This window comes from uncultured Sphingomonas sp., assembly GCF_964243315.1.
Lineage (GTDB): Bacteria > Pseudomonadota > Alphaproteobacteria > Sphingomonadales > Sphingomonadaceae > Sphingomonas.
This window is the reverse complement of the sequence record NZ_CAXTEM010000018.1, coordinates 1-50920: the sequence shown is the minus strand read 5'-3', so window position 1 is coordinate 50920 and position 50920 is coordinate 1. Positions and strand designations below refer to the sequence as shown.

Here is a 50920-nt window from a genome sequence, read left to right as displayed (position 1 = left end):
TCGAGATCGTTGGTCGGCTCGTCGAGCAGCAGGACGTTGCCGCCCTCCTTCAGCATCTTCGCCATATGGACGCGGTTGCGTTCGCCGCCCGATAGCTGCCCGACCTTCTTCTGCTGGTCGGGTCCGCGGAAGTTGAACGCACCCACATAGGCGCGCGTCCCCATCTCCTGCTTGCCGAAGCGGAAGATCTCGAGCTCGTCGGAAATTTCCTGCCAGACGTTCTTGTTGGGATCGAGGTCGTCGCGGCTCTGGTCCACATAGCCGAGCTTCACCGTTGTCCCGACCTCGATCGTGCCCGTGTCGGGCTGTTCCTGCCCGGTGATGAGCTTGAACAGCGTCGACTTGCCCGCGCCGTTCGGCCCGATCACCCCGACGATGCCACCCGGCGGCAGCGTGAAGTCGAGCCCGTCGAACAACAGCTTGTCGCCGTAAGCTTTGGTCAGGCCCTTGGCCTCGATTACCTTGCCGCCGAGCCGCTCGGGAAGCTGGATCAGGATCTGCGCCTTGCCCGCGACCCGGTTCTCCTGCTTCTCCATCAGCTCGTCGAACGCACGAATGCGGGCCTTCGACTTGGTCTGGCGCGCCTTCGGGGTTTGGCGCATCCACGCCAGTTCGTCGGCAATCGCCTTCTGCTTGCCCTGCTCCTCACGCTCCTCCTGCTCGAGCCGCTTGACCTTCTTTTCGAGGTAACCCGAATAGTTGCTCTCGTAGGTATAGTAGCGCCCACGATCGAGCTCGAGCACCCAATTGACGACGTTATCGAGGAAGTAGCGGTCATGCGTCACCAGGATGACGTTGCCGGCATATTCCTTTAGGTAGTTCTCGAGCCACTGGACGCTTTCCGCATCCAGATGGTTGGTCGGTTCGTCGAGCAGCAGGATGTCGGGCTTTTCGAGCAACAGCTTGCACAGCGCGACGCGGCGCTTCTCACCACCCGACAGATTGTCGACCGGGCTGTCGCCCGGCGGGCAGCGCAGCGCTTCCATCGCCTGTTCGAGCTGGCTGTCGAGCGCCCAGCCGTCGACCGCGTCGATCTTGGCCTGGAGATCGCCCATCTCCTCCATCAGCGCGTCGAAGTCGGTGTCATCCTGCGGATCGCCCATCTCGGCGGAGATCGCGTTAAAACGGTCGACTAGGTCCGCGACAGGACGCACGCCGTCCTTCACATTGCCCATCACATCCTTGGACGTGTCGAGCTGCGGCTCCTGCGGCAGATAGCCGACGCGAACGCCTTCCGCTGCCCAGGCCTCGCCGGTGAAGTCGGTGTCGATGCCGCCCATGATCTTCATCAGCGTCGACTTACCCGATCCGTTCGGGCCGATGATCGCGATCTTCGCCGTCGGCAGGAACTGGAGGCTGATGTTGTTGAGGACGGGCTTGTTGGCGCCGGGGAAGGTCTTGGTCAGACCCTTCATGACGTAAGTATACTGGACGGCCATTGCGGTCGCGCGCTCCGTGCTTGAAAAGGGCGGGAATTATCGACCGCAGATAGCGACGGCAGCGCGCATTGGCAACGCGTGCCCCGCCCTTGCCCGGTCGCATCGTAAGGAATCATCGCATGACCATCCGCCGTCTCTTGCTCGCCTCCGTCCTGATCGCCGCGCCCGCCGCCGCTCAGCGCGTCGCGCCACCGCCCCCCGCGCCGGTCGACGCGCGGGTGGCCGCGCTGCGCGATGCGGCGCTCGACGACACGCTCGCCTACGACCTGGTGGAAGGGCTGACCACCGAAGTCGGGCAGCGCCTCGCCGCCACCGAGGCTGAGGCGCGAGCGCGAACCTGGGCCGTCGCGCGCTTGAAGGCGCTTGGCTTCAAGAACGTGCGTGTCGAGACCTACCAGATGCCCGTCTGGCTACGCGGCGCCGAGAGCGCCGAGATCGTCGCGCCGTTCCCGCAGACGCTTAAGCTCGTCGCGCTCGGCAACTCCGGAGCGACCCCGGCGGAGGGCATCACCGCCGAAGTCGTCGTGTTCAAGACTTATGGCGATCTCGTCGCCGCTCCTGCTGCGTCGGTCGCCGGCAAGATCGTCTATATCGGCAACGCGATGGAGCCGACCCAGGACGGATCGAGCTACGGCGCTTACGGCCCCGCCCGCTTCGTCGGTCCCGGCATCGCTGCCGGCAAAGGTGCCGTGGCGGTGGTGATCCGCTCGATCGGCACCGACAAGCATCGCAACCCGCATACCGGCGGAACCAACTTCCCCGCCGGCGTCGCCGCTATCCCCGCCGCCGCGTTGTCGGTGCCCGATGCCGAACTGCTCGAACGCGTCGCCAAGCGCGGGAAACCGGTACGGATGAAGCTGGTGCTGACGCCACGGTCGGGCGGCACCGGCATCTCGGGGAACGTCATCGCAGAAGTGCCCGGCTACGATCCCAAGGCAGGTATCGTGCTGATCGGCGGCCACCTGGACAGCTGGGATCTCGGCACCGGCGCGATCGACGATGCGTCGGGTGTTGCGATCACCGCCGCGGCCGCCAAGCGGTTGCTCGACGGTCCCAAGCCCCGCCGCACGATCCGTGTGGTTTGGTTCGGTGCGGAGGAACCGGGCGGGTTCGGCGGCCGCGACTATGCCCGCGTGCACGGCAAAGAACCTCACGCACTCGCCACCGAAAGCGATTTCGGCGCGGATCGTGTGTGGCGGTTCGAGGTCAACCTTCCCGTCACCGCCACCGCGGTGGGCGATCGCCTGGCCTCCGCGCTCGCCCCGCTCGGGATCGGGCGTGGCACCGGTGTCGGCGGCGACGGCACCGATGTCGGCCCGATGCTCGCGCTCGGAGTGCCGGCGGTCGATCTCAACCAGTCCGGCCTACGGTATTTCGACACTCACCACACGCCCGACGACGTGCTCGACCGCGTCGACCCGGCGCAGCTAGCGCAGAATGTCGCCGCCTGGACGACAATGCTCGCGATTGTTGCCAACGCACCTGAGGTGCTGGGCACCGTAACACCACGGAAGTGACGCATTTTCGTCGCAAACGTTACGCTTCCGTGAATTTGCGCATTGACCGCGAGGAGTCGTGCGGTATTTGGGCCGCTTCGCGACGGCAATCGGGTCGGCCGCGATTATTGCTATGCTTGGGAGCAATCGAATGAAGAAGATCGCTTTCGTTCTCGCTGCCGCCGGCCTGATGTCCGTCGCTGCGTGCTCGAAGTCGCCAGAAGCTGCCGCCGTTGAGAACAACGCGGACATGCTGGCCGACAACATGGAAATGCAGGCCGACAACATGGACTCCATGGCCGACAACGCAACGACCGGCGCAGCCGCCGGTGCGATGTCGAACGCCGCGGACAACATGAACGCAGCAGCCGACAACGTCCGCGACGCCGCGGACGAAAAGGCCGACAACATGTGATCGCGCGCATCGGGGTCATCCCCGGTGCACGATCATGTGAAAGGGCGCTCCGCTGGTCGGAGCGCCCTTTTTCTTTGCCCGGTGCTGCGCTACCGGCAAGCTAGGTGGGGCCTGTAGCTCAATGGTTAGAGCTGGCCGCTCATAACGGCTAGGTTGCGGGTTCGAGTCCTGCCGGGCCCACCAAATGCTTGCGGGAACCGCCGAGCCCGCCTAGGGGACCAACCTTCGGGGAGTGGCGCAGGCTGGTAGCGCACCTGGTTTGGGACCAGGGGGTCGCAGGTTCGAATCCTGTCTCCCCGACCATGATAGCGCTGTGTGATTCGGCATCGGCAGAGCGCTGGACCGTCACCTCGAGGAACCGCCTTTTGCCGGCTCAAAGAGTTTTGTAATTGGCCAGCCGCTACGACATGCTGGCCGCCAACCTTCTCTCATTCGTGCCTCGCTAAGCAATTCCGGTTCGGCTGCAAACGGGTCAGAGCCATCGCGCCCCCGTGGGTTGCTGTTTATCAACCCTACCGCTACTCACCGCAGCCACTGGTAGCGTTCGCGTGGCGCGCTCATCATCTGCTCGTGGCGATTGGCGGTGTGAAAACGTGTTCGTTAATCCGTCACGCCAAACGGCCTTCGCGCAAACCCTTGGCTGCATCGGCCTGACATGCCTCCGACATTCTGCGGCACTTTCGTGATCGACAGTCTGGATGCCGCCGTCGCGTTCCTCCTCAACCATCGCAGCTTTATCTGGCTGGCTATAGGGTTGCTGGCGTTTGGAGAGTCGCTTGCGATCGCCGGAGCGATCATCCCCGCAACGCCGATCCTGCTGCTGCTCGGCACGCTTCTCGGCCGCGGGCTGATCGAACCTACGGAGGCTGTACCGCCCGCGATAGCAGGCGCGATTGTTGGCTATTGGGCATCCTGGGCGATCGGACGCCGGCTGAAAAGCAGGATCTATCGGGCGAAAAGTCTTGCCGCTCGGCGTCGATCGGTGGCCCGTGTCCGTCTGTTCTTGTCACGCTGGGGTGGCCCGTCGCTGGTAATCGGTCGTTTTATGCTCGGGCCTCTGCAATCGATGTTGCCGCTAGTCGCCGGTGCCGGCGGCATGGGACCGCGGCGTTTTCACGTCTGGAACATCGTTTCCGCCTTCGTGTGGGTACCGATCGTCCTAGCACCGGGTTACCTGACGGGTCGCGGGCTGGTGTCGACGGCGATGGGCCGGGATGTCGTCATGTACCTGACCTGGACGCTAGCGACTGTCAGCGTCGCCGCGATATTCATGATGCTTGTGCCGTTGTTGCGCCGCTAGGCAGGCCGGCTCGCTAGTACGCACGATCATTATCTTCAACAGTATGTCCGTCACGCTGAAGTGCACTTGGCGTTGACCTCTCGTTCCTGTAGGCAGGAATTGCATTAGGGGGACATGCAGTGCGAACGATGTTGGGGAACATTGGCGAACTCACTCGATTTTTGGCGACTGGTGGCGTCGCTACTCTCTGCAACATGGCGGTGGTTTGGATCTGTCGCGGCAGCCTGCCGATTAACGTCAGCTTCGTGTGTGGTCTGTTGATGGGCTTGTGCGTATCATTTGTGATGATGAAGCTCTTCGCGTTCAAAGCCACCGAATGGACAGGAGCACGGGGAGAGTTCGTTCGCTTTCTGATCGTTTATGCGTTTGGTACTTGCGTCTATCTGGCCGCGGCGTTGTTGACCGAAAGCCTGCTTTCGGATGCTGCCGTCCCGGCACGCTTTGCGGCAATTGCAGGCGTATTCGTGGGGGGCGCGTTCATGGCGGTCACTAGCTACCTTGGACATCGCAACTTCACCTATGCCACATCTCGATTTGGCAATCCGGACAAGGGTTGAGAGAATGCTGTTCGACGACGCCGGATGTTGATGTCTGAGAGGGGCACGGTCGTGCTGGCGGGCGAACCGTCACAAGATGTTGCTAAGTCGCGACCCAGACGTGAATTCTTGTCCACCTGGCGGGTGTTTGCACTTGCCTTCATTTCGCTATTCTTCGTGATGGATCGGCGACTGGACCCTTATGACGAAGGATTGATGCTGACGGCGGCAATGTCTGCAGGTGCGGGAAAGCTCTTACATCGCGACTTCTATTTAGTCTACGGCCCGGGAACACCGTGGCTGTTGTCCAAAATCTGGCTGGCGACGACGCATACGTTCTTGGCCGCTCGCCTTTATGGATTGACGATACAGGCCGGTATCGTGGCTTTGTGCTATCATCTGCTAAAGCCACTGATAATCAAATGGTTTGCAGTAGCCGGCGTCTTGAGCGCGTGGTTATGGCTCGCGTCGGCGCAAAGCTTCCTTTACCCGAGCTTCCCCTGCATCCTTCTGTACCTGCTGGCTTCCATCGCCATCTTGGGCGGCAATAAGGATGTCACGAGTAGATGGCGAGTGCTCGCTGGTGGCGTGTGCGCCGGGATCGCAAGCTTGTTCCGCTACGACGCGGGTGTGGCGATCCTTGCCGCCGAAATCGTCTATATCGGCGTGGCACATTTACGCATCGATCCAAGTGAGCGGCGCCGATACAATGCCGCCGTGGATCTTTTTCTGTTGGCGATTGGGTTCATCGTCATCGTCGGTCCGGCGACCCTGGTCTATTTTCATGCAGGCATGGTCGAGGCGTGGTGGCGTGACGTCATCGGCTCGTCGACATCCTACTATCGCACGCACCGCAACTTACCATTCCCGACTGCTACCGCGATCCTGCGTCGACCTTCGTGGATTAGCGTCTTCCTTGCTCCTATCGCGCTTGCCGTTGCAGCGGCGACATACGTGACGCGACCAGTGAACTCTTCGCCACCGACTTCGGCAACCCCAACTAAGCAGAAGTTCGGCTTGCTGATGTGCTGCCTATCCGCAGCACTTCACTACAAAGGATTGGTGCGGGTGGAGCCGCTGCATGCGTTAATGAGCGTTGTGCCGGCTACCCTGCTCCTCGTCCTTTGCGCTGCCGAGTGGTGGAAGCGACCGGGACGTCGTGCTGTTCTCGCGACCGGTAGTTTGATCATCTTGATCTTGCTCCCTGCGACCTACGCATTCGCCAGCACGGTTCGTCGGCTGACGTCTTTCGCCGGCCGTATCAACATCGCTTGGCTGGCCGCTGGAGCACCGCCAGCACGTTCTTCCGACCGTCCGCAGTGTTTGCCGCGCGATGCACTCGTCGGCGCCGACATTCTTCCGGGGCGGTTGGCCGCCAGCGATTTCGTAAGGGAGCATAGCAGCCCTGGCGAGCCGGTATTTGTGGCAGATAACCGGCATGATCGTTTTACGATCAACGCGGTAGCGCTCTACTACCTCATGGACCGTCCTCCAGGAACGCGTTGGTTCATCTTCGATCCTGGTCTGCAGACACGTAGCGACATTCAGCGTTCGATCATTCGCGATCTGGAACGCGCGAAAGTTCGTTGGATCGTCATCGACGATCTGGAAAATTTCGGACCGGAACCGAATGCAAGCAGCTTGAGCAGCGGCGTCAGGGTCTTGGACCACTGGATCGCACGCAGTTATCATCGTGTCAGCTATTCGGCGCCCTCCTCCGTCTGGTTGCAGAACAGTGCATCCGGCGCTCTCGGCGGCAGTAGAGCTGCACAGTGTCCGCCGACGAAGGACTGATCCGTCAGAGCGACAGGCGCTTGAACAATGGCTCGGGGATTGCCTTGATGATGGCCATCAGCGGGCGCCAGACGCTGCGCGTGTAGATCACGTCCCGGCGTGCCTGCTGACCAAGAAACACGGCGCGGCCGACCTCATCCGCCGAGGCTGTGATCAGCGGTGGCAGTTTCATGCCTTGCGTCATCGCGGTCGCGACGAAGCCTGGCTTCACCGTCATCACGTGGATACCCTTCTTGGCCAGGCTTGCGCGCAGCCCGGACAAGAAGGCGCTGAACCCGGCTTTGGCGGAGCCATAGATGAAGTTCGATGCGCGTCCTCGGTCACCTGCCACCGAGCTAATGCCGATGATGCACGCACCGTCCGTCCGACCCGCCATGGCGCGTGCGGCCGCGAGCAGGAAGCGCGCGGGCCCCGCATAATTGGTTTCCATGACCGTCTGCGCGGCACCATCGTCTTGCTGCGATTCGGTTTGATCGCCGAGCAACCCGGCAACCATCACGACCGTACCCGGAACAGCATCCAATCCGTTGAAGAACGCGTCAGGGTCCTTGCTGAGGACATCGAACTCAACCGTCTTGACCTCGACGGGATATCGCAGCGACAGATCGGCGCGATCGTCCTCCAGCCGAGAGGCATCCCGAGCACCAAGGACGATCGAGCAACCTGCTTCCGCGTAACGGCGCGCTATCGCCCGCGCGATGTCCGAGCGGGCTCCTAGAATGAGCACAGGCGAAGGCGGATTGATCATCAGATCTCCAGGCGTTGTGATAATCGTGATGCGTATCGATCGGTAAGGCCGTAGCGATTGCGTACCGCTCTGAACTCGTCGATACGCGGATAGCCGCGCGCAAAGCTCGGTTTGGCCCGAGCGTCTTTCGCCAAGTAAATGCGGCCCCCATGCTCCGCCGTGATCGCGTCCAGCCGGTCGAGCAACGCCAGATTGGTGTCGTTGACAGGGAAGTCGAGCGCCAACGTGTAACCGGGCTTCGGGAAGGAAAGCAGACCGAACGACTCGGCACCCATTCTCTTCAGCACTGCGAGGAACGATCCGCTTCCCGCGTTGCTAGTCTCGGTCAGAATCGTGCGCAGCGCTATTTCGCTGCTTTCGAGCGGGATCACGCACTGATATTGGACGAAGCCGCGCCGTCCGTAGATCCGGTTCCACTGCCCGATAGCGTCCAGCGGATAGAAATACGGGTAGAGTGGAACGATCGATTCGCCGCTTTTCTGCGCCGCGTAGTAAACGCTGTTGAAGCCACGCATGAAAGGGCTGGACAAGGCCCATGTCGGCATATCGACAGGTACCTTCAGCCGCGCAGATCGGCTCCGGCGATAGGGGTCATCGCGCGCAGGCTTGGGCAGTTCGCCGACCGCCGCATGTTCGCCTAGGAAGATGGCTGACCGACCCAGCCGGGCGCCCTTCGCGAGGCAATCGATCCAGGCAACTGAATAGGTCCAATCCATGCTCGCCTCGAACGTAGCGAGTGCCGCCGCAAGATCGGGTGCCCGGATCGTTCGCTGCCGAATGGAGGCGCTCGGTACCGGCTTCATCCGCACCGCCGCCCGCAGAATGATCCCGGTCAGCCCCATGCCGCCGCAGCTGGCAGCGAAGAGGTCGGCATGCTCATCGCGCGAGCAGCGCTGCAGCCGTCCGTCTCCGATCATCAGGTCGATCCAGTCGACGTGATCGCAGAACGAGCCTGCGACATGGTGGTTCTTGCCGTGTACATCGGCCGCGATCATCCCGCCGATGGTCACGTAGCGTGTTCCCGGCGTTACGGGCACGATCCAGCCGCGCGGCAGCATGACGTCGAGCAGATCGGTCAGCAGCAAACCCGCCTCGCAGACCAGTTGACCCGTCTCGGCATCGAACTCCAGCAGCCGGTTGAGCCCCTTGCTGGCGATCGTCAGGTCGATGCCAATCGCTGCGTCGCCATAGGAGCGCCCTGCCCCGCGCGCGACCGCACGCCCCCCATCCTGGCCGACGTTCAGCAACGCGCTCTTGTCCGCAGGGTGCAGCGTATCGCACGCAAGCATGGGATAGCGACCCCAGCCTGAGACGTCTTCCTTCACGGCCGCCGGCCTCATGTGGAGATCGCGATCACCACACCCGCGGCGGCGGCAACATACCAGCTCACGCGATCCGTCAAAGCGAACACCACGGGATCGTCATGCATTTCATTACGGTTCGAGAGCAGAAGAACGCGGCTGATCCAATACAAGATGAGCGGGCACATGAGCCACATGCGCGTGGGGTGCCCGTATAGCGCACGGACTTCATCGCTGGAAAGGTACAGTGCCACAACCAACACCGCGCCGTAACCAGCGGCAGCCGCCAACGGCATCAGCATCGCGAGATCCTCGACGCGGTAATTGCGCCCGTCGAGGCGATCCTCGCCGGTTTCGCGACGGCGTACCAATTCCGAACACCGTTTCTCGATCGCGAGGCAGAGGAACAGGAACAGGCTGAAGATCAGCAACCATTCGGACCCGGTGGCGGATATCGCCGCCAACCCGGCATACACCCTGATCGTATAGAGACCACCAAGCACGATGACGTCCACGATCGCCTTGCGCTTCAGCCACATGGAGTAGGCGAGCGTCGAGACGACATAGGCGGCCAGCACCCCGATGAATTGCAAGGGAAGCAGGCTGGCCACGCCGAGCGAGAAGACCATCAGCAATATGGCCAGAGCAACGGCATGCGAGATTGGTAAGTCGCCGGAAGCAAGCGGCCTCTTCCGCTTGCTCGGGTGCGAGCGGTCCCCCGGCAGATCGAGCAGGTCGTTGATGATGTAGGCGCTTGACGCTGCGGCACAGAAGCAGACGAACGCCGCTAGGGTCGTGCCGATCGCTTCAAGCTCGAAATGGTGGCCAGCAATGACGCCTAGAAACAGCAGGATGTTCTTCGACCATTGGTGCGTCCTCAACGTCTTAACGTAGGACGCGGGCTTCACACGTGGTCTGGCGATCACGCGTACGTCATCGAAGACCCGATTTACCTGTTTTTCTAAAGCCGCATCGTGCGCGACGACGTACTGAAGCCGCGAACTGCGCCATACTGCGATGTCCACGGCGCGATCACCGACATAGTCGTACCCACGTTCGCCGAACTCGTCATTGAGGCGCTGAGCTTTGGCGGATCCCGCGAGATTGGCGTTCGCTGTGGTGCCGAAGACACCGGCAATGCCGCCGATCCGGTCGGCCAGGCTTCGCACATAACGTTCGTCAGACGCCGACGCGAGGTAGACCGGCCGCCCTGCCGCTTGGGCAGCTCGGATGAGGTTCACCGTCTCGTCGCGCAGCGGCATCGTCGAGACTGGCGGCGAGATCCGGCTGCCCAATTGCGTCTTCAGATGGGCGCGCCCACGCAGAAGCCAAAGCAATAGCCGAGGCGCCTGTAACGGATGTTTCGCGATGAACTGGAGCGCTGCCTCATGCAGCAGATCAGTTCGCAGCAAGGTTCCATCGACGTCGACGGCGAGGGGCACGGCTGCAAGATCAACGAGGTTGGACTCTACGTTCACGACGACTGCTCCTCGAGCATCTCGGCCATCAGCTTACCCAGCCGCACGCTTTCGGAAATCCCACGATCCTCCGGATAGTAGAAGGATGTGTCGGCGACTTGCAGACCCTTGATCGGCGTCTGTATCGGCGGGATTGTGGCGGCGAAGCCTGGTGGACAGACCGGCTGTGCATAGCGAAGACGGCTGACCGTGCCGTCGATCCTGTCCGAAGGTTTCAGCGTCGGGTTGAGCCGACATACGTAACCCCAAGCCTCATCGAGCAGTTGCTCGTCGCTCCACGACCATTTGGGATGCGTTAGAGGCATGTAATAAGGTACGAAGACGATCGTTTCGTCCGTTGGGCGCAGATTGGAAAACTCCACGATTCCGGGAATTTCGATGGCCGGATCGCTGATATTGACCCAGAAATGGGGCGACACCGATCTCTTGAGCCGGAAGACGAGGCAACACACGCCAATGTTGATCACCGAAGCGTAACGCTCTGCCCATTCGGCAGGAAGATCCGGAACCATCGGTGCGACGAGTGGGGTCGGCACCGTCGAAATGACTGCGTCGGCGGTTAGCACGCCCGCAGCCGTTCTTACGCCCGTCACCCGGCCGTCCGCTACCTCTACCCGCTGTGCGGGGGTCGCGAGTTGAACCGCCCCGCCGTTCGCCTCGATGCCATCGACCAGCGCACGAACGAGCGTCTCGCTGCCTCCTTCCAGGTAACCCAATTCTTCCTTGAAGAGAGAACGCCGCGATCGACCTATCCGCTTGACCCGCGTCCAGATCCAAGCTGCCGATATGTCGTCGGCGAACTCATAGAATTTGAGCCGAAACAACGGTTCCCACAAACGTTGATAGGCTTCCTTGCCGGCCCAGCGCGTGATCCACTCACGCGCGGTCTGGTGCTCAAGAGCGTGCCAATGCTCGCGTTTAGTCGATACGAACGCCAGCAGGCCGTAGCGCACCTTGGCCACAGCACTGACCGCGGAGAAGCGAAGAAGTGAGAACGGATCGCCCCAATCGCGCAGCTTGCCGTCGATGTAGAAACCCATCGTCGTTTGGCGCCACTTCAGGCGATCCGAGATGCCTAGATCCCGAAGGATATCGAACGTCGGCTGATCGGCCTTGCAGATGAAGTGGTAGAAACGCTCCAGCGATAGCCCGCCGAAGTCGAAATGCGCGGCCATGCCGCCTGCGACAGGTCCGGCTTCGACGACCGTTACTTCATGTCCCGCACTCGAAGCATGGTAAGCGGCTGCCAAACCCATGGCACCCGCGCCGATTACAATCACCCGCACGAACAGTCCCCCTAAGTAGGACGCATGTATCATGTACGTGGCTATAACCACATGCCAATCAGCTAAGAGCTTGTCCCGTAAGGGAACGATTCTCGCCGATCAGTCACGTTCGAAAGTAACGGTGCTTTTTGTTGCTGATTCAGATCAACTTAACGGAATGGTTTCCCACGCTAATCCAGCGCAGTTATCATGTGAGTCGGGCCGATTTGCCGCACGTAGCTTTTTGTTAACTAAGGAGCAGTAGCAGCCAGTCGCCATCCGGGCGCACATCGATCCATAAGCTTGGTATAAGGCACTCGGTTCGGCACCGGTGCGACTACATACCTCAGTCGATACAGCGTAAACGGTCGATCGTAGCGGCCAGATCCCAACGCCAGCATGCCCATAATCCCGACCACCCCTGCGATGAGCCGCAAGTCGGCAGGAGGGCTTTCCTCTTCCCACAGCGTCAACGTGGATGAAAGCAACCAAGCGTTCAACACGCTGAGTTGCGCCCAACGACCGATGTCGTTCGCAACCAATAATAGAAAGCAGCATGGGACCAGTGCCGCCAGCACGAACAATATATATCGTCGATAAAATGGCAGGATGATCAAGTACGCCAACACGGCAATCAGCGCCATCGATGACCAGAAGATATAGACTCCGCCTTCTTCTGCGTTCAGGCAGATCGCGTCTTTGACCCCTTGGGGCCCCGTAACCTGCATGTAAGTTGCCATAATCTGAGCATTGACAAAGAACGGATGTGCGCTCTTCGGAGCAGCGCTCAGCATGTGCATAGCTATCGTCTGAGGCGACGCAGAAAGTAACGCCTGCAAGATAAGCAATGCCGCTGTTCCGCTGGTCACGACGATCGAGGCGCGGACCATCGAAGATAGATTAAGCCTGCCCTTCGACCGAAGCTCTAGTGCCAAAGCCGCCAAGATCGGAAGTCCATAGATCAACGACGTCTCGTGAACCAAAGAGCCTAATACGAGAACGATCGAAGCCCGATACAGTTTGCCCGTTTGCATCAGTACGCAGGACCACACTATGAAGCCCGCTACCATCATATCGGTTCTGGTGAAGTCGAGTGACCAAGCCAAGAAGGTCTGAGGCGACACTATCAAGATCAGCAAAAAGAAAAGCGCAACTTTTACGCTGATCGTTTCAGCTAATCTTTTCACTATGGCACTTAGAGGGAGAGCGAGCCACACGACAGAAATCACGATGAAAAGTGCTGAACCTTCTATCCAGTTTTTCCCCAAGATGCGTACGATGGAACCACCTAGTCCACGACGAACAAACGCATCGTCGAAATAGTTGGTCGCTAAAACAGTCCTGCTATATACTAACGATCTGTGAAGCTGAAGAACATCTCGCAATTTGTCGGATGCGTAAGATTGATAGATATGACGACAACCCATGAAGACAATCAAGGCGAAGGCAATGCTTGCCAACAGCAATGCCGCCTTCCGCCCAGACCTTCTACTTAGCTGAGCGACCAATCTGCCTAAAAGCAAGGAGAACGCGATTTGCACCGCTCGCAGGTCAATCATCTGATCTTGCGCCGGCCATATTCGTCCTTCACCGCAGAAAGCGTTCCGGTCACACATCACCAAGGCGCACACCGCCTGGCGCACACGATGGCGGACATTCGGCGGCTACCCGAACACGCCAGCCAATGCGATAGTGCTCTGAGCAGAAAGCTGGCCGATGCTTAACCTATCGCCCCCCTGCCCCACGAGCCGTGGCGATCGCCTCTGCTGTGCTGATCGGCCGCTCCTGAACCCTGGAGCAAGCTAGCCTTCACCTCCTGAGTTGAGCAAGCCTTGGAGCGGCAGCCTCGTGCTTTTCGTAAGCTGCCGCCCAGTCAGGGCTGTCGCCAACTTTCCAACCTTCATTGCTGTCCGACATCAGGTGCGAGCTGCACGAGCGGCTTGCCCTTCTCCACGATGTAGGTGGCAAGCTCGGCACCGTTGCCCTTGCCAGGATTGTACGCTTTGTGTGCCACACCTGCCGGGATGAAGAGAACCTCGCCAGCCTTGTAGGTTGCAGGGCTTTTCCCCTCCAGCTGATACTCGAGCGCGCCTTCGAGGACGTAGATGACCTCTTCACCCGGGTGGCGGTGCCAAGGCGCCGTGACCCCGGGAGCGATATCGATGCGCGCTTGAATAGTCTCTCGGTCGACGATCGATAGATCATGCTGCTGGAGATGCGTGCGCTTCACGCCCGGCTGACCTTGCATGGTTGCAGCTAAGGTTCCCGAGGCGATGAGCGCTGCTGCGATCGCAAAACCAACTTGTTTGTGCATTGGCGTATCCTTGTCGCGGGACGTTCACAGCCTGACACTGCTAGGTGCTATGAATTCGGTGATGAAGCCTACGGTGCGCCCGGCTTCGACGTTGGCGTCGCTGTTGGTCCGGCGCCCTTAGGCAGGATGACCTCGACCCGCCGGTTACGCTGGCGTCCCGCCTCGTCGTCGCTTGCGTCCGCGTTGGCATTCGGCGCGATCGGACGAAGTTCCCCGAGGCCGATCGTCCGCAACCGGGTGGCATCGACCCCCTTTGTGACCAGATGCGCCTTCACAGCCTCGGCGCGTTGCTCGGACAGGCGCTTGTTGTAGGCGTCGTCGCCCTTCGCGTCGGTGTGCCCCTCGATTATGATATCGCCAGCGGCACCGGCGGTGATCAGCTGGGCAAGACGCCCGAGGGTCGGTTCTGCGTCCTGCCGGATCGTCGCCTTGTTGAAGTCGAAGGTGACGTCGCCCGGGAGTGACACGATCGTGCCCCGGTCACTCTCGACCGCGCCCAATTCCGATTTCAGCTTATCGACGGCGGACAGGCTGCTGGTCGCCGTGCTGGCGGCGCCGAACTGCGACCCGGCGGCCGCTGCCAGCCCAAGGCGCGATACCGGCAGCGCGCGCATGTTCGAGAGAGCCGATTGCTCGGCGACATCGCCGCCCCCGGCGCTGTCGAGCGGCAGTGACACGTCGAAGCGTGGCGACGAGGTATATTGGCTATCCCGGCTGCTGTTGCCGTTCAGGATCAGTGTCGCCGTTCCCGATGAGGGCAACTTCCCAGTGAAGACGAGCGTCCCGTCCATCGCCTTACCCGGCGGGACCGAGAGCTTGGCGTTGGTGGCTGAGGGTACCAGCAACAGCTTCTCGCCACCGTCGGCGACGATGTAGCTGTCCTCGTTGCCCGAAGTCAGCGTGATGTCGCGGTCGCGGCCATTCAGGATGCGGATCGAGACCGCCACCCGATCCCCCGATCGGTCGAGCGACAGGATCTGGAACACTGTCGCATTGGGGTGAACGACCTGCGCGTCGATCGGCTTTCCTTCGCCGCCGAACGAGCGCAAACCGCCGTCGCACGATGCCGTTACGACCATCGCGGCGATCGCGACTGCACGGCGGATCATCGCGTCGCACCCGCATCACCGCCCGCGAGCGGCAGGTCGATCCGAAAGCCCGGTGTGGTGGTGTATTCGTTGTCGCTCGAGCTGTTCTCGTTCAGGACCAACACCGCCGCCCTTGCCGTCGGTAATCTTCCAAGGAAGACGAGCTCGCCCTCGAATGTCTGCCCGGCCGGGATCGTCAGCCGCGTGTTGGTCGTCGGCGGCGACAGATAGAGCCGCTCGCCGCTGTCGAGCAAAAGATACCCGTCGCGATTGCTGTTGAAGCGGTTGAGATCGATATCCCTGTCGCGGCCGTTGATCACGCGGATACCCACGGCGGTTTCGGTCGGGCGCGACTGCAACGACGTGAGCTGCAGCACCGACCCGTTCGGATGCGCCACCTGAACGTCGAGCGGCTTGGATTTGCCTCCGTTCCACAGGGTGGACTGCGTGCCTGCATTTGGCGGAGCCGTGACGGGTGCCGCACCATTATCTGCCTCCGGCGCTGTCGACTTCTGGCATGCGGCCAACGACATCGTGAGAAAGGCCGTCAAAGCCAGTTTGGGAAGGGTCATACTGCGATCTCCAAAGACTTGGCAGCGGCACCGGCGTCCGCCCTCAGCATTCGTACGGGGGGTCTAAATACATCAGTCGCGCCATTCATGGCGAGATAAGCCGATCTTGCAGCCGTTCGTCAGATCGGCGCGGCATAAAGAGCATGATGCGCGAGGATGAACAATGTCGAGCCGTTCACACCGCCAATGACCAATTGCAGCGGCCGTTCGGGTACATCAATGCGCCCGCGCAACTCTCCGCCTGGTCCATAGACGAAGATCTGCCCGTTTGCGACGTACAGGTTGCCGGACTTGTCGCGAACCACGCTTTCACCACCGCGATCAGCAGCGACGCGCAGATCGCTGAGCGCGCCACCGTCACCGACGATGCCGCTGTAGGTCCGGTTCTCGGACGCATTCGTCAGCAGAACACGTTCGCCGACCTTTGCGCCGATGAAGCCATAGGCATCGAGCGCGTCGGACCAGCGCCAGCCCTGGTGATCTTCGGGCCCCTGGTTCCAGGTGCGGAACGCCGGCAACACCAGCGAGCCATCGGGCGAGACATACTCCCTGGCCTTGGGCTCACGCATCTTCTGCAGGAAGAAGTCGGCGAGCGGAGGAAATTCATACGTCTTGGGATCGATCCTGTCCGCAAACTCCCCGTTCGCCCACACGTTGACCGGCAACAAGGTACGTGCCGCAGGTCGGGAGCGCGTCGCGGTCGGCTCGATCACACGGATCCGCTCGGGGCTGTCCGGCGCGATGCTGTAGACGGTGCCATCGCGACCGGCGGAGGACAGGACCAGCAGATCGCCCGACCTGTCCACGGCGAGGTTGACCGGATCAATCGGCGCTTCGGTCAGCGTGGTGAGCCCCTCGGTCTCCGACCAGCCGTGAATGCGGTTGAAGAAGCGATCGATGAAGTAGAGCTTGCCCTTCCCGTCCGTCGCACCGCCACCGATCGAATAGAAGCCGTCGGCGACCTTCACGATACCGGCCGAAACCGGGATCGCCGCGGACCTCACCGCTGCCGCCGGTGCGGGCGGCACATCCAGCTTCGCGAACTCGCGCTCGCGGACTTCCTGCCCACGCGTGATATCCTTGATCGCGTTCTCGAACGGGAATTTGCTCGCTCGCGTGAACGTGCCGCAGCCTTTCGGGTCGCAGTGCGCGAAGCTGTTGTCCGCGTTCACGTGAACGTTGCGAAACCTGATGTTTCCCGACCGTGTGAGGCGCACGGCAGTGTCCATCGGCTTGATGGAGCGAGTGACGCGGTAGCTGTGGTAGTTCGCGAAGAGGATGTTGTGCGAGTCGTGGAACTCGGTCGAGACCGCATTGACGCCGTCGCGCACCTCCTGCTCGGTCTGCGGCGCCAGGAACTCCCAATTTTCCACGTTCCGAAGGACGATCTCGTTTCGGAAATGATGTTCGGCAGACAGCTCGTAGACATGCCCGGGCGTCTTGGTGTCGGTGACCAGGAATCCGGTCGAAGCCAGTCCGTTCGGTGACCAGATCCCGGAGAATGTGCCACCGCCGCCATCAGTCACCCAGATGCTGGCGTTTTGCCCGTCGAACCGGGCGCCCGGGTCGTTCGCGCCCGATGTCTTGCCGCCGAATGCGACCGACGGCCCGTGAATGCGCACGTCGTTCACCATCGACGTCTCGCCCGCTTTCCACAGCAACGCCGTGGCGCGCGGGTTGATCGATCCGGTCCAGAGACCAACGCCGGAAACGAGCGCGTTGCCGCCCTTGGCGCTCTCGAGCAGCGCCTTGGCACTGCCAGTTCCGGCATAGGCCGGCGTGTCGTTCGCCAGCATGATCTGCGTCAGATTGGGGTGCAGCGCGATCAAAACGCTGTCGGGGCGAAGCTTCAGCGTATCCGTCACGCGGTAGCGCCCAGCCGGCAGGTAGACCGTCCGATGCGTATCGATCGCGCGTTGCAGGGCCGCCGTGTCGTCGGTGACTTCGTCGCCCTTGACGCCTAGCGATTGGGCATTGGCCCAGCTGCGCACCGGCGGCAACGCGCGGATTGCCGGGCGACGCCGGGTCGGCTTCGAGGAGAGCTTCACCATGTCGATGTCGGTCGCGTACTCTCCCGTCGTGCCCAACCCGGGCAGCTTCAGGCCGTAGGAAAAGTCTTCGACGCGCCAGGCAGCCCCCTGTCCGGCGACGGTTTTGCCGCTTTCGGCGAACCGGGCGAACACGGGCGTATTCAGGCCAACCGCGTTGTCGAAGCCGATCTGCGTGAAGACGCTGTTTTCGGTGGCAACCACGACCCCCGCATCCGAGACGTTCTCGAAGCGCACGTCCTTGCCCCACAACGAGTCGGAATAGCCGCGGTCGATCTTGATGCCGACAGGCGTGTCGCGGATGGCAACGTTCACCAGCGTCAGCCCGACCTCGTGCTCGCGGATCGCCGCCTCGCGTTGGCCCTCGAACTCGGAATCCAGCAACGTGAACTGCCAGGCCGGCGAGGTCTTTTCAGAGATGATCCCGTAGCGCCCGCCGTAGAAACGCAAGTTCTCGCCCACGTTGCCGACCTGATAGAGACCGGCCAACCCTGAACCGAGGTGAAAGTCGGCGTTGCGGACAAAGGCGTGCTGGGCAACCCGGAAACGCACCGCCACGGCGCCCGCATTGCCCTGCCCCATCGCGAAGTCGACGTTCGACAGCGCCGAGTAGAAAGTCGTCTGCGTCGCGTCGAATACGGTCGGATCGAACGGACGCGTGGTCGGCGGCGGAATCGGCGGCTTGCCGGCGCGGTACTGATCGTCGCCGGTGAAGCTCACCACCGCGGCGACACCATCCGCATAGCCGGGTGTGTTGTCTGCCAATACGATCACGGGGCGCGTCTTGCCGACCCCGAACAAGCGGACCGCGGACCGCAGAAGGATGGTGCGCGTGACGCGATAACGGCCCGAGGGCAGGAAGACGATGCCGCCCTTGGTGCCCCCCGTCGCCACCGCTGCATCGATCGCCCGCTGTATCGCTAGCGAATCGTCGGCACGCCCATCGCCAACGCCGCTCACGACGATTGCCGAAGGTTCGTCGGGTCGGGTCAAGTAGACGGAGGTGGACGCAGCAAAAGAGGGGGCAGCGAGACCGATCGCAACCAAACCGGACAGCGTAACAGCCTTCATGCTCTTCCCATCTTCAGTCGGCGCCGCTCTCGCTACGCCCATTGTCTTGCATCACTTTCGTTGCATGCCGGCCGCCTGTCAAAACGTAACGACATGAATAATCCGGATCACCTCCATGCACATGCAGCGGCATTCGTTGCGCTTGGAAGGCAAGTATGATGAACTATGACAGGCGAATAGATGGTCCCATTGAGGAGATCGGCGATGGTTGACGGTGTCTTGACCCGGAGAGGTTTCCTCAACGCTGGCGGCGGAGTCGCAGCTGCGTCGTTGGCGGCGAGTGCTGGTTCAGCAGCCTTGTTTGCTCAAGGGCGCGGCGGCCCGTCTCCGGCGGGTCAGCCCCTACCGGACGGCGTGAAGCTGCCGTCATCGCCACCCCGACGCAAGCGTCCGGACAGCGTCGGGTTCGCGATCGTCGGCCTGGGCGGCTACGCGCTCAATCAGATGATGCCGCGGTTCGAGCAGACTGAGCGGGCGCATATCGCCGCGATCGTGTCTGGCAGCGCGGACAAGCTGCGCCGGGTGGGTGAGGCTTACGGCATCCCGCCCGATGCTCGTTATTCTTACGCGGATTATGCGAGAATTGCTGCCGACAAGCGGATCGACGCGGCGTACATCGTCCTGCCGACGGGAATGCACGCGGCATGGGCGATCCGTGCATTCGCCGCGGGTAAGCACGTGCTGTGCGAGAAGCCGATGGCGCTTTCGAGCGCTGATTGCGAGCGGATGATCGCGGCCGGGCGCCGCGCGAATCGCAAGCTGATGATCGCCTACCGGTCGCATTTCGAGCCGTACAATCTCGAAGCCATGAAGCTCATGCGGCAGAAGGCGGTGGGCGACATCCGGCTGGTGCGGACCGAACAATCCTATCGAATGGGACCGACCAGTCCGGGCGAGAATTGGCGCACCAATCGCGCGCTGGCGGGTGGTGGTCCGCTGGAGGATTTCGGGATCTACGGTCTCCAATCGGCGCTCTATCTCACGGGCGAGATGCCGGAGAGCATCAGCGCGACCACTTTCCGACCGACCGACGATCCTCGTTTTGCTGAGATCTTCGCACACGTGTCGTCGCAATGGCGCTTCCCGTCCGGCGCGGTAGCGCAACTGGTCACGTCCTATGACTCGGCCGGTGCGAACTTCGCGCATGTCCGCGGCACCAAGGGCGTGCTGATCATGGATCCCGCAACGAGCTATGCCGGGCAGAAAATGACGCTCGAGGTCGGCGGCAGCCGCGAACTGAACCCGGGCGACCCGAGCGTCCAGTTCGCCCGTCAACTCGATCACTTCGCAGATGCGGTGCGCGACGGTACCGCGATCAAGACGCCCGGCGAGATGGGCTTGCGCGACGTGCGGCTGATCGAAGCCATATACGCGTCCGCGAAGGCGGGAAGAACGGTGGACCTGACACCGGACGGAAGAATGAGGTCGCCACGTCGTTAGTGGCTCGACGGAGCAGCAGCCGATCTTGGGCGGTGTCGTCGCGCCGTCACGCCAACGGGCCTGAACGTCAGATCGCGATAAGCTCGCGGATACGCGTTGCGAGCGCGTCCATGGCGAACGGCTTGGTCATGACGTGCATGCCGGGATCGAGGTGGCCGTGGCTGAGCACCGCATTCTCCGCATAGCCGGTGATGAACAGCACCTTCAGATCGGGACGCCCGGTTCGCGCCGCATCGGCGACCTGCCGACCGTTCAAGCTGCCCGGCAGCCCGACGTCGGTCACGAGCAGATCGATCCGCGTGTTCGAATTCAGGATCTTCAGGCCCGCTGCCCCGTCTTCGGCCTCGAGCGCGTGATAGCCGAGATCGGACAGCACCTCGGTGACCAGCATCCGCACCGTCGGCTCGTCATCGATGACCAGGACCGTTTCACCCTCGCCCCGGGGCGCCTCGGAAGCCTCTGCTGACGGCTGATCCTCGGCAGCCTCGCCCCAATGTCGTGGCAAGTAGATGCACACCATCGTTCCCTGATCCGGCTCGGAATAGATGCTGACCGCGCCGCCCGATTGCTTCGCGAAACCGTAGATCATCGATAGCCCGAGACCAGTGCCGACGCCGATCGGCTTGGTCGTGAAGAAGGGATCGAACGCCTTCGCGATCACCTCCGGGGTCATGCCAGTTCCCGTGTCAGATACGCAAAGTGAGATGTACTGGCCCGGCTCGACCCCACGATCCTTGGCGGTCCGGCTATCGAACCACCGGTTGGCGGTCTCGATCGTGATCTTGCCGCCATCGGGCATCGCGTCCCGCGCATTGATGCACAGGTTGAGGATTGCGCTTTCCAGTTGGCTCGCATCGATCAGGCTGGACCAAAGTCCTGCGGCATTCACGGTTTCGAGCTGTATGTTCGCGCCGATCGTGCGGCCGATCAGGTCCTCCATCCCATTGACGAGGTGCTTCACGTCGGTCGGCTTGGGTGCCAGCGTCTGGCGCCTGGAGAATGCCAGCAATCGGTGCGTCAGCGCCGCGGCTCTGGCGGTCGCGCCCTGGGCGGCAGTGGTGTATTTCTCGACCTCAGCGACACGCCCCTGCGCGAGCCGCATGTTGATCAGCTCCAGCGAACCCGAAATGCCCGCGAGAAGGTTATTGAAATCATGCGCCAACCCGCCGGTAAGCTGCCCGACCGCTTCCATCTTCTGCGCTTGGCGGAGCATCTCCTCGCGCCGTAGCTCTTCCGAAATATCACGACCGACCGTGTAGAAGGTGTTCACGTTTGCGCCCGCGTCGGGGACCGACGACCACGCGAACTCGACCGGGCTGCCGTCGGCTTTGAGCAGGCGAATATGGAACTGGTGCGCCGGTTCGCCGCTGCTGAGCTTTTTGATGGCGTCTGCGGTGGTGCCGAGGTCGTCGGGATGGACGATCTCGGAGAACGGCCGCGCGAGAAGCTCCTCGTCGGGTCTGCCGAGGATCTGCGACCATGCCGGGTTCACCGACTTCAGGTAACCATCGAAGCTAGCAACCGCGAACAGGTCGCGCGAGAGCCGGAAGAACCCGTCCCGTTCGGCAGCAGAGCGCCGATCGGCAATGACCTGATCGGTGATCTCCGAGCACGCGCAGAAGAAGCCTTGAACCTGGCCCTCGTCATTCCTGATCGGCGTGTAGGAGAAGGCGAAGTGCGTCTCCTCCCGAAAGCCGCGGCGTTCCATCACCAGCGTGATGTCATCCATGTGGACGGCTGATCCGGCATAGGCCTGGTCCACGATAGGCGCGAGGTCCGCCGCGATCTCCGACCACACCGCTAGAAAGGGGCGGCCGAGCGCCTGCGGATGCTTGCTCGCCAGCACCTGCGCATAGCCGTCATTGTACAAAAGGATCTGGTCGAGACCCCAGACGATGAACATCGGCTGCTTGGCGTCGAGCATAACGCCGACCAATGCTTTCAACGGCGCGGGCCAGTTCGCGGCCGATCCGAGCGAGGTATCCCGCCACGCATAGCTACGTATCGCCGCGCCCATCTGGCCGCCGCCATTGAGGAAGCTCAACATCGATCCCACGCCCCCTGACACTCTAATCGGTGTTAGTAGGGCCTTTGACGAGAGCTAGGTTCCGCCGCAAGCTTTACGGCTGTTTCACGGCATTTAGCTTGTGCTCGAAATCGCTGGCCGGCTGCTGACTCGTTGCCGAAAGCATACGCCCGCTCGTTCGAATTGGATCGACGGCCACCGGCTCCGCATGGGCCACCGTCCGCGATCTGCAACGTCCGACCTGCTGATCAGATCGGAGCCTCCTCGGATGTGCCATAGCGGGATTCAGCAAGAATGTTGTTCATGTAAGCTGCATGCACCCTCCCGATAATGCCAGCTCGGTCGGTGTCCGACCAAGTCGGAGCGTAGCGTGGAAGATGCAGTGAATTGGTATGCGGAGGCGCATTTGTGCCTTCGCTCGGGCGTACGAGGAAAGAAGGCGACTGAGTTGTTCCGGGGCCAGATCGCAGAAGCCATCCACATGGCGCTATCGAGAAGCGAGGACGAGAGGGCTCGCCTGTTCATCTCCTGCGAGGCGATCGACCAGAAGCTGTCCTGGGCCAGGATCGCGAAACTTGCGGCTCGGTCGGACTTTCCAGTGATCGTCTAAAGCCTGTGATTAGGCGCGCGGATCGCTGGCCTGACGCTCATCGACAACCGGTTCGGTGGTCGCGGGGCGCTGCCGTTCCTCGCTCAGTATCTGCCATCCGGTCAAGAACAGCGCGCCGACCAGCGGACCGATGACGATTCCGCTCAGACCGAGCAGCGAGATGCCGCCGAGTGTGGTGACCAGCACTAGCCAGTCTGGGATGCCGGTGTCTCGCCCGACCAAGATCGGTCGCAAGATGTTGTCGATGAGACCGATCACGAGGACGCCCGACAGGACTACCACGATCGCCTGCCAGATCGCACCGGTCGCCAACAGGTACAGGGCGACCGGCGCCCAGATCAGCGCCGGCCCGACCGCCGGCAGCAGGGCGGCGATGGCCATCAGCATGCCCCAGAGCAGAAAAGCCGGCAGCCCGACGATCCAGAATGTGATCGCGCCGAGCGCGCCTTGCACGAGCGCTACGACGCCCGACCCTTTGATCGTCGCGCGAACCACCGCCACGAACTTGTCCGCGAGCCGTTCGGCGACGACCGGCTCCAGCGGCAAGGCTCGCACGATGATGCCGCCGATCTCCTCGCCATCGCGCAACAGGAAGAAGGTGACGTACAGTCCGACGCCAAAGGCGAGCAGGAAGGACGCTGCATTCCGCCCAATCGACAGGGCCTGCCCGGCGATGATGCTGACGCTGCTTCCGAGTGCGGTGGAGATGCGCGCTTGTACGTTGTTGAAGCTGTCGAGGCCGGAGCTGTCGGCCAGCCGCTGCAGGCGCATCGGCAGCGCGTCGTGCATCTGCTTGAAGTAGGTGGCGAAGTTGATCTGGCCGCTGCGCACCTGATTGTAGACGCTCGCTGCCTGGTCGAGCACCAGGCTGGCGACGATCATCGTCGGTATCACGACGGCGAAGGTGATGATGAGCAGCGTCAGCGCCGATGCGAGGTTGGCACGGCCGGGAAGCCGCGTGAGCAGGCGTCGGAAGATCGGCTGAAACAACACCGCCGCTAACGCCGCCCACAGCAGCGCCCCCGCGAAATCCGCCACGACCGCAATGAAGGCGACCGTGATCAGCGCGAGGAAGAGGATCAGACCACCATGCTCGATCCGTTGGCGCTGCGCTTGACGCTCCATACTCGATATACCCTGTTACATCTTCGAAGATCGAGCCGTACCGACCTGTCGTCGACCCGATAGAGACTCAGGCGCCTAACGCGTCACACCGGTGGACGTGCCCGCCGTTTCGATGCTCGGGTGATTTCAGGCTGAGGTTGCTGATGTCGCAGACATGGTCAGGCCGGTCGGCATACCGCCCGCGAGATCCGAACCAGCCCTGCATTGGCCGCCGCCGCCCACATCAGCGACGCTCGCCGGCGGTCTTGGCGCGCTCGGCCGCGAACGGCTCGGCCGCGTTCCATCCTGGCCAGCTCGTCCCCTCGGCGATCTCTTTACCCAGCGCATAGGCGACGCTGCCCTCCTGCGCGGCGCCGGTCATGTTCCAGCGCGCGTCGAATTCGTCACAGGTCTGATGGTAGCAGCGCGAGTTGTACGCAGCGCGCGTGCGCTCGCCCGCTGCCATCCCGCCGTTCACCACGTCCCGCCCGGCACGGAAATAGACGCCGGGCACGCCCTTCTGCGCAAACGCGTAATGATCCGAACGGAAGTACCAGCCGGCTTCGGTGTTCTCCTCCGGCATGACCGTCAGCCCTTGCGCTGCGGCGACGCGCGAGAGATCGGCCTCCATCGGCGTGCGCCCGACCCCGATCAACTCCAGGTTGCGGGTACGGCCGAGCACGACATGCGGGTCGAGGTTGAACTGCGCCGCGGTCGTCGACAGCGGAAGGACCGGATGATCGGCATACCAACTCGCGCCGAGCAAGCCCTTCTCCTCCGCGGTCCACAGGGCGAACACCACCGATCGGCGCGGGCGCGGCGCCTGTGTGTAGGCACGCGCGATCTCCAGCAGTGTCGCGGTGCCGGTGCCGTTGTCGATCGCGCCGTTGCGGATCCGGTCGGCGGGCGGATCGAACGCATTCTCGCCATATGCATCCCAGTGCGCGCCGTAGAGGATGCTGCCCGCTCGTGGGTCGGTGCCGGGGAGCACGCCGACGATGTTGTGGCTCGCGACCCGGTCCATGGTGATCGTTGTGGTGGCGGAGAGCTGCGCACCCTTCAACGTCATCGCCCGGAAGTCGGCACGCTGCGCCGCGCGCTTGGCAGCGGCATAGTCAACGCCGCCCTGCCGCAGCAGCGCGATGCCGATATCGTTGCGAAGCGTGCCGCGGACGCCGAACGCGGCGGGCACTTTCCCCTCATCCAGCGCATAGCCCGGCACCGCGTCACCCTTGGCGATCTGCAGCCACGGATAGCTCGATGGGAAGGTCTCGTGGATCTGCAGGAACGCCGCCGCCCCACGCTTTTGTGCTTCGGTGAGCTTGGTGCGTGCCGCCGGACTCGACGCGCGGCCGCCGAAGCCCAGATCGCGTTCGGCCTCGACGTCGGGATCGCCGGCCAGCGCCACCACCACCTTGCCGCGAACGTCGACGCCGCGATACGGATCATAGCCCAGCCGGGCATCGACGATTCCATAGCCGACAAAGACGATGTCCGCACGATCGAGCCTCGAGGTGCCGAGTATCCGCGAAGTCGCCGCGATCTCCACGCCCGGCGTCAACGCCCGCGTCGTATCGCCGAGCGTCAGCGCGAAACTCGCGCGATCGCGGGTCCAGCGCAGCAACGGCACCCGCTGCCGATAGCTCTTCCCTATCGCGGGCTCGAGCCCCAGCTGGGCGAACCGCCGTTCGAGGAAGGCGAGCGTCACTACCTCGCCCTCCTGGGTCGGACCGCGCCCGTGGAAATCATCGGCGCTGAGCGTGCGGACATCGGCCTTGATCCGCTCGGCGGACAGGAGGGGCGGCACCGGATCGGTGGCGGCGGCGAGTAGGAGCGCGAGGGGTAGCAGGATCTTCATCGGCGCAGATTGGCCGCGAAACCGGGCGTGCACAACCGTCGACAGCGTCGGGTTAACTTACAGGTAACCACGTTCGTTAAGCCCGGATCTCGGAAATCCGCCATTGGCCCATCGCTTGCAACGTCGCCATCATGAACAAGATCGCGCGCCTCTTCACGATCAAGACCAAGTTCGAGGCCTTCGTCGTGATATACGGGCTCGGGCTTGGCGCGGTCGAACGCGGCGTTCATTATCTCCAGCAATATCCCGGCTATGGCGGCTGGCTGCTGTTCGCGGTGTCGCCGCTCGCGGTGTTCATGGCGGGCACGCGGATCCTGGATTCGGTCGAGCGGTCGCAGGCCGACTAGGGCCCGGCACAGGATAACTTGGTCGCACATATCGTCGGCGTCGTTATCTCGACGCCCATGAGCGGGCTCACCCACCTTCAACGGCTCGAAGCCGAAAGCATCCACATCCTGCGCGAAGTCGTCGCGGTGGCGGAGCGGCCGGTGATGCTCTATTCGGTGGGCAAGGACTCCGCGGTCATGCTGCACCTAGCCAAGAAGGCGTTCTTTCCGGCCCGACCGCCCTTCCCGCTGCTCCATGTCGACACGACGTGGAAGTTCCGTGCGATGTACGACCTGCGCGACCGCGCCGCCGCCGCAGCGGGGATGGAACTGCTCGTCCACCGCAATCCCGAAGCGGAGGCGGCGGGGATCAATCCGTTCGATCACGGCAGCCGCCACACCGATCTGTGGAAGACCGAGGGACTGAAGCAAGCGCTGACCGCGGGCGGCTATGATGCCGCGTTCGGCGGCGCGCGCCGCGACGAGGAGAAGAGCCGCGCCAAGGAACGGATCTTCTCGTTCCGGTCCGCCGTGCACGGCTGGGATCCGAAGGCGCAGCGGCCGGAGCTGTGGCACCTGTTCAACGCGCGGATCCACAAGGGCGAGAGCATCCGCGTGTTCCCGCTGTCGAACTGGACCGAGCTCGACATCTGGCAGTACATTCTTGCCGAGGGGATCGAGATCGTCCCGCTCTATTTCGCGGCGCCGCGCCCAACCGTCGAACGCGACGGCATGTTGTTGATGGTCGACGACGATCGTTTCCGGCTGGCACCGGGCGAGCAGCCGGTGGAACGGTCGATCCGCTTCCGCACGCTCGGCTGCTATCCCCTCACCGGCGCAGTTGAGAGCAAGGCGGACACCCTGCCCGCGATCATCCAGGAAATGCTGCTCACCACCACCAGCGAACGCCAGGGACGCGCAATCGACCACGATCAGGCCGCGAGCATGGAGAAGAAGAAGCGCGAGGGGTATTTCTGATGACCGCGTACACCCCCGACGCGCTCGTCGCCGCCGACATCGACCAGTATCTCGACACGCATGCCCGCAAGTCGATGTTGCGGTTCATCACCTGCGGGTCGGTCGACGACGGCAAGTCGACGCTGATCGGGCGGCTGCTCTACGATTCGAAGACGATCTTCGAAGATCAGCTCGCCGCGCTCGAGGCGGATTCGAAGCGGCTCGGCACCCAGGGCCAGAACATCGACTTCGCGCTGCTGGTCGACGGGCTCGCCGCCGAACGCGAACAGGGCATCACGATCGACGTCGCCTACCGCTTCTTCTCGACCGAGAAACGCAAGTTCATCGTCGCCGACACCCCCGGCCACGAACAATATACCCGTAACATGGTCACCGGTGCTTCGACTGCGGACCTCGCGGTGATCCTGATCGACGCGCGCAAGGGCGTGCTGACCCAGACAAGGCGCCACAGCTACCTCGCGCAGCTCGTCGGCATTCGCGAGATCGTGCTGGCGGTCAACAAGATGGACTTGGTCGGTAACGACGAGGGGGTGTTCGACGCGATCGTCGCCGATTACCGCGCGTTCGCGACCTCGATCGGGATCGATCGCTTCACCGCTATCCCCTTGTCCGGACTGACCGGCGCCAACGTCGCAGCCGGGTCCGACGACATGCCGTGGTATGACGGCCCGGCGCTGCTGCCGCATCTCGAGAGCGTGCCGGTCGATGCGGATCGCGCGGCATCGGGGCCGTTCCGCTTGCCGGTGCAGTGGGTCAACCGGCCCGATCTCGACTTCCGCGGCTTTGCGGGCACGATCGCCAGCGGCGTGGTCCGTGCCGGCGACGCCGTGCGGGTGGTGCCGTCGGGACGCACCACCAGCATCGCGCGGATCGTTGCCGCTGACGGCGACCGGGACACCGCGCAAGCGGGAGAAGCGGTGACGCTTGTGCTCGCCGATCAGGTCGATTGCTCGCGCGGCGACGTCATCGCCGCCGCCGCCGATGCGCCACAGGCCGCGAGCCAGTTTCAGGCGACGCTGGTCTGGCTCGACGATGCCGCGCTGGTGCCCGGCCGCGGCTATTGGCTGAAGCTCGCTACCCAGACGATCGGCGCAACGGTTCAGGCGCCGCGCCACGTCGTCGACGTCAACACCCAGGCCGAGCTGTCGGCCAAGACGCTCCAGCTCAACGATATCGGCGTCGCGGAGGTCTACACCGATCGCCCGCTGGTGTTCGAGCCCTATGCCGACAGCCACGATCTCGGCGGCTTCATCCTGATCGACCGCGAGACCAACGCGACGGTCGCGGCGGGCATGATCAACTTCTCGCTGCATCGTGCACAGAACGTGCACTGGCAGTCGATCGACGTCGGGCCCGCCGCGCATGCCGCGCAAAAGGGCCAGGTCCCGCGGGTGCTGTGGTTCACCGGCCTGTCCGGGTCGGGCAAGTCGACGATCGCCAACCTCGTCGAGAAGAAGCTCCACGCGCTTGGCCGGCACAGCTTCCTGCTCGATGGCGACAATGTCCGCCACGGGCTGAACCGCGATCTCGGCTTCACCGATGCCGACCGGATCGAGAATATCCGCCGCGTCGGCGAGGTCGCCAAGCTGATGACCGATGCGGGGCTGATCGTGCTTACCGCGTTCATCTCGCCGTTTCGGGCAGAACGTGACATGGTGCGCGCGATGTTGCCCGCGAACACCTTCGTCGAGATCTTCGTCGACACCCCGATCGAGGATGCCGAAGCGCGCGACGTGAAGGGCCTCTACGCCAAGGCGCGCGCCGGGCAGATCGCCAACTTCACAGGCATCACCAGCGCCTACGAACCGCCGATCGCGCCCGATATCCGCATCGACACGCGCCGCGAACGCGCGGATGCCGCGGCCGAGCGGATCGTCGAGCACATCCTCGGCGTGTGGAGCCCCGACCTGTGAGGATGCGCCCGTGACCGACGCCGAACTCGCCCGTGCGGTGGCCGACGAGGCCGGCGTGCTGCTGCTCGCGATCCGGGCGGACAGGCGCGACGCCGGCAAGGCGCTCGGCGCGCGCGGCGATGCCGAGGCCAACCAGCTGATCATCGACCGGCTCCGTGCGGCGCGTCCTGACGACTTCATCCTCTCGGAAGAATCGGTCGACGACCGCGCACGCTGCGCGGCACGGCGGGTGTGGATCGTCGATCCGCTCGACGGCACCCGCGAATATGCCGAGGGGTTGGACGATTGGGCGGTCCATATCGGCCTCGCGATCGACGGCCGCCCCCACACCGCCGCGGTTGCGATCCCGGCGCTGGCGAAGGTCTACGCCACCGACGACGGACCGCGCTTTCATCCGGTGCTGACGCCGCCGCGGATGGTCGTCAGCCGCACGCGAGCGCCCGATATCGCACGGCTCGTCGGCGAGGCGATCGGCGCGACGCTGATCCCGATGGGTTCGGCTGGCGCGAAAGCGATGGCAGTGGTCGACGGACGTGCCGACATCTACCTCCACGACGGCGGCCAGTATGAATGGGACAATTGCGCCCCCGCCGCGGTCGCGCTCGCCGCGGGGCTGCACGCGTCGCGGATCGACGGCAGCCCGCTCGTCTACAATTGCGAGGACCCGCTGCTGCCCGACCTGCTGATCTGCCGCGAGGAACTGGCGAACGCAGTGCTGGAGACCATCGCAGCCTCGCGGTGAAACGGGTGCGGCCAGGTCGCGAGCGGAAGCCGAAGAGTCACAAAAGTCGCACCTCCACGCATGCGCGCTAGGCACCGGCGGCATCGATTACGATGAGAAATAGCCGCCGACGCTGTTCACCCGGCGTCCAACATTGCAACCCGCGTCAGTTCCGCTGCGCCAATTCCTTGTTGATCCCGAGCGCCACGAGCGTGCCGATCGCACCCGACAGCAAATAGGCGCCGGCCGCGACCAGCCCGAACTTGCTCGCCAGCACCAGCGCCACCAGCGGCGCGAAGCCGGCGCCGACAAGCCAGGCGAGATCCGACGTCAGCGCCGCGCCCGTGTACCGGCGCGCGGTCGCGAAGTTCGCCGCCACCGCGCCCGACGACTGGCCAAAGGCGACGCCGAGCAGTGCGAAGCCCACGATCATGAACACCACTTCGCCAGTCTCGCCGCCGTCGAGAAGCTGCGGCGCGAAGCCGCTGAACACCGCGATGCCCGCAGCCGAGGCGCCGAGCACCGAGCGGCGCCCGAACCGGTCGGCGAGCAACCCCGACGCGACCACCGCGAGCACTCCGACGAAGCCGCCGATCACCTCGATCACCAGGAACCGCGCCACCGCCTCCTTGGTGAACAGATAAACCCAGGACAGCGGGAAAACCGTGACCATGTGGAACAAGGCGAAGCTGGCGAGCGGGGCGAACGCGCCGATGACGATGTTGCGCCAGTCGCTGCGGATCGTGTCGACGACTCGCGACGGCTCCAGCTCGCGGCTCTCGAACAGCGCGGTGTAATCGGGCGTCGACACCATTCGCAGCCGCGCGAAGAGCGCGACGACGTTGATCGCGAAAGCGACGAAGAACGGATAGCGCCAGCCCCAGGTGAGGAAATCCTCGGGCGACAGCGTGGTGACGAAGAACGCGAACAGCGCACTCGACACGATCAGCCCGAGCGGCGCGCCGAGCTGCGGGATCATCGCATACCAGCCGCGCTTGTTCTCGGGCGCGTTAAGCGCGAGCAGCGAGGCGAGCCCGTCCCAAGCGCCGCCGAGCGCGACGCCCTGACCGATCCGGAACAGCGCCAGCAGCACCGCCGCCCAGATCCCGATCGTGTCATAGCCCGGCAGGAACGCCACCGCGGCGGTAGAACTGCCGAGCAGGAACAGCGCGATCGTCAGCTTGGTGCCGCGGCCGAGGATCTCGTCGATCCGCAGGAAGATCAGCGAGCCGATCGGGCGCGCGATGAACGCGAGCGCGAAGATCGCGAACGAATAGAATGTACCGGTCAGCCGGTCGACATAGGGGAAGATCAGCGCCGGAAAGACCAGCACCGATGCGATCGCATAAACGAAGAAATCGAAGAACTCCGACGTCCGGCCGATGACGACACCGATCGCGATCTCGCTCGGCGCGATGTCGCCGTGCCGCGCATTGATTGCGCGTGCATCGCGTTCGGCATTGTGGGAAGCGGTCTTGGCGGTCATCGATCAGTCTCTCTCGACCCCAACGGTGTTTGGGTCCGTTCCAGTCTATGCACTTGTCCGCGCGCCGTCGACATTGGACAAAATGTCCACTGTCGCTGCACCGCAGCACAGCCTAATTACTGCTCATGCCAGCCACCGGTTCCCCTTCGCGCCTTCCCGCCGCCGCTCGTACAGCTACGGTGCTCGCTCTGGCTTCCCTGCTCGGCGGGTGCGACATGGTGGTCATGAACCCGATGGGGGACGTCGCGCTCCAGCAGCGCAATCTCGTCATCATCGCGACCGTGCTTATGCTGCTGATCGTCATCCCGGTAATCGCGACGACCGTGTTGTTCGCATACCGCTACCGCGCTAGCAACGAGGACGCACGGTACGAGCCCGATTGGGATCACTCGACCCAGCTCGAACTGTTGATCTGGGCGGCGCCGCTGCTGATCGTCATCTGCCTGGGCGCGGTGACCTGGACCGGCACGCACCTGCTCGATCCGTACCGCCCGATCGGTCGTTTGGCCAAGGGACGCCCCGTCCCCGCCAACGCTAAGCCGCTCGAGGTGCAGGTGGTCGCGCTCGATTGGAAGTGGCTGTTCATCTACCCGGAATACGGGTTCGCGACGGTCAACGAGCTCGCCGCGCCGGTCGATCGTCCGATCCAGTTCCGCCTGACCGCATCGTCGGTGATGAACGCATTCTACGTGCCGACCCTCGCGGGCATGATCTATTCGATGCCTTCGATGGAGACCAAGCTCCATGCGGTGATCAACAAGCCCGGCAATTACGAGGGCTTCTCCGCCAATTACAGCGGCGCCGGCTTCTCGAACATGCGCTTCCGGTTTCACGGGCTGGACGACGCCGGCTTCAACGCCTGGGTCGCCCGCAACAAGGCCGCCGGCGTCGCGCTCAGCCGCGCCAATTACCTGAAGCTCGAACGTCCGAGCGAGAAGGTGCCGGTGATGCGCTTCGGCACCGTGGCGCCCGGGCTGTTCAACGCGGTGGTCAACCAGTGCGTCCGCCCCGGCACCACGTGCATGGCCGACATGATGCGCCACGATCGCGGCGACAGTTCGGCGGTCAAGCACAGCGAACAGCACGGCACTCCGCAAAAGCCACAGGCGCAATCGCCGCTCACCACCGGCAACGCGGGCGGTGCGCCGCCCGCCAACCCGGCGCAGGCGAAACAGCGCAGTCCCGCCGCGCCCGAGAAGTCCACCGTCCCCAAGCAGAACGCCCTCTAGATGGCCAACATCATGCAAGCCCCCGCGAACCTTCCCGTCAGCCCCATCTTCGGTCGGTTCTCGATCGAATCGCTGCCGCTCCACGAACCGATCGTCATGGCCACCTTCGCGGCGGTCGCGCTCGGTGGCGTGCTGCTGGTCGGCGCGCTTACCTATTTCAAGCTGTGGGGTTATCTCTGGACCGAATGGTTCACCAGCGTCGATCACAAGAAGATCGGGATCATGTACATGATCCTCGGCCTGGTCATGCTGGTCCGCGGCTTCTCCGACGCGATCATGATGCGCATCCAGCAGGCGATCGCGTTCAACGGGTCCGAAGGATATCTGAATGCCCATCATTATGATCAGGTGTTCACCGCCCACGGCGTGATCATGATCTTCTTCGTGGCGATGCCGATCGTCACCGGGCTGATGAACTACATCGTACCGCTGCAGATCGGCGCGCGCGACGTGTCCTTCCCGTTCCTCAACAACTTCAGCTTCTGGATGACCGCCGCTGGTGCCGCGACGATCATGATGAGCCTGTTCGTCGGCGAATTCGCGCAGACCGGCTGGTTGGCGATGCCGCCACTGTCGGGGATCAGCTACAGCCCCGGGGTCGGCGTCGACTATTACATCTGGGCGTTGCAGGTGGCCGGCGTCGGGACATTGCTGTCCGGCGTCAATCTGATCGCGACCATCGTCAAGATGCGCGCGCCCGGCATGACGATGATGAAGATGCCGATCTTCTGCTGGACCGCGCTCTGCACCAACATCCTGATCGTCGCCGCCTTCCCGGTGCTGACCGCGGTGCTCGGGCTGCTGTCGCTCGATCGTTATGCCGGCACCGCGTTCTTCACCAACACGCTCGGCGGCAACCCGATGATGTACGTCAACCTCATCTGGATCTGGGGTCACCCGGAGGTGTACATTCTGATCCTGCCGATGTTCGGCGTGTTCAGCGAGGTGACCTCGACCTTCTCGGGCAAGCGACTCTTCGGCTACACCTCGATGGTCTATGCGACGATGGTGATCACGCTGCTCGCCTATCTCGTCTGGCTGCACCATTTCTTCACGATGGGATCGGGCGCGAGCGTCAACTCCTTCTTCGGCATCACCACGATGATCATTTCGATCCCGACGGGTGCGAAGATCTTCAACTGGCTGTTCACGATGTATCGTGGTCGGGTCCGGTTCGAGCTGCCGATGATGTGGACGGTCGCGTTCATGATCACCTTTACGATCGGCGGCATGACCGGCGTGCTGCTCGCGGTGCCGCCAGCCGACTTCGTGCTGCACAACTCGCTGTTCCTGGTCGCGCACTTTCACAACGTGATCATCGGCGGCGTGCTGTTCGGCGCCTTCGCCGCGATCAACTACTGGTGGCCCAAGGCCTTCGGCTACGTGCTCGACAAGTTCTGGGGCAAGGTGTCGTTCTGGTGCTGGGTCAGCGGCTTCTACTTCGCGTTCATGCCGCTCTACGTGCTCGGCCTGATGGGCGTCACCCGGCGGCTGCGGACCTTCGACGATCCCAGTCTCCAGATCTGGTTCATCATCGCGGGCTTCGGCGTGTTCCTGGTCGCGCTCGGCATCGCGGCGATGTTCATCCAGTTCTTCGTCAGCATCCGCAACCGTGCGGCGCTGCGCGACGAGACCGGTGATCCTTGGAACGGCCGCACCCTCGAATGGTCGACCTCGTCGCCGCCGCCGAACTACAATTTCGCGTTCACGCCCGTCGTGCATGACGGCGACGCGTGGGCCGACATGAAGGCGCGCGGCTACAAGCGCCCGATCGACGGCTATCGCGACATCCACATGCCGAGCAACACCGGCGCGGGGGTGATCCTCGCTGGGCTCAGCGCGGCCTGTGCGGTCGGGATGATCTGGTACGTCTGGTGGCTCGCGGCGCTGAGCTTCGTCGGGATCCTGGTTGTCGCGATCGGACACAGCTTCAACTACAAGCGCGACTTCTACATCCCGGCGTCGGTGGTCACCGAAAACGAGAACCAGCGGACCGCCGCGCTGACTGCAGGAGCAGCGGCATGAGCGCGGCCACCGAATACGACCGCGACCTCTTCCACCTGGAAGAGGAACCGCATCATCCCGAGGGGTCGAGCACGATGCTCGGCTTCTGGATGTACCTGATGAGCGACTGCCTGATCTTCGCGATGCTGTTCGCGACCTATGGCGTGCTCGGCACCAGCTATGCGGGCGGCCCCGGCCCCCGCGAGCTGTTCGATCTGCCACTGGTCGCGCTCAACACCTCGATGCTGCTGTTCTCGTCAATCACCTACGGCTTTGCGATGCTGGCGATGACCGACGGCAAGCGCGGCGCGATGCAGGGTTGGCTGGCGATCACCGGGCTGTTCGGCGCGGCGTTCCTCGGCATCGAGATGTACGAATTCTCGCACCTGATCCACGAGGGTGCGGGGCCGCAGCGCAGCGCGTTCCTGTCGTCGTTCTTCACGCTGGTCGGCACACACGGGCTGCACGTCACCTTCGGGCTAATTTGGCTCGTCGTGCTGATGGTCCAGGTCCAAGCCAAGGGGCTGATCCCCGCCAATCGGCGCCGGCTGATGTGCCTCAGCCTGTTCTGGCACTTCCTCGACGTAATCTGGATCGGCGTCTTCACCTTCGTCTACCTGCTGGGAATGCTGCGATGAGCACCGAAACGCACGATCGCCATGTGAGCGACAGCCACGATCACGCGCACGACGATGAGGAAGCCCATGGCTCGCGCAAGGGCTACGTGATCGGCTTCCTGCTGTCGGTGGTGCTGACCGCGATCCCGTTCTGGATGGTGATGGCCAACCCGCTGAACGGGCAGGCCACCGCGCTGATCATCATGGCGTTCGCGGTCGCGCAGATCCTGGTCCACATGATCTTCTTCCTGCACATGAACCGACGGGCGGAGGGTGGCTGGTCGATGATGGCGCTGCTGTTCACGGTCGTCGTCGTCGTGATCTCGCTCAGTGGATCGCTGTGGGTGATGTACCATATGAACGCGAACATGATGCCCGCCCAAGACATGAGCCAGATGGGGTGACCGCAGCGCCGCGCCCCTTCGCGCGCGCCGCGATCGGGCTGGCGTGGCTGCTGGCGATCGCCGCGCTGCTGGCGCTCGGCACCTGGCAGGTGCAGCGGCGCGCTTGGAAGCTGGACCTGATCGAGCGCGTGGCGGCGCGGATCCACGCTGCGCCCGTCACCGCGCCGCGCACCGCGACCGACGACGACGCCTATCGCCGGGTGACCGCCCGCGGTACCTACCTTCGCGAACGCGAGACCTTCGTCCAGGCGTCGACAGTGCGCGGGCCCGGCTGGTGGGTGATGACCCCGCTGCGTTCGCCGGATGGCACCATTATCATGATCAACCGCGGCTTCATGCCCGCGCGCGCCGCACCGCCGCCGCCTGCCGGCACCGCTTCGGTCACCGGCCTGCTCCGGGTCAGCGAACCCGGCGGCGGTTTCCTGCGCGACAACGATCCCGCGCGCGACCGCTGGTATTCACGCGACGTCGCCGCGATCGCCGCGAAGCGCGGGCTGGGCCAGGCCGTACCTTACTTCATCGATGCCGATGCGAGTGCCAACGCCGTCGGCCAGCCGGTCGGCGGCCTCACCGTGATCAAGTTCGCGAACAGCCACCTGGTCTACGCGCTTACATGGTACACGTTGGCGATCATGGCTGCCGCTGGCTTCCTCTACTGGCTCCGCGTCGACCGCGCGGAACACGCCGCGTGATCGGCGAACCTCCCGCACGCGCGGGTCATGACAACATGCTCCAGCTCGTCCAGCTGCGTTGGCTCGCGGTTGCGGGTCAGCTCGCGACGATCCTGCTGACCCATTTCGCGTTCCGCATCGATCTGCCGCTGCCGCCGATGCTGGCGGTGCTGCTCGGCCTCGTCGCGCTCAATATCGCGAGTCTCGCGCTGCTGCGGCTGCCGCGGCGGATCAGCAATGCCGAACTGTTCGGCGCGCTGCTGCTCGACGTCGCGGCGCTGACCGCGCAGCTCTATCTCAGCGGCGGCGCGACCAATCCCTTCGTGTCGCTCTTCCTTCTCCAGGTCGTGCTCGGCTCGGTGCTGCTCGACCGTTGGTCGACCTGGGTGATTGTCGTCGCGACCAGCATCGCCTTCGCAGTGCTGACCTTCGCCTATCGCCCGATTACGCTTCCCCCGGGCTTCGCGGTGTCGCTGTTCCGGCTCCACATCCAGGGCATGTGGGTCTGCTTCGCGCTCGTCGCGGTGCTGCTGGTGATGTTCGTGACGCGGATCAACGGCAACCTTCGCGCGCAGGATGCTCGTCTTGCGGACATCCGCCAGCAGGCTGCGGAGGAGGAGCATATCGTCCGCATCGGCATGCTCGCATCGGGCGCAGCGCACGAACTCGGCACGCCGCTATCGACGCTGTCGGTGATCCTCGGCGACTGGCGACGCCTGCCCGCGATCGCGCGCGATGCCGAGCTTCGCGAGGAACTGGAGGAAATGCAGGCCGAGGTGCAACGCTGCAAGGCGATCGTCACCAGCATCCTGCTGTCGTCGGGCGACGCGCGCGGCGAGGAATCCGCCGCGACCACGGTCCGCGCGTTCCTCGATCGCGTCGTCGCGGACTGGCGCGCCGCGCGGGGGCACCGCAACGCCGATTATGTCGACATGTTCGGCACCGACGTGCCGATCGCGTCGGACATCGTCCTCCAGCAGGTCGTCTACAATCTGCTCGACAATGCAGCGGAGGTTTCGCCCGACTGGATCGGCATCCGCCTGGCCCGCAATCGCGATGAACTCGTCTTCACGGTGAGCGACAGCGGCCCCGGCTTCGCCGCGGACCAGCTCGCCAACCTCGGCAAGCCGTATAACAGCACCAAGCCCCGGCTCGGTGCTGGGCTCGGCTTGTTCCTCGTCGGCAACGTGATGCGCAAGCTCGGCGGCAGCATCGCCGCGCGCAATCGCAACGAGGGCGGTGCGGAGGTGACGCTGCGCCTGCCGCTCGAATCGATCGCGCTGCTGGAGACCGACGATGAGCGATAAGCCGACCCTGTTCATCGTCGAGGACGACGCCGCATTCGCCCGCACCTTGCAACGCTCGTTCGACCGGCGCGGCTACGATGTCGCGGTGGCGGCGAGCCCGGCCGATCTCGACCTGCTTCTGGCGGAGCGCACCCCCGATTATGCGGTGGTCGACCTGAAGCTCGCCCAGGCGTCGGGCCTGACCTGCGTGCAGACGCTGAAGGCCGCGGACGCCGACACCGTGATCGTCGTGCTCACCGGCTATGCGAGCATCACGACCGCGGTGCAGGCGATCAAGCTGGGCGCGACCTCCTACCTCGCCAAGCCCGCCAACACCGACGACATCGAACGGGCCTTCGGCATGACCGACGGCGATGCGGACGTCCCGATCGAGGGACGCCAAACGTCGATCAAGACAATGGAATGGGAACGCATCAACGAAACGCTGGCGGAGACCGGCTTCAACGTCTCGGAGACGGCGCGGCGGCTCGGCATGCACCGGCGGACGTTGGCGCGGAAGTTGGAGAAGCGGCAGATAAGTTGAAGAGGTGCATGAGTGTCCGTGAATGGCTGTGCGGTCCTCGCGAACCTTTCCCACCGTTCCGTCATCCCGGCGAACGCCGGGACTCACGGACGCGTGGAGCGAGCGTTCGCGCACAACCTCCGAAATCCCCGCTACCATGGGTCTCGGCATTCGCCGGGATGAGGGGGAGAGGGGAGAGGCCCCTCAAGCCGCGATCGCGGACTCCATCGCCAGCATCGCCGCGATGCGGCTGCCGTCGATCGGGCGGCTGAACAGATAGCCCTGGATGTTCCCGCAGCCCTCGCCGCGCAAGCAGTCGAGTTGTGCGGTGTCCTCGACCCCCTCCGCGGTGGTCTCCATGTGCAGCGCGTTGGCGAGGTCGACGATTGCCCGGACGATCGCGGCCGCGCTCGGATCGTCGTTGATCGCGCTGATGAACGAGCGGTCGATCTTGATCTTGTCGAACGGGAAGCTGCGCAGATAGCTGAGCGACGAATAGCCCGTGCCAAAATCGTCGAGCGCGACTCGGATCCCCATCGCGCGCAGCCTGTGGAGCAGATCGACCACCGGCCCCTCCCCCTCCAGGAAGACCGACTCGGTGATCTCGATCTCGAGCCGCCCGGCGCTGAGGCCGCTGCGCGCGAGTGCCTGTAGCACGATCGCCTGGAACCCCGAATTGCGGAACTGCAGCGGCGAGACGTTGACCGCGACGCGGATGTGCTCGGGCCATTGCGACGCCTGCCGGCATGCCTCGTGCAGCGCCCATTCGCCCATCGCGATGATCAACCCGGTCTCTTCGGCGATCGAGATGAACTCGTCCGGCTGCACCAGTCCGCGGGTCGGGTGTTCCCACCGCATCAGCGCTTCGAAGCCGCCGATGCGATCCGCCTTAAGGTCGAACACCGGCTGGAAGTTGAGCACGAACTGGCCGCAACGGATCGCCTCGCGCAGATCGAGCTCGACCTGGCGACGCTTGCGGGCGGCGGCGTCGAGTGCGGGTTCGAAGAAGCGGAACACGCCGCGCCCGTCCTGCTTGGCGCGGTACAGGGCGAGGTCGGCGTTCTTGAGGAGCTGGTCGGCGGTGTCCCCGTCGATCACGCCGATCGCGATGCCGATGCTCACCGTGGTGACGACGTGATGCTCCCCGGCAAGGACCGGATCGCGCATCGCGTCGAAGATCGCCTGCGCCAACGCGCGTGGGCGATCGGCGTCGAAGCGCCCGGAGAGGATGATCGCGAATTCGTCGCCGCCGAGCCGTGAGACGAGCGCATCCGGGGCGAGCCGCGACAGGATCTTTCCGACCCCGACGAGCAGCGTGTCCCCGACCGGGTGGCCGAGGGTGTCGTTGATCACCTTGAAGCGATCGACGTCGAGGCACAGCACCGCCACCGCGCCGTCCGATCGCAACACGCCCGCGATCGCCTGATCCAGCGCTTGGCGGAAGAATGCGCGGTTCGGCAGCCCGGTGAGCACGTCGTGAAATGCGAGGTGGGTGATCCGGTGCTCGCGCTCGACGATCCCGGCGGACATCCGGTTGAAGCTCGCGGCCAACCGCCCGATCTCGTCGTCGCCCTCCACCATCGCGGTCGCGCGGCTGCCCTCCTCAAGCGACCGAGCGGCAGCATCGAGCGCCGCGATCGGCCGCGCGATGCCCGCGGCAAGGCGGCGACTGCCGAGGATCACGAGCGCGAGCCCGAGCAGCCCGGCGCCGCCGATGCCGAGCTGGAGCGGCAGGAACGGCGCGAGCGCAGCGTCGTAAGGGTAGCGGATCAGGATCGCGGCATGCGGGGTCGCTTCGATCCCGACGAGCGGCTTGACGAGCGCGAACGCCCTGCCCTCGGGCAGATCGAGCGTCTCCAGCGGGCGACCGGCGCGCGACTGGTGGACCAGTGCATCGATCGACCGATCCGGCGCGATCGATCCGTCGCTCGACGCCCAGCGTCCGCCGCCGCGATCGTACATTACGGTCGCGATCAGCGGGATCGAGGACAGCCGCTCCAGCGCGCGCATTTCGGCGGCGTCCACGCGGATCGCCAGCACCACCCAGCCGACCTGCATCGGCGCGAGGATCGGCGAGCGTACCAGCCGGTACACCCGATCGCGGACCACGACGACGACATCGTGACGCTCCTCGATCGCCGCGAACCGAGTGGCCGCCGTGGCAAGCGGGCCGTGCGCGCCGACGACATCGCCATCGTCGGTAACCACATAAGCCGCGGCGACGCCGGCGCGATCGCGGATGTTGGCGAGCGCCGAGGCGATCGTCGGCTCGTCCCCGCTGGCGACCGCGGCGCGGAAGCCGAAATCATGCGCGAGCACATCGGCGGAGCCGGTGAGCGACTGCGCCTTCAGCGCCCATAGCCGATCATAGACGCTACCGCTCGTCGCCAGCTCGGCACGGACCGCGTCTGCAGCATAGGTACGGATCATCACCTGCGCGACGATCGCGAGCACGACGAGCGCGACCGCGAACAGCGCCGCATAGAGCACCGCCAGCTTGGTCCGCAGATGCCGGAACGCCACCGCGCGGACACGCATCAGCGGTGCAGGGCGAACACGGTGGCGAAGCCCGCAGCGCCTACCGTGATCGGCTGCGCGGCGCTGCCTCCGGGCGAGCGGATCGACGGATGCCATACGGTGACCCGCGCGCCGCCGGCCGGCACATTGGCGATCGTCACCTTGCCCGCCGCGTCGGTCAGCGCCGCGAAGGGGGTCGCGGTGACGTAGACGAACCCGCTCATCGCGTCGTGAATGTTGCAGCCGAGCGCGACCACGCCGGGCTTGTCGAAGGTCACGCTCCTGGTGTCTTCGCGGCCGTAGAGCTTGAGGTCGATCCGCTTCGGCTTGGAAAAGGAATAAACGTGGTGGCGTACCTTGTCGCGGTTCGGAAAGGCGACGGTGGCGCCGACGGGCACGATCAGGATGCTCGGCTGGAACGCGATGTCGCGTTGTTCGATCTGGTAGGTGACCCGCGGCGATAGCGTCACCGGCACCGGGCGTGCACTGTCGATGGTGACGACCGCGCCGGGCAATGGCCGTCCGCCGATCGCGCGTACCTCGATCGACACGGTGGCGGCGTGGCTTGCGGCGGCTTGGACCAGCAGGAACAGGGCGGTGACGAAGCGGAACGACATGCCGCCGCCCCTACCCCACTAGTCTTTCTGATCGGTGAAGACGCGGTGCACGGCCGTGGATCATGGCACTGGAAAACCTCGCCTTAACCCTTCGGCGCTACCGCTGGCGGCGATGTCGAAGAGTTGGTCGATGCGCCTGATCGCGCTGTTCCTGATGATGCTGACGATGGCCGCGCCCGCCCTGGCCGGCGATGCGCGCGCCGGGGGCAAGCTGTTGCTCACCAACGGCGTCGCCACGATCGAGGGGAGTTCGGGCGGCGGGATCGCGACCTGGGCGCTGATTGCGGGCAACGAGAGCGCGGACGGCGTCGGTGGATCGGCGCACGTCACCGCGATCGCGCTCCCCGACTATGGCTGGCGCAGCTACGGCGCCGCGATCGGCGTGCGCGACCGGCTCGAGCTCAGCTACGTCCGGCAGCGGCTCGACACCCGCGCTGTCGGCGCCCGGCTCGGCATCGGTCGCGGCTACACGCTCGATCAGGACGTGTTCGGCGCGAAGCTGAAGCTCGCCGGCGATGCGGTCTATGGCAGCCCATATATGCCGCAGGTCGCGATCGGGGTGCAGGTCAAGCGCAACCGCGACGCGCCGGTCGTCGCCGCGGTGGGCGGACGCAGCGCCAAGGGCGTCGACGTCTATGTCGCCGCGACCAAGCTGCTGTTGCGCCAGAGCGTGATCGTTGGCGCGGCGCTACGCTATACCAAGGCCAACCAGAACGGCCTGCTCGGCTTCGGCGGCGATCGTGGCGCCAAGCGCACCCCGCAGGTCGAGACCTCGATCGGCTACCAGTTCTCACGCAAGCTCGTGGCCGGCGTGGAATATCGCTCGAAGTCCGACAATCTCGGCTTCGCGCGCGAGAACGACTGGAAGACCGTCTTCGTCGCCTATGCGATCGATCGCCACCTGACCGCGACCGCCGCCTATGTCGACCTCGGCGCGATCGCGACCGCCAAGCGCCAGCGCGGCGCCTTCTTCTCGCTCCAGGCCGCCTTCTAGGATCTCAAGATGCCGATCGCTCCCTTGTTGCTGTTACTGGTCCAAGCCGCGCCCGTCACGGCCGAAGAACCGGTGGCGCCCTATGCCGTGTCGGATGCCAATGCCGGTGCCCACGCCTTCGCCGGCGACGGCATGGCGGCGGCGTTCCATGGCCAGGCTGGGATCGGGCGGATCGTCGACGACCTCGTCGCCACCAATCAGGCCGACCCGCGGATCAGCGACATCTTCAAGGGCCAGGATCTCGTCCGGCTACGCCGCGTGCTGAAGGAGCAGTTCTGCTACCTGCTCGGCGCCGGCTGCACCTATACCGGTCGCGACATGGACAGCGCGCACAAGGACATGGGGATACAGGCCAACGACATGAACGCGCTGGTCGAGAACCTCCAGGCGGCGATGCGGCGCGAAGGCGTGGCGTTCGCGCGCCAGAACGCGTTTCTCGCCAAGCTCGCCCCAATGCGGAAGCACATCGTCACCCGCTGACGGCTTTTCCGCCCCGTAGCGCGGCGTCGAGCCGCTCTGCGTCGAGCGTGCCTTCCCACCGCGACACCACCACCGTCGCCACCGCATTGCCGATGAAGTTGGTCAGGCTGCGACATTCGGACATGAAACGGTCGACCCCCAGGATCAGCGCCATGCCCGCGACCGGCACCGACGGCACGATCGACAGCGTCGCCGCCAGCGTGATGAACCCCGCTCCCGTCACCCCGGCCGCGCCCTTCGAGCTCAGCATCGCGACGCTGAGCAGCAGCATCTGTTCGCCGAAGCTCAAATGCACGCCCGTCGCCTGCGCGATGAACAGCGCGGCGAGCGTCATGTAGATGTTGGTGCCGTCGAGGTTGAATGAATAGCCGGTCGGCACGACCAGGCCGACGATCGACTTGGGACAGCCCGCAGCCTCCATCTTCTCGATCAGCGACGGCAAGGCGCTTTCGGACGAGGATGTGCCGAGCACCAGCAGCAGCTCGGCCTTTAGATAGGCGATCAGCCGGAAAATCGAGAACCCCGCCAGCCGCGCAACCGCGCCGAGCACCACCGCGACGAACAGGAAGGATGTCAGGTAGAAGGTACCGACCAGCGCGGCGAGATTGGCGAGCGTGCCGACACCGTATTTGCCGATCGTGAACGCCATCGCGCCGAACGCGCCGAGGGGTGCCGCCTTCATCACGATCGACACGAGCTTGAAGAAGACGATCGAAGCGTCCTCCAGCAATTCGAGTACCCGTGCGCCGCGATCGCCGATCAACGCCAGCGACACCCCGAACAGGATCGACACGAACAGGACCTGCAGGATGTTGCCCTGGGTCAGCGACGACAGGAACGTGTCGGGGATGATCCCGGTAAGGAAGCCGGTCAGCGTGCTCTCATGTGCCTTGGCGGCATAATCCGACACCTTGGATGCATCGAGCGTTGCGGGGTCGATGTTCAGGCCGGCGCCCGGGCGGACGATGTTCGCGACCGCCATTCCGACGAACAGCGCCAAGGTGGAAAAGAACAGGAAGTAGGCAAAGGCCTTGCCGGCGACGCGTCCGACCGAGGCGAGATCGCGCATGCCGGCGATCCCGGTGACGATCGTCAAGAAGATCACCGGTGCGATGATCATCTTCACGAGCTTGATGAAGGCATCGCCGATCGGCTTCATCGCCTCTCCCGCGCCGGGGTTGAAGTGACCGAGCAACACACCCGCCACGATCGCGACCAGCACCTGCAGATAGAGGTGCCGATACCAGGGCGTAGGCGCGGCGGGCGGCGCGTCCGGATCGGCGATCGGCAGCATCATCGGCAGGTCCATCCTCTACGCAGCGACGAGCCGGCCGTCCGCCAGCAGGCGCCGGATTGCAAGTCGTTCGATGCAGCATGCAACCGGACGGCCTGTACGCCGTTGTTTTCTCGTTACAATCGAGGAACATCGAATGAACCGCTTCACGGGAAAGACGGTACTCGTCACCGGCGCGGCGTCCGGCATCGGCCGCGCGACCGCACGACGCTTCGCCGACGAGGGAGCGAACGTCGCGGTCGTCGACCTCGACCGGGCAGAGCTCCAAACCGCATCGGCCGAGCTCCCGGACGAGCGTTTGCTGATCCACGCGGGCGACACTGCGGCGAAGGACACCGCCGCCGCGGCAGTTGGGGCCGCCGTCGACCGGTTCGGGCAGCTCGACATCCTCGTCAACAACGCCGGCATCGCGAGCCAGGGCGACATCCTCCACACCGACGAAGAAGACTTCGCTCGCGTCCTCGCGGTCAACGTCGGCGGATATTTCCACATGGCGAAGGCCGCGATGCCCGAGCTGGTGAAGACCCGCGGCTCCGTCGTCATGACGTCGTCGGTGTCGGGGCTGGGCGGCGACTGGGAGATGTTCGCCTACAACACCTCCAAGGGCGCGGTGACCAACATGGTGCGGGCGATGGCGCTCGACGCGGCCAAGGATGGCGTACGCGTCAACGCGGTCAATCCCAGCTTCACCGACAGCGGCATGACCAAGGACATGCAAGCCGATCCCGATCTCATGGCCAAGTTCCGGGAGCGGATGCCGCTGGGCACGCCGGCGCGGCCCGAAGACATCGCCGCGGTGATCGCCTTCCTCGCCAGCGACGATGCCCGCATGATCACGGGCGTCAACCTGCCGGTCGACGGTGGCGTGATGGCCTCCAATGGCCAGCCTCCGCAATAGATCGGGGGCGCGCAAACCAGCGCGAGACCCTTAGCCTCACACTGCGTGCTCGATCTCAAACTTGGCTCGATCCCCGCCAACCTCGGGGAAAAATGGTGCGCCCGGAACGATTCGAACGTCCGACCCTCAGATTCGTAGTCTGATGCTCTATCCAGCTGAGCTACGGGCGCCTGTTGGAGGGGGGCTATTAGAAGGCACTTCTGGATCGCGCAAGTGCGTTGCGCGACATATTATGCGGGCGTAGTCGGTGGCGATGATCCGTTCCGCTTTCCTGCTCGCCGTCACGGCGGTCCTGCTCTCCGGATGCACCCGCGATACCAGCGGCTTTCCCTCGCTAGCGCCGCGCCCGATCGAGAAATTGGGTTTCGCCGAACCGGCCGCACCCGCGCCGGCAGCGGTAGTCGCCGATCCGGCGCTCGATGCCTCGGTCGCTGCGATCGAAGTCCGGCTAACGGCGGTGACCAGCGGCTTCGGGAACGACGCCGCCAAGGCGCAGGCAGCGGCACGACGCGCAAAAGGACAGGCGGTCGGCAGCGAAGCGTGGCTCGATGCGCAGGCAGCCCTCGCCGGACTCGACGATTGGCGCGCGCAGGCATCCGCGATCGTCACCGACCTCGACGAGATCGCGACGGCGCGCGCGGCGCAACTCGCCCCCGACTATCCCACACTCGCCGCGCTACGCGAGCGCGCGCAGGCCGAGGCGGATCGGCAAGCGACTGTCATCGGCACGATCCAGGCGTCGCTGCCCGCCGCTTAGAGCTTCCACTTCAGCAGCGGCAGGATGGTCGAATAATCGTCGGTCCATGCCGAGAAACCCCGACGCGTCGTCAGCGGTGCCCAATCGGCGTCGAGCGCGTGCAAGGCGGCGATCGCGCGCGGGTTGCGCGACAACGCAATCCATTGGCTCGCCGAGGCGGTGCCCTGCAGCGGACCGGGTTGAAAATAGAGCTGGGCCGCGTGCCACCCGTCCTCTGCCGCGATCGCGGCGACGACGGGCTCCAGATCGAGAAAGCGATTGGAGATGTGCACCAGCAACAGCCCGTCGCGCGAGATGACACGCGCGTAGGTCGCGAACGCCTCGCGGGTCATCAGGTGCATCGGGATGGCGTCGGACGAGAAGGCGTCGAGCGCGAGCAGGTCGAGGCTCGCGGGCGCCTCGCGCGCCAGACTGATCCGCGCATCGCCGACGCGGATCACGGGGTTCGGCAAGCACCGCGCAAGGTAGCTGAACTGGCCGCTGTCGCGCGCGATCCGCACCACCGCGGGATCGATCTCGTAGAAACGCCATCGCTGGCCGGGCCGCGCATAACAGGCGAGCGTTCCGGTCCCGAGCCCAACCACGCCGACCCGCGCATGCGGCCCGTAGAAGGCGGGCAGCGCCTCCATCGCCTGGCCGACGCCCGATTCGCGAACATAATAGGTCGTCGGCATGCGCTCGCGTTCGGGCGACCCGGTCAGCTGGATGCCGTGCACCGTCGATCCGTGATCGAGCTCGCTGATCCGCGGCTCCTTCCGGACGGTATAGACCCCGAAATAGCTGCGGATCCGCGCATCGCGCGTCAACGACAGCTCGAGCGAGCGATAGCCGCCGAACATCATCAGCGCCGATGCGAGGATCAGCGCGTAGGCGGGCCGCGCGCCGATCGCGGCGACCCCGATCGCGGCAATGACGATGAAGGCGACGCCCTGGTGTCCCGGCCCGAACAGGTCCTGCGGGCCCTTGAAGGTCAGCGCGAACAGCGCGACCAATGCGATGATGACGGTCGCATAGGCTGCCCGGCGTCGCGCGGGATCGAACCAGATGTTGCGCAGCCCAGCGGTCAGATACACCTGCGGCACCAGCAACCCCGCGGCGAGGATCATCAGCGGGTATTCGTAGGTCCAGTCGAACACCACCGGGGCGATCAGCCCCGCGAACGCACCCCCCAGCGCCCCACCGACCGACATCGCCAGATAGAAGCCGGTGAGCCGGTCGGGCTCCGGTCGCAGCCGGTACATCGCGGTGTGCAGCGCGACCGACGCCATGAACAGCAGCGCCAGCGCGATCGCCACGTTGAACAACGGTCGCTGCTGAACGCCGCCGATCATGATCCCGCCGAACAGCAGTATCGTGATGGGCGCGATCCGCGTCAGCAGATCGGCAACGTCGCGGTTCGCGGCGAAGGCGATGGTGAAGCTCAGCAGGTACAGGCCCAGCGGCAGCACCCAGAGCAGCGGCATCGCAACGATGTCGGTGGTGATGTAGGTCGAGGTCGCCAACATCAGCGCCGACGGCACCAGCGCCAGTGCGATCCAGTGCAGCACGCGGCGCAACGCAGGCCGCGGGCTGACCGGCGGCAAGATCCGCGCCGCCACCGCCGCCCGCGGCAGCCGCGCGGCACAGGCCAGGACGAGCAGGATCAGCAGCGCATAGCCGCCGGTCCACAACAGGCTCTGCGCCTTCAGCGCCATCATCGGCTCGACCAGCAACGGATAGGCGATCAGCCCCGCGAAGCTGCCGAGGTTCGACGCGGCATAGAGCGCATAGGGATCGCTGCCCGCGCTTGCGACGCTGAACCAGCGCTGGAGCAAGGGTGCCTGCGCCGACACCGCGAAGAACAACGGCCCGATCGATAGGCCGAGCAGCCACGGCACCCACAAAGCGGGCGTGATGCCGTCCGGCATGTCGCTCGCGATCAGCCCGATCGGCAGCCACAAGGCACCGATCGCGAGCACCCCGAGATGCACCCCCGCCTGCGCGCGCGGCGCGAGCCGGCCGAGCCAATGCGCATAGGCATAGCCGGCCAGCAACAGCAGCTGGTAGACCAGCATCGCCGAGTTCCACACCGCCGGTGCTCCGCCCAGCCGCGGCAACGCCATCCGTGCGACCAGCGGCTGGACCAAGAACAACAGGAACGATCCCGCCGCGATCGTCGCGACGAACAGCGGCCGCCGCATGTTGCCGGAAGCCGACGTTCCACTCACGAGATGCAGTCACCGACTGCTGCGGGACGGACGCCGGAGTGGCGTGCCAGCCGGATCATCCGTTCAGCAACCGCGCCGCATGGGCGGCGTGGTAGGTCAGCACGCCCGAACAGCCGGCGCGCTTGAACGCCATCAGCGTTTCGAGGACGAGCGCGTCGCGGTCGCCGGCTCCGGCCGCGACCGACGCCTCGATCATCGCATACTCGCCCGACACTTGGTACGCGAATACCGGCACTTGGAACCGATCCTTCACGCGGCAGATGATGTCGAGATACGGCAAGCCCGGCTTCACCATCACGGTATCGGCACCTTCGGCGAGATCGAGAGCGACCTCGCGAAGCGCTTCCTCGGCGTTGGCGGGGTCCATCTGGTAAGTCTTCTTGTCGCCCTTCAGCAAACCACGGCTGCCGACCGCGTCGCGGAACGGACCGTAGAAGCCGCTCGCGTATTTCGCGGCATAGGACATGATCTGGACGTTGTGCGCGCCGTCGGCTTCCAGAGCACCGCGGATCATGCCGATGCGGCCGTCCATCATGTCGCTCGGCGCGATGATGTCTGCCCCTGCCCGCGCCTGGTTGAGCGCCTGTTCGACGAGCTTCGCAGCAGTGCTGTCGTTGACGACATAGCCCGCCGCGTCGACCAGCCCGTCATGGCCGTGGCTGGTATAGGGGTCGAGCGCGACGTCGGTCAGCACGCCGATGTCGGGCACGGCGTCCTTCAACGCGCGAATCGCCTGGCACATCAGATTGTCGGGATTCAGCGCCTCGGCGCCGTCATCGCTGCGCAGGCTAGGCGGCGTGTTAGGGAACAGCGCGAGGCACGGGATGCCGAGCGCTTGCGCCTCGCGTCCGCGCGCGACGATGCCGTCGACCGACCAGCGCGAAACGCCGGGCAGGCTGGCGATCGGCTCCTCCACGCCGGTCCCGGCGCTGACGAACAGCGGCCAGATCAGATCGGCGGCGGTGAGCGAGGTTTCGGCGTGGAGCCGGCGGCTCCATCCGCTCGCGCGGGTACGGCGAAGGCGAAGCGCTGGATAGGCGGCTGACATGCCCGCGGCTTTGCGGGATGCGCAAGCCCGGCGCAAGCGCTAGGGATCGATCATGAACCGACCCATCAAGTCCGCCGCGCTCGTGGTGAACGCCAAGTCCCGCAAGGGTCAGCACCTCTTCAAGCGCGCCTGCGCGGCGATGGACGGGTTGCCCTATCCGGTCGACGCGCACGCGGTGGAGGACCCGAAGGACCTGGAGAGCACCGTTCGCAAGGCGCTGGCGAAGAAGCCCGACCTGCTGATCCTCGGTGGTGGCGACGGTACGGTCAGCGGGCTTGTGGATTTGATGGTCGGTCACAACGTCATCCTCGGGGTGCTGCCGCTCGGCACCGCCAACAGCTTCGCCCGGACGCTGGGCATCCCGATCGACATCGCCGGCGCCGTCGAGGTGATCCGCACCGGTGCACCGCGGCGGATCGACCTCGGTATGATCGACGGCGATTATTTCGCGAATTGCGCGGCGATGGGCATCAGCCCGCAGATTGCTGAGACGGTGCCTCACGGCCTCAAGAAGGTGCTTGGCCGCATCGGCTATCTCGGCTGGGCCGCGTATCAGTTCACCCGATTCAAGCCGTTCACGCTGATCGTCGGCGAGGGCGAGGACGAGGTCCGGCTACGCGTGGTCGAGGTGCGGATCTCGAACGGGCCCTATCACGGCGGCACCGAGCTGGTCGACGACGCCGCGGTCGATTCGGGCGAGATCGTGGTGCAGGCGGTCGGCGGTCATGTGAAGCGCCGGCTGGTGAAGAACTGGGCCGCCAGCTTCCTGCGCCACGAATCGCGGCACGAGGAAGTCCGCAACTTCCACGGCAAGAGCCTGAAGATCCGCACCGAACCGCCGCTGCCGATCTCGATCGACGGCGAGGTGCTGGCGCATACCCCGGTTACCGCGAAGATTGCGGCGGGGATCATCGAGGTGATGGCGCCGGTGCCGGAGGAGGAGGATCAGGCGGAGTGATCGTTTGGCTACCAATCCCGTCATCCCCGCCTGCGCGAGGATAACGGAATTGGAGAGCACCTGACTGTGCGCAGCGCGCGCAGCAGGCTTACCCCAGCCGCCCCAAGGCCGCGTGCAACCGCGCCGCCTCCGCCATCTTGTCGAGGTGATCCGCCTTGGCCTTCTCCACCGCCTCGGGTTTGGCGCGTTCGACGAAGCTCGCATTGCCCAGCCGTCCGGCCAGCGCATCGCGCTCCTTCTCTGCCGCGGCGATCGCCTTCGCCAGCCGTGCGCGTTCGGCCTCCAGGTCGATGACGCCGGCGAGCGGCAGGATGAAGGTCGCCTCGTCAACGACGACCTGCGCCGCGCCGCCACCAGCGTCGCCCTCGGCGCGCTCGATCCGCGCCAGTCGCGCCAACGCCACCGCCTGCCGGTCGAGCCGCGCTGCCGTTTCCGCGCTCGCGTCGCGGACGTGCAGCGGCAGCCGCGCACCCGGCGGAACGTTGAGTTCGGTACGCGCGGTGCGGATCTCGCTGACCAGCCGGATCAGCCAGTCGATCTCCTCCTCCGCGGCCGGATCGATCGACCGTGCGTCGGCCATCGGCCATGCCGCGACGATGAGGTCGTGCGCGCGCGGGCCCATCGCGTGCCAAAGTTCCTCGGTGATGAACGGCATGAACGGGTGGAGCATCACGAGGATCTGGTCGAGCACCCAGCCCGCGACCAGCTTACTCTCGGCATCGATCTCGCCGCGCACGTCTTCGGCGCCCTCGACGCGCACCGGCGCGGGCTTGATCAGCTCCAGATACCAGTCGCAGAACCGGCTCCACACGAACTGGTAGAGCGCGTTCGCCGCACCGTCGAAGCGGTAGTCGGCGAGCGCCAGATCGACCGCCTGCACGGTCTTGATCGTCTCCGCGACGATCCACTTGTCGACCGCGCGCGTCGTCAGCGGCGCGTCGAGCGTCGTCGATGCGACGATTCCGTTCGCCTGGCAGAAGCGCGCCGCGTTCCACAGCTTGGTCGCGAAGTTGCGATACCCTTCGACCCGCTTCTCATCCATCTTGATGTCGCGGCCCTGGCTCTCCATCGCCGCCATGAAGAAGCGCA

42 protein-coding genes and 3 tRNA genes are annotated in these 50920 nt (G+C 64.5%); 24 read left to right on the top strand and 21 right to left on the bottom strand.

Going from position 1 to position 50920, the window contains the following annotated elements; all coding sequences use genetic code 11:
- Window positions 1–1439, bottom strand: a 1439-nt coding sequence (ettA, locus tag ACFE77_RS07840; RefSeq protein ID WP_375421074.1) for an energy-dependent translational throttle protein EttA, incomplete at its 3' end; no start/stop codon positions are given.
- A 119-nt stretch (window positions 1440–1558) separates the two neighbouring features.
- Between ettA and ACFE77_RS07835 the strand changes: the two genes are divergently transcribed.
- The 7 genes from ACFE77_RS07835 to ACFE77_RS07805 all read left to right on the top strand — a co-directional run bounded on the left by ACFE77_RS07835 (window position 1559) and on the right by ACFE77_RS07805 (window position 6980).
- Window positions 1559–2956, top strand: a complete 1398-nt coding sequence (locus ACFE77_RS07835) for a M20/M25/M40 family metallo-hydrolase (protein WP_375421073.1) — start codon at window positions 1559–1561, stop codon at window positions 2954–2956.
- Window positions 2957–3086: 130 nt separating this feature from the next.
- A complete protein-coding gene (locus ACFE77_RS07830) occupies window positions 3087–3350 on the top strand; it encodes a hypothetical protein (protein WP_375421072.1) in 264 nt (87 codons plus the stop codon).
- 107 nt (window positions 3351–3457) lie between these two features.
- Window positions 3458–3533 (top strand) — tRNA-Ile (locus ACFE77_RS07825).
- Between the two features lie 43 nt (window positions 3534–3576).
- Window positions 3577–3653 (top strand) — tRNA-Pro (locus ACFE77_RS07820).
- Between the two features lie 379 nt (window positions 3654–4032).
- Window positions 4033–4650, top strand: a complete 618-nt coding sequence (locus ACFE77_RS07815; RefSeq protein ID WP_375421071.1) for a DedA family protein — start codon at window positions 4033–4035, stop codon at window positions 4648–4650.
- Window positions 4651–4778: 128 nt separating this feature from the next.
- Window positions 4779–5207 carry a GtrA family protein gene (locus ACFE77_RS07810; RefSeq protein WP_375421077.1) on the top strand — a complete coding sequence of 143 codons (429 nt, stop codon included), beginning with the start codon at window positions 4779–4781 and terminating at the stop codon, window positions 5205–5207.
- Between the two features lie 24 nt (window positions 5208–5231).
- A complete protein-coding gene (locus ACFE77_RS07805) occupies window positions 5232–6980 on the top strand; it encodes a hypothetical protein (protein WP_375421070.1) in 1749 nt (582 codons plus the stop codon).
- A 4-nt stretch (window positions 6981–6984) separates the two neighbouring features.
- Here ACFE77_RS07805 and ACFE77_RS07800 read toward each other — a convergent pair whose 3' ends face one another.
- From ACFE77_RS07800 to ACFE77_RS07760, 9 genes are all read right to left on the bottom strand, one after another.
- Window positions 6985–7728: an SDR family oxidoreductase gene (locus ACFE77_RS07800; RefSeq protein ID WP_375421069.1), complete on the bottom strand. Its 744-nt coding sequence runs from the start codon at window positions 7726–7728 to the stop codon at window positions 6985–6987.
- Complete coding sequence (locus tag ACFE77_RS07795) at window positions 7728–9053, bottom strand: FAD-binding protein (protein ID WP_375421068.1); 1326 nt, start codon at window positions 9051–9053, stop codon at window positions 7728–7730. Before ACFE77_RS07795 ends, ACFE77_RS07800 begins: the two co-directional genes overlap by 1 nt.
- An 11-nt stretch (window positions 9054–9064) precedes the next feature.
- On the bottom strand, window positions 9065–10507 hold the full coding sequence (locus ACFE77_RS07790) for a UbiA family prenyltransferase (RefSeq protein WP_375421067.1): 1443 nt from the start codon (window positions 10505–10507) through the stop codon (window positions 9065–9067).
- On the bottom strand, window positions 10504–11793 hold the full coding sequence (locus ACFE77_RS07785; RefSeq protein ID WP_375421066.1) for an NAD(P)/FAD-dependent oxidoreductase: 1290 nt from the start codon (window positions 11791–11793) through the stop codon (window positions 10504–10506). Before ACFE77_RS07785 ends, ACFE77_RS07790 begins: the two co-directional genes overlap by 4 nt.
- A 230-nt stretch (window positions 11794–12023) precedes the next feature.
- Window positions 12024–13232, bottom strand: a complete 1209-nt coding sequence (locus ACFE77_RS07780) for a hypothetical protein (protein WP_375421065.1) — start codon at window positions 13230–13232, stop codon at window positions 12024–12026.
- Between the two features lie 440 nt (window positions 13233–13672).
- Window positions 13673–14086: a cupin domain-containing protein gene (locus ACFE77_RS07775; RefSeq protein ID WP_375421064.1), complete on the bottom strand. Its 414-nt coding sequence runs from the start codon at window positions 14084–14086 to the stop codon at window positions 13673–13675.
- Window positions 14087–14154: 68 nt separating this feature from the next.
- Complete coding sequence (locus ACFE77_RS07770; RefSeq protein ID WP_375421063.1) at window positions 14155–15195, bottom strand: OmpA family protein; 1041 nt, start codon at window positions 15193–15195, stop codon at window positions 14155–14157.
- Entirely contained in the window at window positions 15192–15746 is a 555-nt protein-coding gene (locus tag ACFE77_RS07765) for a hypothetical protein (RefSeq protein WP_375421062.1), read from the bottom strand. Before ACFE77_RS07765 ends, ACFE77_RS07770 begins: the two co-directional genes overlap by 4 nt.
- 119 nt (window positions 15747–15865) lie before the next feature.
- Window positions 15866–18865 carry a glycosyl hydrolase family 28-related protein gene (locus ACFE77_RS07760; RefSeq protein ID WP_375421061.1) on the bottom strand — a complete coding sequence of 1000 codons (3000 nt, stop codon included), beginning with the start codon at window positions 18863–18865 and terminating at the stop codon, window positions 15866–15868.
- Window positions 18866–19219: 354 nt separating this feature from the next.
- Here ACFE77_RS07760 and ACFE77_RS07755 point away from each other — a divergent pair, with 354 nt between their 5' ends.
- Window positions 19220–20305: a Gfo/Idh/MocA family oxidoreductase gene (locus tag ACFE77_RS07755; RefSeq protein ID WP_375421060.1), complete on the top strand. Its 1086-nt coding sequence runs from the start codon at window positions 19220–19222 to the stop codon at window positions 20303–20305.
- A 67-nt stretch (window positions 20306–20372) separates the two neighbouring features.
- Here ACFE77_RS07755 and ACFE77_RS07750 read toward each other — a convergent pair whose 3' ends face one another.
- From ACFE77_RS07750 to ACFE77_RS07740, 3 genes are all read right to left on the bottom strand, one after another.
- On the bottom strand, window positions 20373–22352 hold the full coding sequence (locus tag ACFE77_RS07750) for a PAS domain-containing protein (RefSeq protein ID WP_375421059.1): 1980 nt from the start codon (window positions 22350–22352) through the stop codon (window positions 20373–20375).
- A gap of 598 nt (window positions 22353–22950) precedes the next feature.
- Window positions 22951–24066, bottom strand: coding sequence for an AI-2E family transporter (locus ACFE77_RS07745; RefSeq protein WP_375421058.1), 1116 nt, complete (start codon window positions 24064–24066; stop codon window positions 22951–22953).
- A gap of 223 nt (window positions 24067–24289) precedes the next feature.
- Window positions 24290–25903 (bottom strand): M28 family peptidase, encoded by a 1614-nt coding sequence (locus ACFE77_RS07740; RefSeq protein ID WP_375421057.1) that lies wholly within the window; start codon window positions 25901–25903, stop codon window positions 24290–24292.
- A 131-nt stretch (window positions 25904–26034) separates the two neighbouring features.
- Here ACFE77_RS07740 and ACFE77_RS07735 point away from each other — a divergent pair, with 131 nt between their 5' ends.
- From ACFE77_RS07735 to ACFE77_RS07720, 4 genes are read left to right on the top strand one after another with little or no spacing between them, the layout of a single operon-like run.
- Window positions 26035–26250, top strand: a complete 216-nt coding sequence (locus ACFE77_RS07735) for a hypothetical protein (RefSeq protein ID WP_375421056.1) — start codon at window positions 26035–26037, stop codon at window positions 26248–26250.
- A 57-nt stretch (window positions 26251–26307) separates the two neighbouring features.
- On the top strand, window positions 26308–27207 hold the full coding sequence (cysD, locus tag ACFE77_RS07730) for a sulfate adenylyltransferase subunit CysD (RefSeq protein ID WP_375421055.1): 900 nt from the start codon (window positions 26308–26310) through the stop codon (window positions 27205–27207).
- Window positions 27207–29120, top strand: a complete 1914-nt coding sequence (gene cysN, locus ACFE77_RS07725; protein WP_375421054.1) for a sulfate adenylyltransferase subunit CysN — start codon at window positions 27207–27209, stop codon at window positions 29118–29120. Before cysD ends, cysN begins: the two co-directional genes overlap by 1 nt.
- 10 nt (window positions 29121–29130) lie before the next feature.
- Entirely contained in the window at window positions 29131–29862 is a 732-nt protein-coding gene (locus tag ACFE77_RS07720) for a 3'(2'),5'-bisphosphate nucleotidase CysQ (protein ID WP_375421053.1), read from the top strand.
- Window positions 29863–30007: 145 nt separating this feature from the next.
- On the opposite strand, the gene ACFE77_RS07715 is transcribed toward ACFE77_RS07720, so the two are convergent.
- Window positions 30008–31327, bottom strand: a complete 1320-nt coding sequence (locus ACFE77_RS07715; protein ID WP_375421052.1) for an MFS transporter — start codon at window positions 31325–31327, stop codon at window positions 30008–30010.
- A gap of 224 nt (window positions 31328–31551) precedes the next feature.
- On the opposite strand from ACFE77_RS07715, the gene cyoA reads away from it, so the two are divergent.
- Genes cyoA through ACFE77_RS07680 form a run of 7 tightly spaced genes read left to right on the top strand, consistent with a single transcriptional unit; the run spans window position 31552 to window position 38082 of the window.
- On the top strand, window positions 31552–32556 hold the full coding sequence (gene cyoA, locus ACFE77_RS07710) for a ubiquinol oxidase subunit II (RefSeq protein WP_375421076.1): 1005 nt from the start codon (window positions 31552–31554) through the stop codon (window positions 32554–32556).
- Window positions 32557–34581, top strand: coding sequence for a cytochrome o ubiquinol oxidase subunit I (gene cyoB / locus ACFE77_RS07705; RefSeq protein ID WP_375421051.1), 2025 nt, complete (start codon window positions 32557–32559; stop codon window positions 34579–34581).
- Window positions 34578–35198, top strand: coding sequence for a cytochrome o ubiquinol oxidase subunit III (cyoC, locus tag ACFE77_RS07700; RefSeq protein WP_375421050.1), 621 nt, complete (start codon window positions 34578–34580; stop codon window positions 35196–35198). The genes cyoB and cyoC overlap by 4 nt, the downstream gene beginning before the upstream one ends.
- Window positions 35195–35581 (top strand): cytochrome o ubiquinol oxidase subunit IV, encoded by a 387-nt coding sequence (gene cyoD / locus ACFE77_RS07695; protein WP_375421049.1) that lies wholly within the window; start codon window positions 35195–35197, stop codon window positions 35579–35581. The genes cyoC and cyoD overlap by 4 nt, the downstream gene beginning before the upstream one ends.
- Window positions 35578–36273, top strand: coding sequence for an SURF1 family protein (locus tag ACFE77_RS07690; RefSeq protein WP_375421048.1), 696 nt, complete (start codon window positions 35578–35580; stop codon window positions 36271–36273). Before cyoD ends, ACFE77_RS07690 begins: the two co-directional genes overlap by 4 nt.
- A gap of 35 nt (window positions 36274–36308) precedes the next feature.
- Window positions 36309–37559, top strand: a complete 1251-nt coding sequence (locus tag ACFE77_RS07685; RefSeq protein WP_375421075.1) for an ATP-binding protein — start codon at window positions 36309–36311, stop codon at window positions 37557–37559.
- Window positions 37549–38082 (top strand): response regulator transcription factor, encoded by a 534-nt coding sequence (locus tag ACFE77_RS07680; protein WP_375421047.1) that lies wholly within the window; start codon window positions 37549–37551, stop codon window positions 38080–38082. Before ACFE77_RS07685 ends, ACFE77_RS07680 begins: the two co-directional genes overlap by 11 nt.
- Before the next feature lie 183 nt (window positions 38083–38265).
- Here ACFE77_RS07680 and ACFE77_RS07675 read toward each other — a convergent pair whose 3' ends face one another.
- Both ACFE77_RS07675 and ACFE77_RS07670 read right to left on the bottom strand, forming a co-directional pair.
- Complete coding sequence (locus ACFE77_RS07675) at window positions 38266–40599, bottom strand: putative bifunctional diguanylate cyclase/phosphodiesterase (RefSeq protein WP_375421046.1); 2334 nt, start codon at window positions 40597–40599, stop codon at window positions 38266–38268.
- Window positions 40599–41195, bottom strand: a complete 597-nt coding sequence (locus ACFE77_RS07670; RefSeq protein WP_375421045.1) for a methylamine utilization protein — start codon at window positions 41193–41195, stop codon at window positions 40599–40601. Before ACFE77_RS07670 ends, ACFE77_RS07675 begins: the two co-directional genes overlap by 1 nt.
- Before the next feature lie 130 nt (window positions 41196–41325).
- Here ACFE77_RS07670 and ACFE77_RS07665 point away from each other — a divergent pair, with 130 nt between their 5' ends.
- Together ACFE77_RS07665 and ACFE77_RS07660 are read left to right on the top strand one after the other, a co-directional pair.
- Window positions 41326–42189: a DUF3034 family protein gene (locus ACFE77_RS07665; protein ID WP_375421044.1), complete on the top strand. Its 864-nt coding sequence runs from the start codon at window positions 41326–41328 to the stop codon at window positions 42187–42189.
- A gap of 9 nt (window positions 42190–42198) precedes the next feature.
- Window positions 42199–42669, top strand: coding sequence for a group 1 truncated hemoglobin (locus ACFE77_RS07660; RefSeq protein ID WP_375421043.1), 471 nt, complete (start codon window positions 42199–42201; stop codon window positions 42667–42669).
- Here ACFE77_RS07660 and ACFE77_RS07655 read toward each other — a convergent pair.
- Entirely contained in the window at window positions 42659–43966 is a 1308-nt protein-coding gene (locus ACFE77_RS07655) for a dicarboxylate/amino acid:cation symporter (protein WP_375421042.1), read from the bottom strand. The two genes, ACFE77_RS07660 and ACFE77_RS07655, sit on opposite strands and share 11 nt — an antisense overlap.
- A 133-nt stretch (window positions 43967–44099) precedes the next feature.
- Between ACFE77_RS07655 and ACFE77_RS07650 the strand changes: the two genes are divergently transcribed.
- Window positions 44100–44861: an SDR family NAD(P)-dependent oxidoreductase gene (locus ACFE77_RS07650; RefSeq protein ID WP_375421041.1), complete on the top strand. Its 762-nt coding sequence runs from the start codon at window positions 44100–44102 to the stop codon at window positions 44859–44861.
- Between the two features lie 93 nt (window positions 44862–44954).
- On the opposite strand, the gene ACFE77_RS07645 is transcribed toward ACFE77_RS07650, so the two are convergent.
- Window positions 44955–45031: transfer RNA gene (locus tag ACFE77_RS07645), tRNA-Arg, on the bottom strand.
- 83 nt (window positions 45032–45114) lie between these two features.
- Between ACFE77_RS07645 and ACFE77_RS07640 the strand changes: the two genes are divergently transcribed.
- On the top strand, window positions 45115–45618 hold the full coding sequence (locus tag ACFE77_RS07640) for a hypothetical protein (RefSeq protein ID WP_375421040.1): 504 nt from the start codon (window positions 45115–45117) through the stop codon (window positions 45616–45618).
- Here the strand turns inward: ACFE77_RS07640 and ACFE77_RS07635 are convergent.
- Window positions 45615–47798 carry a fused MFS/spermidine synthase gene (locus tag ACFE77_RS07635; RefSeq protein ID WP_375421039.1) on the bottom strand — a complete coding sequence of 728 codons (2184 nt, stop codon included), beginning with the start codon at window positions 47796–47798 and terminating at the stop codon, window positions 45615–45617. The two genes, ACFE77_RS07640 and ACFE77_RS07635, sit on opposite strands and share 4 nt — an antisense overlap.
- Window positions 47799–47880: 82 nt before the next feature.
- On the bottom strand, window positions 47881–48873 hold the full coding sequence (hemB, locus tag ACFE77_RS07630) for a porphobilinogen synthase (RefSeq protein ID WP_375421038.1): 993 nt from the start codon (window positions 48871–48873) through the stop codon (window positions 47881–47883).
- A gap of 52 nt (window positions 48874–48925) precedes the next feature.
- Here hemB and ACFE77_RS07625 point away from each other — a divergent pair, with 52 nt between their 5' ends.
- On the top strand, window positions 48926–49831 hold the full coding sequence (locus ACFE77_RS07625; protein WP_375421037.1) for a diacylglycerol/lipid kinase family protein: 906 nt from the start codon (window positions 48926–48928) through the stop codon (window positions 49829–49831).
- Between the two features lie 88 nt (window positions 49832–49919).
- Here ACFE77_RS07625 and ACFE77_RS07620 read toward each other — a convergent pair.
- Window positions 49920–50920 (bottom strand): class I tRNA ligase family protein (locus tag ACFE77_RS07620; protein ID WP_375421036.1); only part of this gene is annotated, 1001 nt, incomplete at its 5' end.

What these genes read in the sequence shown, in the direction of transcription:
- ACFE77_RS07835 (WP_375421073.1), top strand. Translation starts at nt 1,559, where the DNA reads ATGACCATCCGCCGTCTCTTGCTCGCCTCCGTCCTGATCGCCGCGCCC.
- ACFE77_RS07830 (WP_375421072.1), top strand. Translation starts at nt 3,087, where the DNA reads ATGAAGAAGATCGCTTTCGTTCTCGCTGCCGCCGGCCTGATGTCCGTC.
- ACFE77_RS07810 (WP_375421077.1), top strand. Translation starts at nt 4,779, where the DNA reads ATGTTGGGGAACATTGGCGAACTCACTCGATTTTTGGCGACTGGTGGC.
- ACFE77_RS07805 (WP_375421070.1), top strand. Translation starts at nt 5,232, where the DNA reads ATGTTGATGTCTGAGAGGGGCACGGTCGTGCTGGCGGGCGAACCGTCA.
- ACFE77_RS07800 (WP_375421069.1), bottom strand. Translation starts at nt 7,728, where the DNA reads ATGATCAATCCGCCTTCGCCTGTGCTCATTCTAGGAGCCCGCTCGGAC.
- ACFE77_RS07775 (WP_375421064.1), bottom strand. Translation starts at nt 14,086, where the DNA reads ATGCACAAACAAGTTGGTTTTGCGATCGCAGCAGCGCTCATCGCCTCG.
- ACFE77_RS07770 (WP_375421063.1), bottom strand. Translation starts at nt 15,195, where the DNA reads ATGATCCGCCGTGCAGTCGCGATCGCCGCGATGGTCGTAACGGCATCG.
- ACFE77_RS07765 (WP_375421062.1), bottom strand. Translation starts at nt 15,746, where the DNA reads ATGACCCTTCCCAAACTGGCTTTGACGGCCTTTCTCACGATGTCGTTG.
- ACFE77_RS07760 (WP_375421061.1), bottom strand. Translation starts at nt 18,865, where the DNA reads ATGAAGGCTGTTACGCTGTCCGGTTTGGTTGCGATCGGTCTCGCTGCC.
- ACFE77_RS07750 (WP_375421059.1), bottom strand. Translation starts at nt 22,352, where the DNA reads ATGTTGAGCTTCCTCAATGGCGGCGGCCAGATGGGCGCGGCGATACGT.
- ACFE77_RS07745 (WP_375421058.1), bottom strand. Translation starts at nt 24,066, where the DNA reads ATGGAGCGTCAAGCGCAGCGCCAACGGATCGAGCATGGTGGTCTGATC.
- ACFE77_RS07740 (WP_375421057.1), bottom strand. Translation starts at nt 25,903, where the DNA reads ATGAAGATCCTGCTACCCCTCGCGCTCCTACTCGCCGCCGCCACCGAT.
- ACFE77_RS07735 (WP_375421056.1), top strand. Translation starts at nt 26,035, where the DNA reads ATGAACAAGATCGCGCGCCTCTTCACGATCAAGACCAAGTTCGAGGCC.
- cysD (WP_375421055.1), top strand. Translation starts at nt 26,308, where the DNA reads ATGAGCGGGCTCACCCACCTTCAACGGCTCGAAGCCGAAAGCATCCAC.
- cysN (WP_375421054.1), top strand. Translation starts at nt 27,207, where the DNA reads ATGACCGCGTACACCCCCGACGCGCTCGTCGCCGCCGACATCGACCAG.
- ACFE77_RS07715 (WP_375421052.1), bottom strand. Translation starts at nt 31,327, where the DNA reads ATGACCGCCAAGACCGCTTCCCACAATGCCGAACGCGATGCACGCGCA.
- cyoA (WP_375421076.1), top strand. Translation starts at nt 31,552, where the DNA reads ATGAACCCGATGGGGGACGTCGCGCTCCAGCAGCGCAATCTCGTCATC.
- cyoB (WP_375421051.1), top strand. Translation starts at nt 32,557, where the DNA reads ATGGCCAACATCATGCAAGCCCCCGCGAACCTTCCCGTCAGCCCCATC.
- cyoC (WP_375421050.1), top strand. Translation starts at nt 34,578, where the DNA reads ATGAGCGCGGCCACCGAATACGACCGCGACCTCTTCCACCTGGAAGAG.
- cyoD (WP_375421049.1), top strand. Translation starts at nt 35,195, where the DNA reads ATGAGCACCGAAACGCACGATCGCCATGTGAGCGACAGCCACGATCAC.
- ACFE77_RS07685 (WP_375421075.1), top strand. Translation starts at nt 36,309, where the DNA reads ATGCTCCAGCTCGTCCAGCTGCGTTGGCTCGCGGTTGCGGGTCAGCTC.
- ACFE77_RS07680 (WP_375421047.1), top strand. Translation starts at nt 37,549, where the DNA reads ATGAGCGATAAGCCGACCCTGTTCATCGTCGAGGACGACGCCGCATTC.
- ACFE77_RS07675 (WP_375421046.1), bottom strand. Translation starts at nt 40,599, where the DNA reads ATGCGTGTCCGCGCGGTGGCGTTCCGGCATCTGCGGACCAAGCTGGCG.
- ACFE77_RS07670 (WP_375421045.1), bottom strand. Translation starts at nt 41,195, where the DNA reads ATGTCGTTCCGCTTCGTCACCGCCCTGTTCCTGCTGGTCCAAGCCGCC.
- ACFE77_RS07665 (WP_375421044.1), top strand. Translation starts at nt 41,326, where the DNA reads ATGCGCCTGATCGCGCTGTTCCTGATGATGCTGACGATGGCCGCGCCC.
- ACFE77_RS07660 (WP_375421043.1), top strand. Translation starts at nt 42,199, where the DNA reads ATGCCGATCGCTCCCTTGTTGCTGTTACTGGTCCAAGCCGCGCCCGTC.
- ACFE77_RS07655 (WP_375421042.1), bottom strand. Translation starts at nt 43,966, where the DNA reads ATGATGCTGCCGATCGCCGATCCGGACGCGCCGCCCGCCGCGCCTACG.
- ACFE77_RS07650 (WP_375421041.1), top strand. Translation starts at nt 44,100, where the DNA reads ATGAACCGCTTCACGGGAAAGACGGTACTCGTCACCGGCGCGGCGTCC.
- ACFE77_RS07640 (WP_375421040.1), top strand. Translation starts at nt 45,115, where the DNA reads ATGATCCGTTCCGCTTTCCTGCTCGCCGTCACGGCGGTCCTGCTCTCC.
- ACFE77_RS07635 (WP_375421039.1), bottom strand. Translation starts at nt 47,798, where the DNA reads ATGCGGCGGCCGCTGTTCGTCGCGACGATCGCGGCGGGATCGTTCCTG.
- hemB (WP_375421038.1), bottom strand. Translation starts at nt 48,873, where the DNA reads ATGTCAGCCGCCTATCCAGCGCTTCGCCTTCGCCGTACCCGCGCGAGC.
- ACFE77_RS07625 (WP_375421037.1), top strand. Translation starts at nt 48,926, where the DNA reads ATGAACCGACCCATCAAGTCCGCCGCGCTCGTGGTGAACGCCAAGTCC.